The 57671-nt window shown below is 72.4% G+C and carries 42 protein-coding genes and 1 tRNA gene (1 of these 43 only partly in view); 10 read left to right on the top strand and 33 right to left on the bottom strand.

The features are described from left to right. The first annotated feature begins 135 nt into the window (after positions 1–135). On the top strand, positions 136–1086 hold the full coding sequence (locus ABD401_RS10230) for a DUF559 domain-containing protein (protein ID WP_344604290.1): 951 nt from the start codon (positions 136–138) through the stop codon (positions 1084–1086). A 132-nt stretch (positions 1087–1218) separates the two neighbouring features. Here ABD401_RS10230 and ABD401_RS10235 read toward each other — a convergent pair whose 3' ends face one another. The 7 genes from ABD401_RS10235 to ABD401_RS10265 all read right to left on the bottom strand — a co-directional run bounded on the left by ABD401_RS10235 (position 1219) and on the right by ABD401_RS10265 (position 9705). Next, positions 1219–2397 carry a serine hydrolase domain-containing protein gene (locus ABD401_RS10235; RefSeq protein WP_344604292.1) on the bottom strand — a complete coding sequence of 393 codons (1179 nt, stop codon included), beginning with the start codon at positions 2395–2397 and terminating at the stop codon, positions 1219–1221. Continuing rightward, positions 2372–3454 carry a hypothetical protein gene (locus ABD401_RS10240; protein ID WP_344604294.1) on the bottom strand — a complete coding sequence of 361 codons (1083 nt, stop codon included), beginning with the start codon at positions 3452–3454 and terminating at the stop codon, positions 2372–2374. The genes ABD401_RS10235 and ABD401_RS10240 overlap by 26 nt, the downstream gene beginning before the upstream one ends. A gap of 64 nt (positions 3455–3518) precedes the next feature. After that, entirely contained in the window at positions 3519–4769 is a 1251-nt protein-coding gene (locus ABD401_RS10245; RefSeq protein WP_344604296.1) for a sulfate adenylyltransferase subunit 1, read from the bottom strand. After that, positions 4769–5692 carry a sulfate adenylyltransferase subunit CysD gene (cysD, locus tag ABD401_RS10250; RefSeq protein WP_344604298.1) on the bottom strand — a complete coding sequence of 308 codons (924 nt, stop codon included), beginning with the start codon at positions 5690–5692 and terminating at the stop codon, positions 4769–4771. Before cysD ends, ABD401_RS10245 begins: the two co-directional genes overlap by 1 nt. Before the next feature lie 38 nt (positions 5693–5730). Continuing rightward, positions 5731–6519, bottom strand: a complete 789-nt coding sequence (locus ABD401_RS10255; RefSeq protein WP_344604300.1) for a 3'(2'),5'-bisphosphate nucleotidase CysQ — start codon at positions 6517–6519, stop codon at positions 5731–5733. Between the two features lie 59 nt (positions 6520–6578). Continuing rightward, positions 6579–7919, bottom strand: a complete 1341-nt coding sequence (locus ABD401_RS10260; protein WP_344604302.1) for an MFS transporter — start codon at positions 7917–7919, stop codon at positions 6579–6581. Positions 7920–7974: 55 nt separating this feature from the next. Then, on the bottom strand, positions 7975–9705 hold the full coding sequence (locus ABD401_RS10265; RefSeq protein ID WP_344604304.1) for a PEP-utilizing enzyme: 1731 nt from the start codon (positions 9703–9705) through the stop codon (positions 7975–7977). Between the two features lie 172 nt (positions 9706–9877). Between ABD401_RS10265 and ABD401_RS10270 the strand changes: the two genes are divergently transcribed. Together ABD401_RS10270 and ABD401_RS10275 are read left to right on the top strand one after the other, a co-directional pair. Further along, complete coding sequence (locus ABD401_RS10270; RefSeq protein WP_344604306.1) at positions 9878–10168, top strand: hypothetical protein; 291 nt, start codon at positions 9878–9880, stop codon at positions 10166–10168. Between the two features lie 224 nt (positions 10169–10392). Continuing rightward, positions 10393–11835, top strand: coding sequence for a CpsD/CapB family tyrosine-protein kinase (locus ABD401_RS10275; RefSeq protein ID WP_344604308.1), 1443 nt, complete (start codon positions 10393–10395; stop codon positions 11833–11835). A gap of 4 nt (positions 11836–11839) precedes the next feature. Here the strand turns inward: ABD401_RS10275 and coaE are convergent, their stop codons facing one another. Beyond that, positions 11840–12448, bottom strand: coding sequence for a dephospho-CoA kinase (gene coaE / locus ABD401_RS10280; protein WP_344604473.1), 609 nt, complete (start codon positions 12446–12448; stop codon positions 11840–11842). 64 nt (positions 12449–12512) lie between these two features. Then, complete coding sequence (gene rpsA, locus ABD401_RS10285; RefSeq protein WP_344604310.1) at positions 12513–13994, bottom strand: 30S ribosomal protein S1; 1482 nt, start codon at positions 13992–13994, stop codon at positions 12513–12515. Positions 13995–14262: 268 nt separating this feature from the next. Here rpsA and ABD401_RS10290 point away from each other — a divergent pair, with 268 nt between their 5' ends. Further along, the gene (locus ABD401_RS10290) at positions 14263–15117 is read left to right on the top strand and encodes a class I SAM-dependent methyltransferase (RefSeq protein ID WP_344604312.1); all 855 of its coding nucleotides are present in this window, start codon (positions 14263–14265) and stop codon (positions 15115–15117) included. 1190 nt (positions 15118–16307) lie between these two features. Here the strand turns inward: ABD401_RS10290 and ABD401_RS10295 are convergent. Then, complete coding sequence (locus ABD401_RS10295; protein ID WP_344604314.1) at positions 16308–17825, bottom strand: carboxypeptidase regulatory-like domain-containing protein; 1518 nt, start codon at positions 17823–17825, stop codon at positions 16308–16310. Positions 17826–18092: 267 nt separating this feature from the next. After that, positions 18093–20750, bottom strand: coding sequence for a DNA polymerase I (gene polA, locus ABD401_RS10300; RefSeq protein WP_344604316.1), 2658 nt, complete (start codon positions 20748–20750; stop codon positions 18093–18095). Positions 20751–20920: 170 nt separating this feature from the next. Between polA and ABD401_RS10305 the strand changes: the two genes are divergently transcribed. The 4 genes from ABD401_RS10305 to ABD401_RS10320 are packed head-to-tail and all read left to right on the top strand — an operon-like array spanning position 20921 to position 25049. Continuing rightward, a complete protein-coding gene (locus ABD401_RS10305) occupies positions 20921–22192 on the top strand; it encodes a branched-chain amino acid ABC transporter permease (protein WP_344604318.1) in 1272 nt (423 codons plus the stop codon). A gap of 1 nt (position 22193) precedes the next feature. Beyond that, on the top strand, positions 22194–23189 hold the full coding sequence (locus ABD401_RS10310; protein ID WP_344604320.1) for a branched-chain amino acid ABC transporter permease: 996 nt from the start codon (positions 22194–22196) through the stop codon (positions 23187–23189). Continuing rightward, on the top strand, positions 23179–24276 hold the full coding sequence (locus ABD401_RS10315) for an ABC transporter ATP-binding protein (protein ID WP_344604322.1): 1098 nt from the start codon (positions 23179–23181) through the stop codon (positions 24274–24276). The genes ABD401_RS10310 and ABD401_RS10315 overlap by 11 nt, the downstream gene beginning before the upstream one ends. Then, positions 24273–25049 (top strand): ABC transporter ATP-binding protein, encoded by a 777-nt coding sequence (locus ABD401_RS10320; RefSeq protein WP_344604324.1) that lies wholly within the window; start codon positions 24273–24275, stop codon positions 25047–25049. Before ABD401_RS10315 ends, ABD401_RS10320 begins: the two co-directional genes overlap by 4 nt. 108 nt (positions 25050–25157) lie before the next feature. On the opposite strand, the gene ABD401_RS10325 is transcribed toward ABD401_RS10320, so the two are convergent. Both ABD401_RS10325 and ABD401_RS10330 read right to left on the bottom strand, forming a co-directional pair. Continuing rightward, positions 25158–26600: an ABC transporter substrate-binding protein gene (locus ABD401_RS10325; protein WP_344604326.1), complete on the bottom strand. Its 1443-nt coding sequence runs from the start codon at positions 26598–26600 to the stop codon at positions 25158–25160. Positions 26601–26853: 253 nt separating this feature from the next. Then, on the bottom strand, positions 26854–27483 hold the full coding sequence (locus tag ABD401_RS10330; protein WP_344604328.1) for an ANTAR domain-containing response regulator: 630 nt from the start codon (positions 27481–27483) through the stop codon (positions 26854–26856). A 430-nt stretch (positions 27484–27913) separates the two neighbouring features. On the opposite strand from ABD401_RS10330, the gene ABD401_RS10335 reads away from it, so the two are divergent. Then, a tRNA-Leu gene (locus tag ABD401_RS10335) sits at positions 27914–27998 on the top strand. Positions 27999–28076: 78 nt separating this feature from the next. On the opposite strand, the gene ABD401_RS10340 is transcribed toward ABD401_RS10335, so the two are convergent. The 13 genes from ABD401_RS10340 to hisI all read right to left on the bottom strand — a co-directional run bounded on the left by ABD401_RS10340 (position 28077) and on the right by hisI (position 45415). After that, positions 28077–29135 carry a septum formation family protein gene (locus ABD401_RS10340; protein ID WP_344604330.1) on the bottom strand — a complete coding sequence of 353 codons (1059 nt, stop codon included), beginning with the start codon at positions 29133–29135 and terminating at the stop codon, positions 28077–28079. Between the two features lie 2 nt (positions 29136–29137). After that, the gene (locus ABD401_RS10345; protein ID WP_344604332.1) at positions 29138–30181 is read right to left on the bottom strand and encodes a septum formation family protein; all 1044 of its coding nucleotides are present in this window, start codon (positions 30179–30181) and stop codon (positions 29138–29140) included. Positions 30182–30263: 82 nt separating this feature from the next. Continuing rightward, positions 30264–31706 carry a pyruvate kinase gene (gene pyk, locus ABD401_RS10350; RefSeq protein WP_344604334.1) on the bottom strand — a complete coding sequence of 481 codons (1443 nt, stop codon included), beginning with the start codon at positions 31704–31706 and terminating at the stop codon, positions 30264–30266. Between the two features lie 72 nt (positions 31707–31778). Further along, a complete protein-coding gene (locus tag ABD401_RS10355) occupies positions 31779–33248 on the bottom strand; it encodes a glutamate synthase subunit beta (RefSeq protein ID WP_344604336.1) in 1470 nt (489 codons plus the stop codon). Next, positions 33241–37827 (bottom strand): glutamate synthase large subunit, encoded by a 4587-nt coding sequence (gene gltB / locus ABD401_RS10360; RefSeq protein ID WP_344604338.1) that lies wholly within the window; start codon positions 37825–37827, stop codon positions 33241–33243. Before gltB ends, ABD401_RS10355 begins: the two co-directional genes overlap by 8 nt. A 285-nt stretch (positions 37828–38112) precedes the next feature. Next, positions 38113–39003, bottom strand: coding sequence for a hypothetical protein (locus tag ABD401_RS10365; RefSeq protein ID WP_344604340.1), 891 nt, complete (start codon positions 39001–39003; stop codon positions 38113–38115). After that, positions 39000–39911 carry a prolipoprotein diacylglyceryl transferase gene (gene lgt, locus ABD401_RS10370; RefSeq protein WP_425566098.1) on the bottom strand — a complete coding sequence of 304 codons (912 nt, stop codon included), beginning with the start codon at positions 39909–39911 and terminating at the stop codon, positions 39000–39002. Before lgt ends, ABD401_RS10365 begins: the two co-directional genes overlap by 4 nt. Positions 39912–39915: 4 nt before the next feature. Next, positions 39916–40731 (bottom strand): tryptophan synthase subunit alpha, encoded by an 816-nt coding sequence (gene trpA / locus ABD401_RS10375; RefSeq protein ID WP_344604342.1) that lies wholly within the window; start codon positions 40729–40731, stop codon positions 39916–39918. Further along, positions 40731–41930 carry a tryptophan synthase subunit beta gene (gene trpB / locus ABD401_RS10380; protein ID WP_344604344.1) on the bottom strand — a complete coding sequence of 400 codons (1200 nt, stop codon included), beginning with the start codon at positions 41928–41930 and terminating at the stop codon, positions 40731–40733. The genes trpA and trpB overlap by 1 nt, the downstream gene beginning before the upstream one ends. Positions 41931–41959: 29 nt before the next feature. Further along, positions 41960–42775, bottom strand: coding sequence for an indole-3-glycerol phosphate synthase TrpC (gene trpC / locus ABD401_RS10385; RefSeq protein WP_344604346.1), 816 nt, complete (start codon positions 42773–42775; stop codon positions 41960–41962). A gap of 80 nt (positions 42776–42855) precedes the next feature. Beyond that, positions 42856–43473 (bottom strand): Trp biosynthesis-associated membrane protein, encoded by a 618-nt coding sequence (locus ABD401_RS10390; protein WP_344604348.1) that lies wholly within the window; start codon positions 43471–43473, stop codon positions 42856–42858. A gap of 11 nt (positions 43474–43484) precedes the next feature. Next, positions 43485–45026 (bottom strand): anthranilate synthase component I, encoded by a 1542-nt coding sequence (locus ABD401_RS10395; RefSeq protein WP_344604350.1) that lies wholly within the window; start codon positions 45024–45026, stop codon positions 43485–43487. After that, a complete protein-coding gene (hisI, locus tag ABD401_RS10400; protein WP_344604352.1) occupies positions 45023–45415 on the bottom strand; it encodes a phosphoribosyl-AMP cyclohydrolase in 393 nt (130 codons plus the stop codon). Before hisI ends, ABD401_RS10395 begins: the two co-directional genes overlap by 4 nt. 361 nt (positions 45416–45776) lie before the next feature. Between hisI and ABD401_RS10405 the strand changes: the two genes are divergently transcribed. Next, the gene (locus ABD401_RS10405) at positions 45777–47621 is read left to right on the top strand and encodes a nucleotide-binding protein (RefSeq protein WP_344604354.1); all 1845 of its coding nucleotides are present in this window, start codon (positions 45777–45779) and stop codon (positions 47619–47621) included. Between the two features lie 48 nt (positions 47622–47669). On the opposite strand, the gene hisF is transcribed toward ABD401_RS10405, so the two are convergent. From hisF to ABD401_RS10440, 7 genes are all read right to left on the bottom strand, one after another. Beyond that, positions 47670–48443, bottom strand: coding sequence for an imidazole glycerol phosphate synthase subunit HisF (gene hisF / locus ABD401_RS10410; RefSeq protein WP_344604356.1), 774 nt, complete (start codon positions 48441–48443; stop codon positions 47670–47672). A gap of 26 nt (positions 48444–48469) precedes the next feature. Continuing rightward, positions 48470–49201 (bottom strand): bifunctional 1-(5-phosphoribosyl)-5-((5-phosphoribosylamino)methylideneamino)imidazole-4-carboxamide isomerase/phosphoribosylanthranilate isomerase PriA, encoded by a 732-nt coding sequence (gene priA, locus ABD401_RS10415; RefSeq protein WP_344604358.1) that lies wholly within the window; start codon positions 49199–49201, stop codon positions 48470–48472. A 50-nt stretch (positions 49202–49251) separates the two neighbouring features. After that, the gene (locus ABD401_RS10420; protein WP_344604360.1) at positions 49252–50397 is read right to left on the bottom strand and encodes a L,D-transpeptidase; all 1146 of its coding nucleotides are present in this window, start codon (positions 50395–50397) and stop codon (positions 49252–49254) included. A 63-nt stretch (positions 50398–50460) separates the two neighbouring features. Then, positions 50461–51204, bottom strand: coding sequence for a 4'-phosphopantetheinyl transferase family protein (locus tag ABD401_RS10425; protein ID WP_344604361.1), 744 nt, complete (start codon positions 51202–51204; stop codon positions 50461–50463). Continuing rightward, complete coding sequence (locus ABD401_RS10430) at positions 51201–52148, bottom strand: methionyl-tRNA formyltransferase (protein WP_344604477.1); 948 nt, start codon at positions 52146–52148, stop codon at positions 51201–51203. The genes ABD401_RS10425 and ABD401_RS10430 overlap by 4 nt, the downstream gene beginning before the upstream one ends. Positions 52149–52168: 20 nt before the next feature. After that, the gene (locus ABD401_RS10435) at positions 52169–52378 is read right to left on the bottom strand and encodes an MbtH family protein (RefSeq protein ID WP_344604363.1); all 210 of its coding nucleotides are present in this window, start codon (positions 52376–52378) and stop codon (positions 52169–52171) included. A gap of 41 nt (positions 52379–52419) precedes the next feature. Then, a protein-coding gene (locus ABD401_RS10440) for an amino acid adenylation domain-containing protein (protein WP_344604365.1) crosses the window boundary here: on the bottom strand, positions 52420–57671 show its 3' end. 11500 nt of this gene lie beyond the right edge of the window; the window shows 5252 of its 16752 coding nt (coding positions 11501–16752); its start codon lies off the right edge, out of view — the gene reads right to left on this strand; it ends in the stop codon at positions 52420–52422.

The raw sequence follows: 57671 nt of genomic DNA on the forward strand, positions 1-57671 counted from the left end.
CGAGTAAGGGCTGCTTCCGGCGAGTGAAGCGCGGCCCCCGGCGAGCCGGGAGTCGGCACCTGTGGACAACGTCGGGGCCCGGAGCCGCGGATGGGCGAGAATCCCCCGCCAGACACGGCGAACCGGGGGGACGTCATGAAACGACCAGACGACTGGGGAACGACCGCACCGCCGCGGCCGGCGGCGCTGGAGCCGCTGATTCCGGCCGCGCGGGCCCGGGAGCTCGGCTACTCGCGCGACGAGATCGAACGCCTGCGGGTGGCCCGGCAGTGGGCGACGCTCCGTCGCGGGATCTACCAGCGGGGTGGGCCGGAACCGGACCCGCGCGATCAGCACCTGGCCTGCGCGGGCGCCGCGCTGCTGGCGGTGAGCTCGCCGGACGCCGTCGTCGCCCATCGGTCGGCGGGAGTGCTGTGGGGGCTGGACTTCCTGACCCCGCCCGATCTCGACACCGTCTGGCTCGCGGTGCCCGAGCTCGGCAAGGTACGCACCTACCCGGGGTTGCGGCTGTGGCCGGCGCAGCTGCCGGCGAGCCACGTCACCACCGGACCGGGCGACCTCCCCGTCACGACCGTGGCCCGCACCGTCGTGGACCTGGCGCGGCATCACCACTTCCGCGCGGGGGTGGCGATGGCGGAGTCCGCACTGCGGAGGAAGCTGACGACGAAGCCGCAAATCGATCAGGTGCTGACCGACTGCCGCGGATGGCCCTACACCCGCCGCGCCGCCCGCGCGCTCGAGATCGCCGATGGCGACACCGAGTCGGTCGGCGAGTCCCTCACCCGCGCCATCCTCGCCGAGGCCGGGCTCCACCCCCAGGCGCAGGTGACCATCTGCCGCGGCGACGGAACGACGATCGGGCGCGTGGACTTCCTCTTCGCCGACGAGCGCGTGATCGTCGAGTTCGACGGCCGCCTCAAGTACGACGACCCCGACGCGCTGTGGAAGGAGAAGCTCCGCGAGGACGAGCTCCGTGCCGCCGGCTACCAGGTGATCCGCGTGACGTGGGGTCAGCTCATGAACGCGGCCGACGATGTCCTCCGTCGCGTCCGCGCCGCTCTCCGCCGAGCCCGCGCCGGCGCCTGATCTGGACGCGCTTCACTCGTCGGCGACAGGCCTCACTCGCCCGGCCGAGCGAGTAAGGGCTGCTCCCGGCGAGTGAAGCGCAACCCCGGCGGGCGACCCCGGCGGGCAACCCCGGCGGGCGACCCCGGCGGGCTACGCGATGCCGAGCTCCGCGTAGACGGCGGCCTCGAGGCCCATCGAGGTGGTGACGACGCCGGCGTCGAAGAACGGGAGCACCTGGGTCAGGATCATGCCGCCGACCCCGGTGGACCGGTCGATCCAGTAGTAGAGGTTGAAGATGCCGGCCCAGTCGCCGGTGCCGGCGCGGCGGGCGCCGGGGACGTCTTCGAGCACCAGGTGGAAGCCGAGGCCCCAGGACTCCGCGAACGGGAACGGCGGGACGTCGTTGGTCAACTCGGGGACGGTGGAGACGATCCCGTCCGTCGGCATCGGGACGCCGCGAAGCTGGTCGCTGAACGCGAGCTCGACGGTCTCCTGCTGCAGGATCCGGTTGCCGTCGAGCTCGCCGCCGCGCAGCATCGCGCGGAGAAAGCGGCCGTAGGCCTCGGCGGTGCCGTAGAGGCCGTGCCCGCCGGAGAAGTACTCGGGGTTCTCCGCGAGCTCCAGCGGGGTCTCGGCCAGGCCGCCGTCCGGGGTCCGGGCGTGCACCGGCATGAGCCGGTCGCGCTGCTCGGGCGTCGGGGAGAACGTCACGTCGGTCATGCCGAGCGGGCCGAGGACGTGCTCGTCGAGGTACGCGTCGAACGACTGTCCGCTGACCTGCTCGACGAGCAGGCCGAGCCAGTCGGTGTTGGTGCCGTAGTCCCAGATCTGACCGGGGTCGCGGGCCAGCGGGACGTCGGTGAGCGCTGCCTTCTGCCCCGTCAGAATGTCGGGAGCCCCGGTGGCCGCGTGGAACTGCGCCATCGCGGCGTTGGTGAAGAAGTACGTCAGACCCGACGAGTGGGTCAGCAGCTCACGCACCAGCGGCGAGCGCGCCGGCGGGCGGAGGATCGGCTGGTCGCCGTCGAACCCGTCGAGCACCTGGAGTTTGGCGAACTCCGGCAGCAGCGCCGAGACCTCGTCGTCGAGCGACAGCTTCCCCTGCTCGATCAGCTGCAGGGCGGCGACGCTGGCGATTGCCTTCGTGCAGGAGGCGTACCGGAACATCGTCGACGCACTGACCGCCTCACCGCCCGCGCGCACCGACCCGGCGGCGCCGGAGTACAGCGTGCCGTCCCGGTCGACGACCACGGCCGCCAGGCCGGGGACGTGTCCCTCGGCGACGGCGTTGTTCAGGATGGCGTCAAGGGTGCTCGCGTCGAAGGCCATGACGGGTAGTCAACCGCCCCGGGCGCCGGGACGCCAGAGCCCGGACCGGTCGAGCCGCGGTCGCGGCCGGTTCGCTCGAGTGCGTGTGGTCGCCGGGCGAACGGTCGGACGGGCCGGAGTCGTCGTGCGACGAGACGTTCGCGACCGACTTGTCGCCGGGCCGGTAGCCCTTGCCGAGGATCTTGATCGACACCTTGCCCGACCGGCGCAGCTTGAACTTCAGGAAGACTCCGTTGTTCTTGGTCTTCTGCTCGTACAGCACGCCCTGCGGGTTCGCCTCGCCGATCAAGGTGTACACCCCCGCCGGCAGGCCGGCCAGGCTCACGTACTGGCCGGGCAACCGCCAGTCGTAGAAGTCGCCCCATCCGACGGACAGCCCCATCGAGAGCTTGGTCGAGGTTCGGGTGCCGCAACCACCCCGCTTGAAGACCGGCCGCTTCGGCTGCCCGGCGCGGGCCGGCAGCCGGACGTTGTCGTAGATGCAGAAACCGATCTTGCGCGCGCGGCGCTTGTCCTCCGTCACCAGGTTGCCGTCGGCGTCCACGAGGTACATCCGGTACTGCACGATGTCGCGGAGGTGCTGGTGCGAGTGGCCGTCGCCGGCGTAGACGGTCCCGACCGGGAGCTTCCGCCAGGTCCAGTGACCGTTCTTCAGCCGGATCCGCTGCGACACGGTGAACTTGCCCTTGGGCTTCGGCCGCACCGCGCGCACCTTCATCTCGTGCGTCCCGTGGTTCAGCAGCGTGCTGGAGAAGCGCAGCTGCAGGCGGCCACCGCGGTCCCGCGTCAGCCGCAGGTCCTGGACCCCGGCCAACCGGAAGTCCGGCAGGAACCGGGGGTCGACCTCCTTGCCGGTGTCCTTCGGCGGGACGGGCGTGGGGGTCGGCGTCGGCGTCGGGGTCGCGGCGTTCGGGAACAGGCCCCCCGGGGTCGGGCTGGGCGTGGGCGACGGCGTGGGCGACGGCGAGGGCGTCGGGTCGTCGGCCGCGACGGACGGGGCGTCCGCCGGCCCCGCCAGTGCGCTCGGAGCGGTCAACGCGAAGGCCAGGACGCCCACAGCGGTTGCGAAGGTACGACCGGGCCGAGACATGTGCACCGCTCCAAGGTTCGAGGCGGCCGTGTCACTGCGTGTCGGTGATCATCCCGGCGCCGACTGTCACGTTCGTTCCCTCGTCGATGAGGATGAATCCCCCGGTCGCCCGGTTCTTGCCGTAATCATCGACGAAGAGCGGGGCCGTTGTCCGCAGACGCACCCGTCCGATGTCGTTCAGTCCGAGTTGGCCGGTGGTCTCGTCCCGGTGCAGCGTGTTGATGTCCAGCCGGTACTGCAGGTCCTTGACGAGCGCCCGCGCGGACCGCGTCGTGTGCTTGATCGCGAGCTTCATGCCGGGCCGCAGCGGCTCGGTCGCCATCCAGCAGACCATCGCATCGATGTCCTGCGTGACCGTGGGCATGTTGTGCGGGCGGCAGATCATGTCGCCGCGGCTGACGTCGAGGTTGTCGGCGAGGCGCACGACGATCGACATCGGCGAGAAGGCCTGCTCCACCGGACCGTTGAGCGAGTCGATCGCCTCGATCGTGGTCGAGAAGCCGCTCGGCAGGACGGTGACGGTGTCGCCCGGCTTCAGCACACCACCGGCGACCTGGCCCGCGTACCCGCGGTAGTCGTGGTGCTCCTTGGTCTGCGGCCGGATCACGTACTGGACGGGGAACCGGACGTCGATCAGGTTGCGGTCGCTGGCGACGTGGACGTTCTCCAGGTGGTGCAGCAGCGACGACCCGCCGTACCAGGGCGAGGCCGACGAGCGCTCGACGACGTTGTCGCCGTTGAGCGCCGACACCGGGATCGTCACCAGGTCCGGGATACGCAGCCGGGCGGCGAAGGCCTTGAACTCGGCGTGGATCCGGTCGTAGACCGCCTGGTCCCAGTCGACGAGGTCCATCTTGTTGATGGCGACGACGACGTGCGGCACCTGCAGCAGCGAGGCGAGGAACGCGTGCCGGCGGGACTGCTCGACCAGTCCGTTGCGCGCGTCGACGAGGATGATCGCGAGGTCCGCGGTCGACGCCCCCGTCACCATGTTGCGCGTGTACTGAATGTGCCCCGGGGTGTCCGCGATGATGAACTTCCGCTTCGGGGTGGCGAAGTAGCGGTACGCGACGTCGATGGTGATGCCCTGCTCGCGCTCGGCGCGCAGGCCGTCGGTGAGCAGCGCGAGGTCGGTGTACTCGCGTCCCTTGTCGCGGCTGACCTTCTCGACGTGCTCGAGCTGGTCCTCGAAGATCGACTTGGTGTCGTAGAGCAGGCGGCCGATGAGCGTCGACTTGCCGTCGTCGACGGAACCGGCGGTGGCGAACCGCAGAAGGTCCATTAGAAGTACCCCTCCTTCTTGCGGTCTTCCATTGCTGCCTCGGTGGCGCGGTCGTCACCGCGGGTGGCGCCGCGTTCGGTCTGCCGGGTGGCGCCGACCTCCTCGATGATCGCCTCGACGGTCGTGGCGTCGGAGCGCACCGCCGCGGTGAGCGTGGCGTCACCGACGGTGCGGTAGCGCACCATTGCGGTGAAGGTCTCCTCGCCCTCGCGCGGCCGGCAGAACTCGTTGTTCGCCATCAGCATCCCGTCGCGGAGGAACACCTCGCGCTCGTGGGCGTAGTAGATCGACGGGAGCTGCACGTTCTCCTCGCCGATGTAGTGCCAGATGTCGAGCTCGGTCCAGTTGGACAGCGGGAACACCCGGATCGACTCACCCGTGTGGATGCGTCCGTTGTAGAGGTTCCACAGCTCCGGGCGCTGGTTCTTCGGGTCCCACTGGCCGAACTCGTCGCGGAAGGAGAAGATCCGCTCCTTCGCCCGCGCCCGCTCCTCGTCGCGGCGCGCGCCGCCGAACAGCGCGGTGAAGCGGTGCTTCTCACAGGCTTCGAGCAGGACCGGCGTCTGGATCCGGTTGCGCGAGCCGTTGGGCTCCTCGCGGACCATCCCGCGCTCGATCGCCTCGGGGACCGAGGCCACGATCAGCTGGACGCCGAACCGCTCGACCTCGGCGTCGCGGAACTCCAGCACCTCGGGGAAGTTGTGCCCGGTGTCGACGTGCATGACCGGGAAGGGGATCTTCGCCGGGGCGAACGCCTTCGCCGCGATGTGCAGCATGACCGCGGAGTCCTTGCCGCCGGAGAACAGCAGGCAGGGCCGCTCCATCTCGGCGGCGACCTCGCGGATGATGTGCACCGACTCGGACTCCAGCACGCGCAACTGGCTCAGCTGGTAGTCGTTCGAGGCGATCGTCTTCTCGCTCATGAGGCGAATTCTCCCGTGTCGAGCCCGGCGACGATCACTCAGGTCGCGGACGCGGCGGCGATGGCGGCCAGCAGCGGCTGGGCCAGCTCGGCCCGCGCGATGACCAGATCGGGCAGCAGCGGGTCGGGCCGGTTGTAGATCAGGGGCGATCCGTCGAGGCGGCTGGTGTGCACCCCGGCGGCGCGGGCGACCGCGACCGGCGCCGCGGAGTCCCATTCGTACTGGCCCCCGCCGTGGACGTACGCGTCGACCTCGCCGCGGACGACCGCCGTGACCTTGTAGCCCGCCGACCCCATCGGGACCAGCTCCGCCCCGAGCGCCTCCGCGACCGCCACGGCGACCGCCGGCGGGCGGGTGCGGCTGACCGCGATGCGGATCGGGCTGCCCTCGGCGGCCTCGGGCACCCGCTGCGCACCGTCGGAGCCGAGCACCAGGCCCCGCCCGGGCAGGGCGACCGCGCCCACGGTCAGGTCCCCCGCGGCACCCGCGGAGCGCTCCCACAGCGCGACGTGCACGGCCCAGTCGTGGCGGCCCTCGCCGAACTCGCGGGTGCCGTCGAGCGGGTCGACGATCCAGACACGGTCCGCCCCGAGGCGGACGGGGTCGTCCTTGGCCTCCTCGGACAGCACGGCGTCGTCGGGCCGCGCCGCGGTCAGGCGTGCCGCGAGCAGCTCCTGGGCGGCGGCGTCCCCGGCCTTGCGCAGGTCCGCCTCGTCGCCCTCCCAGCCGGCCCGCAGCTCGGCCAGGCGCTCCCCCGCCGCCGCCGCGAGTTCCCGGGCCAGCGCCAGGTCGTCCAGCGACCCTTCCGCCCCTGCGTCGTACGCCACGTGCGCAATCCCCTCGGTGAGCGACGGCCCCGGGCGTCCCGCCGGGTCCGGTCCGCCGGTCAGCGTACGGGGCGATCCTGGACGAAGGCCGCCGCGGCCAGCGCCGCGACCACCGCCGCCGCAGCGGCGACGGCGAACACCGGCCGGCCCGTCCCGCTGTCGACGAGGACCGCGAGCAGGCTCGTCCCGAGGATGCTGCCGAGGTAGCGCGAGGACGAGGACACGCCGGCGGCGACCCCGGCCTGAGCCGCCGGCAGGGCCTCGGCGCCGGCCGTGACGATCGCGGACGTCGACAACCCGAGTCCCATCCCGGCCAGTCCCAGCAGGACGGCGGTGAGCACGACGTTCTCGTGCAGGTCCAACGGCACCATGCCGCCCATCGCAACCGCGAGGACGACGCAGCCACCCATGGCGGGGGCACGGCGGCCGTACCGGTCCGCGAGGCGCCCACCGATCGGGGCGAAGATGCCGGAGCCGACCAGCATCGGCGCCAGGATCACGCCCGCGCCCGCGCTCGACGTGTGGCCCTCGATGAGCAGCGGGACGGCGAGCAGCACGAGGTACTGCGCCAGGTTCGAGGCCCCGATCGCCACCCCCGCCGCCGCGACGGCGCGGACGCGCAGCACGCCGAGGTCCAGCACCGGCTGCGGGTGCGCGCGTTCCTGGCGGGCGAACAGGAAGGCCAGCGCCGTCGCGGCGGCGGCCAGGCCGACCAGCAGCGTCGCGGGCCGTTCGGCCGCGAGCTGGTTGACCAGGACCGCCGACAGCGACAGCGTCCCCAGCAGGAGCACCGAGCCGACGACGTCGAAACGCGAGCGGGCGGCCTCGCGGGCGCCGTCGGGCTCCCCCGCCGGCAGCCAGCGGAGGACGGTGATCAGCGCGAGCGCCACCAGCGGCAGCACCGCGAGGAACGTCCCCCGCCATCCGGCGGCGGCGACGGCGATGCCGCCGACGGGAGGCCCGGCGGCGGCGGAGAGCGTCGCGGAGGCGCCGATCAGGCCGAAGGCGCGGCCGCGGCGCTCCGCGGGCAGCACCGTGCGCACCGTCGCCGCGGCGTTCACCAGCGCGAGCGCACCGCACACGGCCTGGATGCACCGGGCCGCCACCGCGATCTCGAACGTGGGCGCGGCCGCGCCGAGGATCGAGGCCGCACCGAAGCCGACGATGCCGAACACCACCAACCGGTGCCGGCCCAGCCGGTCGCCCAGGCTGCCCGCGACCGGCTGACTCGCGGCGGTGACGACGAGGTAGGAACTGACCAGCCACACCGCCGCCGCCACGGACAACCCGAAGTCGTCGCGGACGTCCGGCAGCGCGACCGCGATCATCGTCGAACTGATCGGCACGAGCGTGGTGGTCAGGCAGGCGGCCGCGAGCAGCCGCCGCTCGACCGGCGACATCACCAGGTTCGCCTCACCCGGTGCCTGCCCCGGCGCCCTGCTCGTGCCGAACCGCTCACAGCAGCGTGACCGTCCCCGCGTCGCCGTCGATGCGCACGCGCGCACCGTCCGGGATCGAGATCGTCGCGATCGCACACCCCACGACGGCGGGCAGCGCGAACTCCCGCGCCACGATCGCGGCGTGGGAGAGCAGGCCGCCACGGTCGGTGACCAGGCCCGCGAGCATCGGCAGCACGAGGTTGAACGCCGGACCCGTGGAGGTCGTGACGAGGATGTCGCCGGGCTCGATGCGGTCGAGGTCGTCGGCGCCGCGCAGGACCTTGGCCGTGCCCTCGCGCACGCCGCCGCCCACCGGCATTCCGGTCACGACGCCGTCCTCGGCCGCCGCGGCGGGCCCGATGTCGGAGAGCACCGCGTCGATGGCGAACCCGAACGCGATGTGGATGCGCGCGGCCGCCGGCGGCAGCCACTCGGCCGGCAGCGGCGGGCCGGGGACCTCGCCGAAGATCGGTGGCATCTCGCGGTAGTCCGCGCTCAGCCGCCAGAACACCCGGCGGGCGACCTCGGCGGTGTCGGGGCCCGAGCCGTCGCGCAGCAGCGAGGCCACCTCGTCGAGGTCGAGGTCCACCGCGTGGTCGGGCGCGTCGAGCAACTGACGTTGCACCAGGCGACGCCCGACCTCGAGCAGAGCGCGCCGGGTGACGGTGCCGATGGCCCGGTCGCCGTGGACGGCCCGCTCGTCCCGCATCCGGTAGACCAGCCGCGCCTCCGCCAGCAGGTCGTCGAACTCGGCGCGGTGCTCGGGCGGGACGGCCGCACGGATCGCGGCGCAGGCGGCCGCGGCCGCGGTCTGCGCCGGGTCGACCGCGGGGGCGTCGAGCGCGGCGCGCAGCCGGCTGACCATCAGCTCGGGCTCCTCGATCGTGCACGGCATGCCGATCGAGTCCTCACCCTCGATCGCGAGGAAGCGGACGACGCGCTCGTAGGCGGCGAAGGCCTCACCCACCGCGCCCGGCCAGCCGGCCAGGGCGGCCACGATCTCGGCCGGGTCGCGCTCGGCGGTGGCGAGGATCTGCGCCGCCGGGTCGTCCCGGACGGCGGCCGCGAGGACCGCGAGCTCCGGCCCGCCGCCGGAGGAGACCGGGCTGGTCCCGGCGAGAGCCATCAGCAGCTCGGACGGCGAACGGCCGGTCCAGCGCAGCGCGTGGACGACGTAGTCGCCGACGGGCAGCAGCGCCGCCCCGTTGTACCGGTGATGGACGTACCACCCCTCGATGACCTCGTCCCGGCAGACGGCGAGGTGCTCGAGCAGCTCCTCGTCGCTCAGGCTCGCGAGGTCGACCGCGTCGAGTGCGTCGCGCCGGGCGTTCCGCGCCGGCTTCTCCAACGTGTCCCAGCGGTCGAGGTCCTCCCGCCAGCGCCGCGTCGCCCACACGAGATCGGCGGTGGCGAGCCGCTCCTGGTGCGGCGGCGACCCCGCCAGGATCTGGTCGAAGACCTCCTTCGGCGGGTGGTTCACCGCCTCCGGCGGGGCGCCGAGGGCGCGCAACTGGTTGTAGATGAAGCCCCGGACGATCGCGACGTCCATGTGGTCGAGCAGGACGCCGTACCGGGCGAAGGTCTCGCCGAACCCGCGCTGGAAGCCGGTGCGGAACAGCGGTGCGGCGAACCGGCAGACGGGGCGGGGGCAGTGCCCGGCGTCGAGGACCCACGTCCCGCTGCCCGGCGCAGCGACCTGGTCGTGGCTGATGGCGGTGACGACACGTTCTTGGACGAGCTCGCTCATGGGTGCCTCGAAGGGGCGAGGAGTGGACCCGCGGGTGACCGGACGTGACCGACGGGGAAAGCACGGGTGAACGCGCGTCGAAACTAAGGCACAACGGCCGCCTTGAGAATCACGTGAGATCCTCCGGCCGCGAATTGACAACGCGCCGTTGTCGCCAGGGACAATTCCCCGTATGGCCGACGTCGTGCCGCTGCGCCGTCCCTCCCGCCCCGAGTTCGGACCGCCCGCCGCCTCGTTCTCCGACGTCGCCGACCCCGCCCGGGCCCTGAGCGTGGCCTGGTCCCCCGACGCCCGGTCCGTGCGCCTGGGCATCGGCACGACCGAAGGACCGTTCTCCGCCCTCGTCCTCGACGCGGACGACGTGCTGGACCTGGTTCGCGCCCTCGTCGACGGTCTGCCCGCCCCGGGCACCACGCCCCGGCCTCCGGCGCCGGTGCTGCCGCTGGTCCCGCGCGGGGACTGACCCACTCCCCAGCCCGACGCCACCCGTCCGGCTCAACACGTCCGTCACAGCAGAACCAGAAGTTTACTTCCGGTCATGTTTGTCCCTCAGGCATTGCCGGACAAAACGGACATCAGAAACGATCAAGGTGCACAGGCACCACGCGCGCATCAGGGGGGCCACCGATCGCGCGGGGGACGCCACGTGCCCGACGAGTCCACGAGTACGTGAGAAGGCGGTTGGCGATGGGGAACTTCGGGGGGATCCGGTTCAGCCGGAGAGTCCTACGTCGGTGGTGGGTGGTCGCGGCGCTGGTCGCGCTCGGAGCGGGGCTGGCGGCCGCGACGGCGCCGTCCGCGGCCGAGCGCCTGCGGTCCTCGCCCGGGAGCGCGTCGACCGAGCTGGTCCTCTCCCCCGACGCGACGACCGCGTCGACCTCGCAGACCCGGCAGCACCTCGAGCTCGCCTCACGGGTGGCCGCCCAGCCCGAGGTCGCCGACGCCGCGGCGGAGCGGAACATGCTGCTGCGCTCGGACCTGTTCTCCGACACCGTCACGGTCGCGCTCGACGAGGAGGCCGGCTCGATCGTCGTCACCGCGACGACCGGCAACGACCCGACGGCCGCCGTCGAGGTGGCCGCCGCGTACGCGCAGGCCGCCGCGGACTACATCGCCGCCACCACCGGCATCTCGCTGCGCCCGATCGGCACCCCGGTCGCGGCCCCGCGCACGACCGAGCGCGTCCCATCCGACCCGTACGAGCGGGGCGCTCTCGGCGGCCTCGCCGGGCTCGTCCTCGGCGTCCTGATCGCCGGCACGATCGCGCCGGGCCGCGACGGCCGCCTGCACGACCGGCGGGCGGTCGAGCGGGCGTACTCCAGCTCGGTGCTCGTCGAGATCCCCCGCACGCGGGCCCGCGCGCGCTACGCCGGCTACGTCGCGTTCCTGGCCCGGCCCACCGGCACGGTCGCCGAGGCCTACCGCGTGCTGCGCTGTGCGGTGCTCAACCGCGGCAAGCAGGGTGAGGCCGCGCCGCGGGTCATCGCGGTGACGTCGCCGAACCGCGGGGACGGGCGCTCCAGCGTCGCCCGCAACCTGGCGGCGGCGCTGGCCGAGTCGGGCCGCCGGGTGCTGCTCGTCGACTGCGACTTCGGGCACCCCACCGCGCACTACGGCGTGGGCATCCAGCCCAACACCGGCCTGTCCGACCTGCTCGCCGCCGCCGACCCCGGCGCACGGCTCGCGGAGGTCGTGCAGCAGACCGAGACCCCGGGCGTCCTCGTGCTCTCCATCGGCACGCGCGGCGGCCGTGAGCCGGGCCAGCTGGCCAGCGCACTGCCGCAGGTGGTCACCGTCGCGCGGCGGCTCGTCGACGTGGTCGTCATCGACTCCGAGCCGCTGGCGTGCGCCGGTGACGCGCTCGACGCCCTGGAGATCGCGGACGCGGTGCTGATCGTGGCGAAGGCGGGCCGGACCGACCGCGGCGCCGCCAAGCACACCGCCGACCTGCTCGAGCGGTGCGGCACCAAGGACAAGGTCGCGGGACTGGTGCTGATCGGCACGGTCCGCGAGACCGAGGTCCGCACCCCGTACCTGATCACCCGCCCCGAGGCCGAGTACGACGGCGGCACGATGGTCGTCCCGGCGTGGGACGACTCCCCCGCCGAACTGGTGGGCGGGCGCTCCTGACCCCCTACTGGGGCGCTGACCGGCGCTGGAGCTCCGTCCAGAGCTGCTCGACCTGAGCCTCGAGGTGCTCGCGGTCGCCGGAGTTGTCGAGGACGACGTCGGCGATCGCGAGCCGTTGTTCCCGGGAGGCCTGGGCCGCGATGCGGGCCCGCGCATCGGCCTCGGACATGCCGCGCCACGTGACCAGCCGCTGCACCGCGACCTCCGGGTCGACGTCCACGACGACGACGAGGTCGAAGTTGCCGCGCTGACCGGTCTCGGCGAGCAACGGAATGGCCTGGACGACGATCGAGCCGGCCGGCGCGGCTTCGGTCAGTTCCTTCGACCGCGCCCGCACCAGCGGATGGACGATGCCGTTCAGCGTCGCCCGCGCCGCCGGGTCGTTGAAGACGATCGCGGCCACGCGTTCGCGGTCCAGTCCGCCGTCGGGCCCGATCACCTCGGGCCCGAACGCCTCGGCGACGGCCGCCAACCCGGGTGTCCCGGAGGCCACCACCTCACGCGCGATGACGTCGGCGTCGACGATCACCGCGCCCCACTCCCCGAGCAGGTCGGAGACGGTTGTCTTGCCGGAGCCGATGCCCCCGGTCAGTCCGATCAACACGACCGCGATCCTCCCAGAACAGCCGAGGACCCCGCCCGAATGACTCGGACGGGGTCCCCTGACGATCGATCAGTTACGAACGGCCGGTGAGCTTCTCGCGCAGCGCGGCGAGCGCCTCGTCGGAGGCGAGGGTGCCGCCGTCGCTGTCGGACGCGCCCTCCGAGGAGTAGCTCGACGGAGCCGACGCCGCGGCGCCGGCCTCGGCGTCCGCCTCGGCCGCCGCACGCATCTGCTTGCGGTGCGCCTCGAAGCGCGCACGCGCCTCGGCGTACTGCGCCTCCCACTTCTCGCGGGCCGCCTCGTGGCCGGGGAGCCACTCGTTGGTCTCCGGGTCGAAGCCCTCGGGGTAGACGTAGTTGCCCTGCTCGTCGTACTCGGCCGGCATGCCGTACTGGGCCGGGTCGAAGTGCTCGTCGTCGCCGATCGCACCGGCGTTCTCGTTCGCCTGCTTCAGCGAGAGCGAGATGCGGCGACGCTCGAGGTCGATGTCGATGACCTTGACGAAGATCTCGTCGCCGACCTGGACGACCTGCTCCGGGATCTCGACGTGGCGCTCGGCCAGCTCCGAGATGTGGACCAGACCCTCGATGCCCTCGTCGACGCGGACGAACGCACCGAACGGAACGAGCTTGGTGACGCGACCCGGGACGACCTGACCGATCGCGTGGGTGCGCGCGAACTGCTGCCACGGGTCTTCCTGGGTCGCCTTCAGCGACAGGGAGACGCGCTCGCGGTCCATGTCGACGTCGAGGACCTCGACCGTGACCTCTTGGCCCACCTCGACAACCTCGGAGGGGTGGTCGATGTGCTTCCAGGACAGCTCGGAAACGTGCACCAGACCGTCGACGCCGCCGAGGTCGACGAACGCACCGAAGTTGACGATCGACGAGACGACACCGGAACGGACCTGGCCCTTCTGAAGGGTCGTCAGGAACGTCTGGCGGACCTCGGACTGGGTCTGCTCGAGCCAGGCGCGGCGGGACAGGACCACGTTGTTGCGGTTCTTGTCCAGCTCGATGATCTTGGCCTCGAGCTCCTTGCCGACGTACGGCTGCAGGTCGCGGACGCGGCGCATCTCCACCAGCGAGGCGGGGAGGAAGCCACGGAGGCCGATGTCCAGGATGAGACCACCCTTGACGACCTCGATCACCGTGCCGGTGACGATGCCGTCCTCCTCCTTGATCTTCTCGATCGTGCCCCAGGCGCGCTCGTACTGGGCGCGCTTCTTGGACAGGATCAAGCGGCCTTCCTTGTCCTCCTTCTGGAGAACCAGGGCCTCGATCTCATCGCCGACGGAAACGACCTCGGAGGGGTCGACGTCGTGCTTGATGGAGAGTTCGCGGGAGGGGATGACGCCCTCGGTCTTGTAACCGATGTCGAGGAGAACCTCGTCCCGGTCGACCTTGACGATGACGCCTTCGACGATGTCGCCATCGTTGAAGTACTTGATGGTCTCGTCGATCGCGGCGAGGAAGTCCTCAGCCGAACCGATGTCGTTGACCGCGACCTGGGGCGGGGTGTGCAGTGCGGGGTTGGCCTCGACGGTGCTCGTCATGTGGTGGGTTGCTCCGGATACGGATAATTGGTCGGGTGGTCTGCGAGCGGACGACTCCCGCTGCCGACTACCGCTCGCCAATCCCCTGTCTACGCGACGACGTGAAGCGCAACCAAAGAACTACAACCGGAACGACCAACGGGCGTGCTCTCCCTACGTCCGGAGCGCACGAGCCCACACCGCGCCTGCCAGAATACGTCTTCGCCGGAAAGCCGGTCAATCACGCCCCGTGTCGGGCGGTACCGGCGCACCTACGTCGAGGAGCCGAATGACCCACGACTCCGGCCTCGCCCCGGGGCCGGCCGGGCCCGAGGTGGCCTCCGTGGGGCGCACGGACTGTGACGAACCGGCCTCACGCTGGGCCAATCGGGGCTGGTGGGACCGGGTGGCCGCCGAGTACCAGGCCGAGCACGGGGCGTTCCTCGGCGACGCCGAGTTCGTCTGGGGCCCGGAGGGCCTGTCCGAGGCGACCGCGGGCCTGCTGGGCCCGGTGGCCGGCCGCCGCGTGCTGGAGATCGGCTGCGGCGCGGCGCAGTGCGCCCGCTGGCTGGTCGGCGCCGGCGCGCAGGTCGCCGCGCTGGACCTGTCGATCGAGCAGCTGCGGCACTCCCGCGCTCTCGACCGCCGGACCGGGGTGAGCGTGCCGGTCGTGCAGGCCGACGCCGGGGCGCTGCCCTTCGCGGACGCCTCGTTCGACCTGGCCTGCTCGGCGTACGGGGCGCTCCCCTTCGTCGCGGACTCGGCGCGGGTGATGCGGGAGGTCGCGCGCGTGCTGCGCCCGGGCGGGCGCTGGGTGTTCTCGGTGACGCACCCGATCCGCTGGGCCCTGCCCGACGACCCCGGACCGGACGGGCTGGTCGTCCGCGACTCCTACTTCGACCGCCGCCCCTACGTGGAGACGGGAACGAACGGCCGCCCGGTCTACGCCGAGCACCACCGGACGCTCGGGGACCGCGTCCGCGAGATCGTCGGCGCCGGTCTGACCCTCGTCGACCTGGTCGAGCCGGAGTGGCCGGACGGGCACGAGCGTGTGTGGGGCGGGTGGAGCCCACTGCGCGGCCGCCTGATCCCGGGCACGGCGATCTTCTGCTGCACCAAGCCCGGCCCGGGCGAGCCGGCGTGAGCTCCGCGGCGGGACCGGGTGTCGTCCGCGGCGGCGCCCTGCTCGCTGCGGGCCTCGCGGTCTCGAACGCGTTCGGCTACGCGCTCAACGTCGTCGCGTCCCGCGTGCTCGGGCCGGACGAGTTCGGCGCGTTCGCGTCGCTGATGGGCATCGTGCTCGTCTCGTACGTCGGCTCGTTGGCCCTGCAGTCGGTGACCGCCCGCCGCCTGGCGACCGACGGCCCGGCCGCCGCCCCGGCGCTGCTCGCGCTCGGCCGCCGCGTCGCGTTCCTGATCGCCGCCGGCCTGGCCGTGGCCGCGCCCGCGTTCTCGGCGTTCCTCCACCTCGACGCGACGCAGGTGCTCCTGGTCGCGGCGTCGCTGTTCCCGCTCACGCTCGTCGGCGCCCGGTTCGGCCTGGCCCAGGGCACCGAGCGGTTCGGGGCGCTCGCGGTCCTCTACATCGTCGTCGCCACCGGGCGACTCGGCGGCACGCTCGTCGGGCTCGCGGTGCGCGACACGATGACCGCCGGGCTGGTCGGCGCCCTGGTGGGCGCGAGCGTCGCGGCGGTCGTCGCGGCCCGGATCGCGCCGGCCCAGCACGCGGTCTCCGGCGTTCCCGAGCCGGGTGCCGCGCGGGAGTTCGCCGTCGCCGCGGGGGCGCTGTTCTCCTTCTTCGCGTTGACGAACGTCGACGTGCTGCTCGCGCGGCACCAGCTCGACGGCTACGAGGCCGGGCTGTACGCGCTCGGGGCGGTCGTCGCGAAGGGGGCGTTCTGGTTCCCCGCCTTCATCGCGGTGCTGGCGTACCCGATGCTCGTCGACGAGACCCGCCGCGGCGGCGCGATGCGGGTCTCGCTGGCCCTGGTCGCGGCGTCGGGGGCGTTGCTGACGCTCGGGACGGCACTGGTGCCCGGGTTCGTCGTCGACCTGATCGGCGGCAACTCCTACGCCGAGCTGGGCGACGACGTGCCGCTGTTCGCGCTGGCCGGGTCGTTGTTCGCGGTCGCGCAGCTGCTGGTCTACGCCCGGCTCGCGCTGGGCGACCCGCGGGCGGGGTTGCGCGTGGCCGCGGTGCTCGTGGGGCTGATTCTCACGGTCCAGCTGGTCGCCAACGACTCGGTGCCCGCGATCGTGCTCAGCGTGTGCGCGGCCGCGGCGACGCTGTCGCTCGCCGGGCTGGTGTCCGAGCGGCGGACGCTGAGTGTCGGCTCAGGCGTCGGGCTCGGCGAAGAAGCCGACCGCGACGGAGTTCCCGGCGGCGACGTCGACGCTCTCGAGGCCCTGGCCGCCGAGGAGCCAGCCGGTCGCCGCGAGGACCCCGAGCGGCCGCAGCCCGCCCGGTAGCGTCGCGAGCCGCACCGAGTAGGTGCCGGGCGTGAGACCGGAGAGCAGGAACCGGCCTGCGGCGTCGGTCTCGACGGTCAGGTCGACCGCGTCGCCGGCGGTCGAGGTGCCAAAGATCCGCACGGTCGCTCCGACGACGGGGGTGTCGTCCGCGTCGTCGACGGTGTCGGTCTCGGTCCAGCCGTCCGCGTCGAGGAACACCCGGCCGCCGACCGTGGCGGTCGTCGGAGCCGGCGTCGGCTCGGGAGTCGGGTTCGTGGTGGGGTCCGTCGGCTGCGGGCTGGGCTCGGGGCTGGGCACCGGGCTGGGCACCGGGCTGGGCACCGGGCTGGGCACCGGGCTGGGCACCGGGTTCGGCTCCGGGCTGGGGACCGGAGCGGGAGCGGCCGGCGTGGGCTTCGGCGCCGGCTTCGGGGTGGTCGGCGCCGCCGGCCCGCTGCCGGTGCCGCCCTTGCCGGGCTTCGCACCGGACTTGGCGTAGACGCCGGCCCAGGCGAGGACGTGCGAGACGTAGTCCCACGAGCGGTTGTAGCGGAACACGGCGGCGAGGAGGTCCTCGCGGTCGCGCAGGTCTCCCCCGCCGAGGCAGAGGTAGGTCGCGGCGGCGAGGGCCGCGTCGGCGATGTTGTGCGGGTCGGCCTTGCCGTCGCCGTTGCCGTCGCGGCCGAGGCCGGCCCAGGTGCCCGGGAGGAACTGCATCGGGCCGACGGCGCGGTCGTAGACCTTGTCGCCGTCGAGCTTCCCGCCGTCGGTGTCGCGGATCAGCGCGAAGTTTCCCTCGCCGGTCAGCGCCGGCCCGACGATGGGGCGCAGCGTGGTGCCCTTGGCGTCGACCTCACCGCCCCGCGCGTGGCCGGACTCGATGCGTCCGATGCCGGCGAGGATCGGCCAGGAGATGTGGCAGTCCGGCCGCTCCTGGCGCATGATCCGCGCCGCCGCCTGGTACGCGGCGAGCACTCGCGCCGGGATCGCCTTCGAGCCGGGCGTGGTGATCAGCGGCGCGGGCAGGTCGTCCGCGACGGGGGCGTTGAGGTTGAGCAGCTCGAACAGGTCGGGCCCGGGCACCGGCCGCGGCACCTCGACGTCGTAGGGCTGCAGCGGCACGTAGGGCAGCAGGTCGCTGGCCGAGATGCCGTGCAGGACGTTCCCGTCCGCCCTGGTCGAGGCCATGAAGACCGACTCGCCCCCGCCCTCCCCGGTGCCGGGGACGACCGTGACGGTCCCGAGGATCGCGGAGGACACCGCGGCCGCGGCCGCGACCATCGAGGTCGCACCGGTTCCGGAGTCGCGCTTGTGCGGACGTGCGCCCGAACGCGCGACGTCCGGGGCAGCCGGAGGCTTCTTCCGTCCCCGTGAGTTCTTCGGTGCACTGTGCCGGCCCATCACGCGCTCTATCGGCGCCTCCGCCGCGACTCTTGACCCCTGTCGCGCGATTCACAGCGGTCCCGCCCCCACCACCGGGGGTGACACCCCTTTTGGCGCCGGAAAGGGTGACACCCCTACTGCACTGGAGATGTCATCTCCACTGCAGTAGGCCGAACCCACTGGAGATGTCATCTCCACTGCACAAGCCCGAACCCACTGGAGATGTCATCTCCACTGCAGTAGGCCGAACCCACTGGAGATGTCATCTCCAGTGCAGGGGGTCGGTCAGTGGCCGGCGTCGTGCCAGGTGCGGCCGGTGCCGACGGAGACGTCGAGGGCGACGGAGAGTGGGTAGGCCGCGCCCATCTGCTCGCGCACGAGGGCCTCGAGGGCCTCCTGCTCGCCCGGCGCGACCTCGAGGACGAGTTCGTCGTGGACCTGCAGGAGCATGCGCGACTTCATCCCGGCGGAGGCGAGGGCGTCGGCGACGCCGAGCATCGCGACCTTGATGATGTCCGCGGCCGAGCCCTGGATCGGGGCGTTGAGCGCCATGCGCTCCGCCATCTCGCGCCGCTGCCGGTTGTCGCTGGTGAGGTCGGGCAGGTAGCGCCGGCGGCCGAGGATCGTGGAGGTGTACCCCTCCATGCGGGCCTGGTCGACGACGGCGCGCAGGTAGTCGCGGACGCCCCCGAAGCGCTCGAAGTACTCGTCCATCAGCTCGCGCGCCTCGTCGGTCGAGATGTTGAGCTGCTTGGACAGGCCGAACGGCGACAGGCCGTACGCGAGGCCGTAGGACATCGCCTTGATCTTCGCGCGCATCTCCCCGGTGACGCCGTCGGCGGGGACGCCGAAGACGCGGGACGCGACGGTCGTGTGCAGGTCCTCGCCGGAGGCGAACGCCTCCTGCAGGCCCTCGTCCGCGGAGAGGTGCGCCATGATCCGCATCTCGATCTGGCTGTAGTCCGCGGTCATCAGCGCTTCGTAACCCTCGCCGACGACGAAGGCGGTGCGGATGCGCCGGCCCTCCTCGGTACGGATCGGGATGTTCTGCAGATTCGGGTCGGTCGAGGACAGCCGCCCGGTCGCGGCGATCATCTGGTTGAACGTCGTGTGGATGCGGTGGTGGTCGTCGAGCATCGGGATCAGGCCGTCGACCGTCGACTTCAGCCGCGTCACGTCGCGGTGCCGCAGCAGCGCCTCGAGGAAGGGGTGCTCGGTCTTCGCGTAGAGGTCGGCGAGCGCGTCGGCGTCGGTCGTGTAGCCGGTCTTGATGCGCTTGGTCTTCGGCAGCGCGAGTTCCTCGAACAGCACGACCTGCAGCTGCTTCGGGGAGCCGAGGTTCACCTCGTGCCCGATCGCGGCGTACGCGGCCTGCTCGGCGGCCTTGACCTCGCCGCCGAAGTGGGCGGACAGGTGCGCGAGGTACTCGGCGTCGGCCGCGATGCCGATGCGCTCCATCTCCGCGAGCACGCCGACCAGCGGGAGCTCCACCTCCGCCAGCAGCATCGCGCCCCCGCGGGCGGTCAGCTCGCCGTCGAGATGCTCGGCGAGGTCGATGACGGCCCGCGCGCGGACCATCGCCGCGTTCGCCGCGGCCTCCTCGTCGCCCCCGTCGAAGGAGAGCTGACCGTCGTCGGCGCTGTCGTTGCGCAGCTCGCGGTGCAGGAACCGCAGCGCGAGGTCGGAGAGCTCGAACGACCGCTGCCCGGGCAGGGCGAGGTACGCCGACAGCGCCGTGTCGGAGGTGACCCCGGCGAGCGTCCACCCGTGCGCCGCGAACGCGAGCATCGGACCCTTCGCGTCGTGCAGCGCCTTCGAGCGCGTGGGGTCGGCGAGCCAGGCCGCGAGCGCGGCGTCGTCCTCCGGCGAGATCGTCGCCGGGTCGAGGAAGCAGGCGGTGCCGTCAGCGGCCGCGAGGGCGATGCCGGTCAGCGTCCCGGTCCCCCGGCCCCACGTGCCGGTGACGTCGACGCCGGTGCGGCCCTCACCGGCGGCGTGCTCGGCCAGCCACTCGGCGAGCTCCCCGGCGGCGAGCACCTCGCCGGCCACCTCGAAGCCCGCTTCGGCCTCGGGCTCGGCCGACTCCAACGTCGCCCAGAGCCGCTCGCGCAGCACCCGGAACTGCAGGGTGTCGAAGACGCGGTGGACCTCGTCGCGGTCCCAGTTCTGCAGCGCGAGGTCGGCCGGCCGCACGTCGAGCGGGACGTCGCGGACCAGCTGCGTGAGCTGGCTGTTCGTCATGACCTGCGTGAGGTGCGCGCGCAGGGCGTCGCCGGCCTTGCCCTTGACCTCGTCGGCGCGGTTGATCAGCTCGGCCAGCGAACCGAACTCGCGGATCCACTTCGCGGCGGTCTTCTCCCCCACCGACGGGATCGACGGCAGGTTGTCCGACGGGTCACCGCGCAGCGCGGCGAAGTCCGGGTACTGCACCGGGGTCAGGCCGTACCGCTCCTCCACCGCGGCCGGGTCCATGCGCGAGAGCTCGGACACCCCCCGCTTGGGGTAGAGCACCGTGACATGGTCGGAGACGAGCTGGAACGAGTCCCGGTCGCCGGTGAGGATCAGAACCTCGAAGTTCTCCGCCTCGGCCTGGACGGCGAGCGTGGCGATGACGTCGTCGGCCTCGTAGCCCTCCGCGGTCACGACCGGGATCTTCAGCGCGTCGAGGACCTCGCGGATCAGGCTGACCTGGGGCCGGAACTCGTCGGGCGTCGAGGTGCGGTTCGCCTTGTACTCGGGGAAGGCCTCGCTGCGGAAGGTCGCGCGCGAGATGTCGAAGCACACGGCCAGGTGCGTGGGCGCCTCGTCGCGCAGCGTGTTGATCAGCATCGAGGTGAAGCCGTAGACCGCGTTGGTCGGCGACCCCGTCGTCGTGGAGAAGTTCTCGACCGGCAGCGCGTAGAACGCCCGGTACGCGAGGGAATGTCCGTCCAGCAGCAGCAACCGGCCAGCACGTCCGTTTCCGGCGCCTTGACCGGGGATTTGGCCGGGAATGTGGTCACTCACCGTGCGAACCTACCGCGCGCCTCCGACGATTCCGGCCCCCCGCCCGCCTCGGCCGGGCATGATCGACTCCGACAAAACGCGACCGACGACCCCAGGGAGGCGGGACGGTGTTCCGCAGGCTGGCCGGCGTGCTGGCGGCGTTCGTGCTCGCCCTCCTGGCCGTCCCGCTCCTCGCGAGCCCCGCGGCGGCCGAGGGCGAGGACGTCCACGGGCGACTTCGCAACGGCGACGCCGCCGTCGCCGACGTGCGCATCTACGTCACCGACCCCGCCGGCAACCAGGTCGGCGAGGCGCGCAGTGACGGCGAGGGCAACTGGGCGGTCCCCCTGCCCGGCCCCGGCGAGTACACGGTGACGCTCGACACCGAGACGCTGCCCGAGGACGTCGCCCTGCGGAACCCGGACAACACGAGCATCACCCGCTCGATCGTCGGGGGGCAGGAGGCGCCGCAGCTGTTCCCGCTCGGCGAGGGCCGGGCCGTCGCGAAGTCCGACACGATCCGCTGGGTGCAGCTCACCGCCGAGGGGCTGCGGTTCGGACTGATCCTCGCGCTCGCGGCGGTCGGACTGTCCCTGATCTACGGCACGACCGGGCTCGTCAACTTCTCCCACGGCGAGCTCGTGACGCTCGGCGCGATGGTGGCGTACTGGTTCAACGTCGAGCTCGGCATCCAGCTGCTGCTGGCCGGGGCGCTGACGGTCCTCGTGTGCGGCGTGGCCGGCGGGGCCCAGGACGCGCTGTTCTGGGGACAGCTCCGTAAACGCAAGACCGGTCTGCTCGCGATGATGATCGTCTCGATCGGTCTCGCGCTGCTGGTCCGGTACGTCTACCAGTACCTGTTCGGCGGCGGGTTCTCCTCGTACGACGACTACCGCACCCAGCCGGCGCGCGAGCCACTCAACCTCGGCTTCGCCCTCGCGCCCCGCGACTACTGGAGCATGGGCATCGCGGCGGTCGCCCTGATCCTCGTGCTCTGGGCACTGATGGGCACGCGGCTGGGCAAGGCCACCCGGGCCGTCTCCGACAACCCGTCGCTCGCGGCGGCGTCGGGCATCGACGTGGACCGCGTCATCCGCATCGTGTGGGCCGTCGGCGCCGCGATGGCCGCGCTCGCCGGCATCCTGCTCGGTCTCGCGCAGCAGGTGAACTTCGCGCTCGGCTTCAACATCCTGCTGCTGATGTTCGCCGCGGTGACCCTCGGCGGTCTCGGGTCGGCGACCGGCGCGGTGCTCGGCAGCCTGATCATCGGGCTGTTCATCCAGCTGTCGACGATCTGGGTGTCCCCGGAGCTGAAGAACGTCGGCGCCCTCGGCGTCCTGATCGTGATCCTGCTCGTGCGCCCGCAAGGCATCCTCGGCCGCCGGGAAAGGATCGGTTGAGATGGACTGGGGCCGCATCTTCTCCAACGCCATCGAGTCCGGGCTCGGCATCGACGGCGTGTACTTCGCGCTCGCCGCGATCGGGCTCAACATCCACTTCGGCTACGCCGGGCTGCTCAACTTCGGCCAGTCCGCGTTCATGGCCATGGGCGCGTACGGCCTGGCGGTCTCCGTCGCCACGTACGGGCTCAACTTCTGGCTCGCGCTCGCGATCGGTCTGGGCCTGTCGGTCGTGCTCGCGATCCTGCTCGGCATACCGACACTTCGACTACGCGCGGACTATCTGGCGATCGTGACGATCGCCGCGGCCGAGATCATCCGCTTGATCGTGCGTTCGGTCGCGCTCGAGGACAAGTTCGGCGGCACCGACGGTCTGCAGCAGTACTCGGCGGAGTTCTTCGACCTGAACCCCTACACCGAGGGCAAGCAGTACGGCCTGCTCGGCATCGAGTTCAGTGCTCGCGACACGTGGGTGCTCACCGTCGGCTGGGCCCTGGTGATGATCTGCTGCCTGCTCGTCTGGCTGCTGATGCGCAGTCCCTGGGGCCGCGTGCTCAAGGCCATCCGTGAGGACGAGGACGCCGTGCGCAGCCTCGGCAAGAACGTCTACGCGTACAAGATGCAGGCCCTCGTCCTCGGCGGCGTCATCGGTGCGCTCGGCGGCTTCATCGCGGCGCTCGGCCAGGGCTCGGTCGCCCCGGACCTCTACGGCTCGGAGACGACGTTCTTCCTCTACACCGCGCTGATCCTCGGCGGTGCCGCGCGGGTGTTCGGTCCGGTCGTCGGGGCGGTCATCTTCTGGTCGCTGCTCTCCTTCACCGACAACTTCCTCCGCGAGGCGATCGCGAACGACCACATCTCCGAGTCGATCATGAACCCCAACCAGGTCGGGCAGGTCCGCTTCATGCTCGTCGGCCTGGGCCTGGTCCTGATGCTGTGCTTCCGCCCGCAGGGCATCTTCGGCGACCGGAAGGAGATCGCGCTCGATGCCCGATGACGCCCAGGACTTCCCGCCGCCCGGTTCCGACTGGGACTTCCTCCGCGACCCGGACCCGGTCGCCGCGCCGATCGAGGACCCGGTCGCCGCACCGATCGCGGCTGCGGTGCCCGCGCCGGTCGACCAGCGCCGCGGCATCTCCGAGCACCACGCGGTCGCGCTCGACGCGCTGGCCGGCACGGCGCCCGAACCCGGAGCCGCGAAGCCGGACCCGATCCTGGTCGCCGACGCCGTCGTGCGCCGCTTCGGTGGCCTGGTCGCGGTCGACGTCAACCACGTCGAGATCCAGCGGCACTCGATCACCGCACTGATCGGCCCCAACGGCGCCGGGAAGACGACGTTCTTCAACCTCCTGACGGGCTTCGACCGGCCCGAGGCCGGCGCGTGGACCTTCGAGGGCCGCGTCGTCAGCGGCCTGCCCCCGCACCGGGTGGCCCGCCGCGGAATGGTCCGTACGTTCCAGCTCACCAAGGCCCTGTCGAAGCTCACCGTCCTCGACAACATGCGCCTCGGCGCGCCCCAGCAGCGCGGTGAGGCCCTGTGGGCCGCCGTGGTGCCGCCGCTGTGGAAGCGGCAGGAGGCGGCCGTCACCGCCCGCTCCATGGAGCTGCTGGAGCGGTTCAAGCTCGCCGACAAGGCCGGCGACTTCGCGGGCAGCCTCTCCGGCGGCCAGCGCAAGCTGCTCGAGATGGCCCGCGCGCTGATGAGTTCACCGCGGCTGGTCATGCTCGACGAGCCGATGGCCGGCGTGAACCCGGCCCTGACCCAGTCGCTGCTCGGCCACGTGCAGAGCCTGCGCGACGACGGCATGACGGTCGTGTTCGTCGAGCACGACATGGACGTCGTCCGCCACATCGCGGACTGGGTCGTCGTCATGGCGCAGGGTCAGGTCATCGCGGAGGGCCCGCCCGCGTCGGTGATGTCCGACGACCGCGTCATCGACGCCTACCTCGGCTCCCACCACGACGCACCGCTGTCGGAGGAGGAGGAAGAGGCCCGCCTCGTCGAGGCCGAGGCCGAACTCGCCGAGGAGATCTCCCACCTGGGCGCCGCGGACCCGTCCACCGAAGGAGGCGCTGCGCCGTGACCGAGCAGACTCCGCCCGCCGTTCCCCCGGCCCAACCCGCCCAGCCGGCCCCCGAGGCCCTGCTGCAGGCGTCGAGCCTCGTCGCCGGGTACGTGCCGGGCGTCGACATCCTCAACGGCTGCGACCTCTACGCCGCACCCGGGGAACTCGTCGCGATCATCGGCCCGAACGGCGCCGGCAAGTCGACGCTGCTCAAGGCGCTGTTCGGCCTCGTGCCGGTGCGCTCGGGCGCCGTGACGCTGCGCGGGGAGGACATCACCGGCTTCAAGGCGAACAAGCTCGTGTCCCGCGGGGTCGGGTTCGTGCCGCAGACGAACAACGTCTTCGGGAACCTGACCATCGAGGAGAACCTCCAGATGGGGGTGTTCCAGCAGCCCAAGCGCTTCAAGGAGCGCTTCGCCTACGTGTGCGACCTCTTCCCCACCCTCGGCGCCCGCAAGAACCAGCGGGCGGGCTCGCTGTCCGGCGGTGAGCGTCAGATGGTCGCGATGGGCCGGGCGCTGATGCTCGAGCCGTCGGTCCTGCTCCTCGACGAGCCGTCGGCCGGCCTCTCCCCCGCCCTGCAGGACGAGGTCTTCATCCGGACCAAGCAGATCAACCGCACCGGCGTCACGGTCGTCATGGTCGAGCAGAACGCCCGCCGCTGCCTGCAGATCTGCCACCGCGGGTACGTCCTCGACCAGGGCCGCAACGCCTACACCGGGACCGGCAAGGCCTTGATCAACGACCCGAAGGTCATCGAGCTCTACCTCGGCACCCTCGCCAAGGCCTGACCCTCCGTCAGCCGTTCCGGCCTTCCGTAGTTCCGCAGTTCCGTAGTTCCGCGGTCCCGCACCACGACAAAGGGCCCCACCTCGCGGTGGGGCCCTTCGTCGTCGGTGTTACGGGGTCGAGGTCGCGCTGGGCGACGCCGACTCCTCCTCGTCCGCCTCGGAGGCCGAACCGCTGGAGCTCTCGCTCCCGCTGGTCGCGCTCGGGGACGGCGAGGCCGAGGCGTCCGACGAGCTGCCGCTGCCGGCCGACTCGGTCGTCGTTGCGCCACCGGCGATCGGGCCGGTCACGAACTTGAGCGCCTTGTACTGGTTGTCGTTGCCGTACTGGTAGATACCCATCGAGGCCACGGTCGGGTTGCCGTTGGAGTCGAACTCGACGCGACCGGACTGGCCGTCGTAGTCGATGTCCTTGCCCTCCTGCAGGAGCTTGACGCAGTCGGCGAACGTGCCGCACTTCTCGCCGCCCGAGGAGACCTCGACCATCTTCTTGGCGATGTCGACACCCGCGTCGCTGTTGGCCGCCTCGGCCGCGAGCGCGACGAGGACAACGGCGTCGTAGGCCTCGCCCGCGTAGCTGTAGTCCTTCAGGCTGGAGTCGAAGGACTTGAGCTTGGTGACGAAGTCGTCCTGCGGCTTCGAGCCCGGGATGGTGCCCTTGACACCCTCCATCGTGCCCTTGGTCATGTTCGCGTAGCTGGCGTTCGACATGTTGCCGTCGACCATGTACATGGTCTTGCCGGACTTCAGCGGCAGGAGGCCCTGCTTGACCATCTCGTCGATGATCTTGCTGGACTCCTCGAAGCCGATCAGCGCGATCGCGTCGGGGTCCGCCGACTTGATCTGGCCGACCTCGGCCGCGAACTCGCTGGCCTTCGGGTCGTAGATCTTCTTGGCGACGACCTCGCCGCCACCGTCCTTGAACGCCTTCTCGGCCTGGTCCGCGAGGCTGGTGCCGTACGCGTCCTGCAGGGCGAGGATGGCCAGGCTCTCCGCGCCGTCGTCCAGCGCGGTCTGGCCCACGACGCGGCCCTGGTAGACGTCCGAGGGCGCGGTACGGAAGTACAGGCCCTTGTCCGGGTAGTCGGTCAGGGTCGTCGAGGTGTTGGCCGGCGAGATCTGGAGGACCCCGCTGCCGGTGATGCGGTCGATGACCTTGAGCGTCACCGAGGAGGACGCGGCACCGACGATGGCGTCGACACCCGCGTCGAGCAGGCGGTTCACCGACTGCGACGCGATGTCCGTCGAGGTGTCACCGGAGTCGGCCTGCTCGAGCTCGACGTTCTTGCCGAGCACGCCGCCGGCGGCGTTGATGTCCTGGATCGCGAGCTTCACGGCCGCGATCTCCGGCGGGCCCAGGATCTGCAGGCTGCCGGTCTCGGGCAGGAGCGTGCCGATCTTCAGCACGCCGTTGCCGGTGTTGACCTTGGTCGAGGCGCTGGTGGTCGGGTCCGAGGTCGCCTCGTCGTCGTCATCGTCGCCACAGGCGGAGAGCGCGAGGGCGGCCGCGGCCACCAGCGCGAGCGCCTTGGCGGCGGGGAAGGCACGTGCCATGGGGAACTTCTCCTTCTCAACCAGTTCGCCGCTCCGACCGCGAAGGCGAGCGTCCTTCGCGTTGGTGAGGCACGGCGTTGTGGCTCGGAACTTAGTGGAGTGAGGGCAGCGCCCTGGGTCACTTGCGGCAGGTCAGATCAAGCCGTGTCCGGTTCGTGATCTTGTACTGCGACATTCGCCCGTTTTGGGCGGTACGGCCGTGGCGGGGGCCACGGGGGGTCCTCACCCGGAGGGCGGGACGGTGCGCGCCGGACTAGCCCTCGGGGGTCACGGTGGGCTGGGACGCGAAGTCCTCGATGATCACCTCGGCGACCTCTTTCATGGTCATCCGACGGTCCATCGACGCCTTCTGGATCCACCGGAAGGCCTCGGGCTCGCTCAGCCCGTACTTCGTCTGCAGGGCGCCCTTCGCGCGGTCCACGAGCTTGCGGATCTCCAGTCGCTCGGTGAGGCCGGAGACCTCCTGCTCGAGCGCGACGATCTCGGCGTGCCGGGAGACCGCCATCTCGATCGCCGGCAGCAGGTCGTTCTTCGTGAACGGCTTGACGACGTAGGCCATGACGCCGGCGTCGCGGGCGCGGGCGACCAGTTCCCGCTGCGAGAAGGCGGTCAGCATGACGACGGCGGCCCCGCGGGCGGCCACGATCTGCTCGGCGGCGGTGATGCCGTCGATCACCGGCATCTTGACGTCGAGGATGACCAGGCCGGGGGCGTGCTTCGCGACGAGGTCGACGGCCTCCTGGCCGTTGGTGGCCTCGGCGACGACGTCGAAGCCCTCCTCCTGGAGCATCTCCTTGAGGTCCATGCGGATCAGGGCCTCGTCCTCGGCGATGACCACGCGACGGCTGTTGTCCACGGGAGGCGCGGCGCTGGGATCGGTCACGGGCCGAGCCTAGTGCCCGCCGCCGGGTGCGCCGGACCTGTCCCGATCACGACGGTTCCGACCCGGGAGATCCGGCTCGGTCCGGCTTCGTGGCGATCCGCCCCGAATGGATGCATCCCATTGCCGCCGCCCGCTATCCCGAGAAAACCTCGGACCGCTCCGCCCCACCAGTACGCACCAGTAGTCACGGATAGCACTGCGTCACGGAGGTCGTCCTCATGAGCACACGTCGCCCTGCGGCCCGCGCCGCCCGTCGGGAGTTCAGCGCCGCACCGTGGCCGGGGTCCGCCGACGCGGTCTCCGGCCCGGCTTCGCTCGCAGCACCCGAGGGTGCCGACGCGTGCTCGGTGACCGTGGAGGGGACGGCCGACCGAAGCGCAGGACCCGGATCCCGGCGGTGCAGCCGCCCTCTAGGCTTGGCTCCGCACCGGCCGGGGTGGCGGAATGGCAGACGCGGATGGCTCAAACCCATCTGTCCCCACAAGGACGTGCGGGTTCGAATCCCGCTCCCGGCACACCGCTGACGCGGGAACGCCCGGGTGCCGCCGCGGAAGCGGCGGCACCCGGGTGTTCCGAACTGCGGGCGCGGCGACCTAGTCCTCGACCTTGGCGAGCTTGATCTCGCCGTCGCCGATGCCGACGACCGAGCCCACGACGTCGTAGTGCTCCGAGTCCTCAGCACGGATGACGCAGCTGACCGCGTGCAGCGACTGGCCCCAGACCTTCTGGTTCCAGACCGCCTCGGAGACGTCCGCGGTGAGGCGGACCTCGTCACGTTCGCGGCCGAGCACGGCGGCCTCCGCCTTCGCGCAGACCGCGTCGAGGGTCTTCCACTGCTCGTCGGTGACGTTGTTCGGGTCCAGCCCCTGGATGAACGCGTCGTCGAAGACGTCCGCGGCGTCGAAGTCGAAGGCGTACTCCAGCCAGTGCGGGTCCTCGCAGCGCGCGTTCTTGAGCGGCTGGCCCTCGGCCACGTAGACCTTGCAGGCGTTGTAGACCGACGGCACCGGGCCGGCGCCGATCTTCTGGATCCAGGGTCCGGCGACCTGCGGAACCTTCGGGTCGTCCGCCGTGATCCCGGCGAAGAGGTCCGCCGCGCGGGCCGTGCACAGGGTCACGCGCTCGCCGGCGGCCCACTCGTCCACCGTGCTCAGGGAGAAGGTCCAGATGCCGGTCCACGAGGTGGGCCGCACCCACTGGGTGGCGGGGTCGAGGCCGATCGCCTTCGCCCACTCGGTGGTCCCGGTCGCGCGCATGAACGCCTGGCCGCAGGCCTTCTCGGCCCAGATCCGCCAGGCCTGGCGCTCGGGAGAGTTGGTGTCCTTGTAAAGGTCGCGAATCTTGGAGAGCTCGTCCGCGTTCGGGATCACCGCGAACACCTCGGCCGAGTGCGGCTGCGCGCAGTCGACCTTGCTGCTGCGGACCGGGCCGCTCGAGCTGGACTCGGTGTAGCAGGTACCGACGAGCGGGTGGTCACCACCGGCCGGCGTGGCCGCGGCACTCGAAGCGGCGCTCGCGCTCGCACTCGGAGCCGCGCTGGACTGCGTGACGGGATCCGGATCGTCGTCGTCACCGCAGGCCGACAACGTCAGGGACAGGGCGAGGGCCGACGTCACCGACGCCAGCCGGAACAGATGAATGGAACGTCGCATGATCAGGATCCCTCCACGAGCTTGATGTCACGGCTGCCGACCCCGATCACCGAGGAGGCGAGGTCGTAGGTCTGCTGGTCCTCGGCCTGGGCGACGCAGCTGACGGTGTGCAGCGGCTTGCCCCCGACCGTCTGGTTCCACGTGTCGACGGTGACGAGCGGGAAGAGCTTGACCTCGTCGCGCTCACGGCCGATCACGGCCGCCTCGGCCTTCTCGCAGACCGCGATGAGGGCGTCCCACTCCGCGCTCTTGAGCTGCTTCGGGTCCAGCGCCGTGATGAAGGCCTCGTCGAAGAGGTCCGCGGCGTCGAAGTCGAACGCGTACTCCACGTAGTGGGGGTCCGTGCAGCCCGCCGGCTCCATCGGCCGGCCTCGCTCGGCGTAGAGCGCGCAGGCGCCGAGAGCCGACGGCAGCGACCCGGCCCCGATCTTGCGGACCCAGGTCCCCGGCACCTGCGGAGCCTTCGGGTCGTCCGCCGAGATCCCGGCAACCGCGTCCTGCGTGCGCGCCGTGCACAGCGTCAGCCGCTCACCGGCGGCCCACTCGTCCGCCGTGCTCAGCGAGGGAGTCATGGTGCCGGCCCAGGAGGTGGGGCGCACCCACTGGGTGGCGGGGTCGAGGCCGATCGCCTTGGCCCACGCGGTGGTCCCGGTCGCCTCCAGGAACGCCAGGCCGCACACCTTCGCGCTCCAGAGCTCCCAGGCCTGCCGCTCGGCGGACTTCGCGTCCTGGAAGGCGGCCCGGTCGGTCGAGACCTCCGCCGAGTTCGGGATCACCGCGAACACCTCGGCAGAGTGCGGCGCGGAGCAGTCGACCTTGCTGGTGCGAACCGGACCGTCCGCGGTCGACGCGGTGTAGCAGGTGCCGACCAACGGGTGGTCGCCGGCCGGCGTGGCGTCGGCGCTCGCGGCTGCGGATGGGGTGGTACTGGACTGCGTGACGGGACTCGGATCGTCGTCGTCACCGCAGGCGGTCAGCGTGAGGGTCAGGGCGAGAGCCGCCGACGCCGCCGCCGACCGGAGCGTTCTGGAGGTGCAGAGGTGCATTCGTGCAGAACTCCTTGCTCTGGTGGGTGGAGGTGGAGTGATTGGCGGTCAGATCGGCAGATCGGCAGGACCGCCGGCCGTCTTAGTCGGTCCCGTACGCGGGGACGACCAGATTCACGGCGTCGCCCATGCGGTGCACCCGCATGGCGTTGGTGGAGCCCGGGATCCCGGGCGGGGAACCGGCGATGATGACGATGCGATCGCCGACCTCGACGCGGCCCAGTTGCAGCAGCGTAGCGTCGACCTGTTTGACCATTTCGTCGGTGTGACGGACCTCGGGCACGAGGAACGTCTCCACTCCCCACGACAGGGCGAGCTGGTTGCGCACCTCCGGCACGGGGGTGAACGCGAGCACCGGGATCGGTGAGCGGTAGCGGGCCAGGCGACGCGCGCTCTGCCCGGACTGCGTGAACGCGACCAGGTACTTGGCCTCGGCGGCCTCGCCGACCTCGGTCGCCGCGCGCGCGATCGCTCCCCCGAGGGTGATCGGCGGGCCCAGCGGCGGACCGAGGGCGAGGGTGTCCTCCTCGACGGCCTCGATGATCCGCGCCATCGTGCGGACCGCGGTCAGCGCGTGCTTCCCGACGCTGGTCTCGCCGGAGAGCATCAGCGCGTCGGCGCCGTCGAGCACGGCGTTCGCGACGTCGGACGTCTCGGCGCGGGTGGGCCGCGGCTCGTCGATCATCGAGTCGAGCATCTGCGTGGCGACGATGACCGGCTTCGCCTTGATGCGGGTGCTGAGGATCGCGTGCTTCTGCACCAGCGGGACGTCCTCGAGCGGCAGCTCGACGCCGAGGTCACCGCGGGCGACCATGACGCCGTCGAAGGCCGCGATGATCTCCTCGAGATTCTCGACAGCCTGCGGCTTCTCCAGCTTCGCGATGACGGGCAGACGGACGCCGACCTCGTCCATGATCGCGTGCACCTGCTCGACGTCCTTCGCGTCGCGGACGAAGGAGAGCGCGATCAGGTCCGCGCGCAGGTGCAGGGCCCAGCGCAGGTCCGCGACGTCCTTCTCCGACAGCGCCGGCACACCGACCGCGACGCCCGGCAGGTTCAGGCCCTTGGAGTTGCTGACCGTGCCGCCGTCGACCACGACGGTGTGCACGTCGGTCCCGGTCGTCGACAGCACCTGCAGGCTGATGCGCCCGTCGTCGACGAGGATCGAGTCGCCGGGCTCGCAGTCGCGCGGCAGCCCCGGGTAGGTCGTCGAGACGATCTGCGCGTTCCCGGGGACGTCGCGCGTGGTGATGGTGAACGGGGCACCGGCGATGAGCTCGACGGGACCGTCGGCGAACCGGCCGAGGCGGATCTTCGGCCCCTGGAGGTCGACCAGGATGCCGACCGCGCGGCCGGCGGCGTCGGAGGCCGCACGTACGCGGTGGTACCGCGCCTCGTGCTCGTCGTAGGACCCGTGACTGAGGTTCAGCCGGGCGATGTCCATCCCGGCGTCGACGAGGGCCCGGATCTGCTCCGCGGAATCGGTGGCCGGTCCGAGGGTGCAGATGATCTTCGCGCGACGCATGAATCCGACCCTAGAGCCCCGGCGTAGGGCCGACGGTGATCACGGGGCTCCGTCGGCCGTACGCAACGGAGATCACACGACGAGCGGGCGCGCCGAGGGCGGGATCGGAGCCGGCAGATTGGTGCTGCCGGTGAGGAAACGGTCGACCGCGGCCGCGCACGCACGGCCCTCCGCGATCGCCCAGACGATGAGCGACTGGCCGCGGCCGGCGTCGCCCGCGACGAAGACACCGTCGACGGAGGACATGTAGTCCTCGTCGCGGCGGACGTTGCCGCGCTCGTCGTACTCGACGCCGAGACCGGTGAGCAGTTCGCCCTTCTCCGGACCGACGAAGCCCATCGCGAGGAACACGATGTCGGCCGGGATCTCGCGCTCGGTGCCGGGCACCTCTTCGAGCTTGCCGTCGACGAACTGAACCTCGGAGAGGACGAGCGCCTGAACGTTGCCGTTCCCGTCGTCGACGAACCGCTTCGTCGAGACCGAGTACACGCGCTCGCCACCCTCCTCGTGGGCGGAGGCGGTGCGCAGGATCATCGGGTAGGTCGGCCAGGGCTGGTTCTCCGGCCGGGCCTCCGGCGGCTGGGGCAGAATCTCCAGCTGCGTGACCGAGAGCGCCTTCTGCCGGTGCGCGGTGCCGAGGCAGTCCGCGCCGGTGTCACCTCCACCGATGATGACGACGTGCTTGCCCTCGGCGGTGATCGGCGGCTGCTCGAGGTCGCCCTCGCAGACCTTGTTGCCCCAGGGCAGGTACTCCATCGCCTGGTAGATGCCGTTCAGCTCGCGACCCGGGACCGGCAGGTCCCGCCACGCGGTGGCGCCGACGGCGATCACGATCGCGTCGTACTTCGCCTGCAACTGCTCGGCGGTGATGTCCACACCGACGTTCACGCCGGGACGGAACTTGGTGCCCTCCTGCTTCATCTGGCGCAGGCGGCGGTCCAGGTACCGCTTCTCCATCTTGAACTCGGGGATGCCGTAGCGGAGCAGGCCGCCGATGCGGTCGGCGCGCTCGTAGACGGCCACGGTGTGACCGACGCGGGTGAGCTGCTGCGCGGCGGCGAGGCCGGCCGGGCCCGAGCCGATGACCGCGACGGTCTTGGCCGAGAGCCGGTCCGGCGGCTGCGGCGTCACGAGGCCGTCCGACCAGGCGCGGTCGATGATCGAGACCTCGACGTTCTTGATCGTCACCGGCTCCTGGTTGATGCCGAGCACGCACGCCGGCTCGCAGGGCGCCGGGCACAGCCGACCGGTGAACTCCGGGAAGTTGTTGGTCGCGTGCAGGCGCTCGATGGCCTCGCGCCAGTCACCGCGCCACACCAGGTCGTTCCACTCCGGGATCAGGTTGCCCAGCGGGCAGCCGGAGTGGCAGAACGGGATGCCGCAGTCCATGCAGCGCCCGGCCTGCTTGGTGATGATCGGCAGCAGCGCGCGGCCCAGCCCCTCCTCGGGGTAGACCTCGTGCCAGTCGTTCAGCCGCTCCTCCACCGGACGCCGCTTCGCGACCTCCCGGCCCGTGGTGAGAAATCCGCGGGGGTCAGCCATGGGACGCCTCCATCACACGCTTGACGACGTCGTCGCCGGTCAGTCCTTCGGCCTCGGCCGCCGCCGCGGCGGCGAGAACCCGCTTGTAGTCCCGCGGCATGACCTTGCTGAACCGCGCGAACGCCGCGGCCTCGTCGGCGGCGATCTGGGCGAGAAGTCGCTCGGCCACCGCCGACCCGGTCTCCTCGGCGTGCCGCGCGATCGTCGTCCGCAGGAACTCGCGGTCGTCGTCGTCGAGCGGGTCGAGGTCGACCATCTCGCCGTTCACGTCGCTCGGGTCGAGGTCGAGGATGTACGCGATGCCGCCGGACATGCCGGCGCCGACGTTGCGGCCGGTCGCACCGAGGATCACGACGCGACCACCGGTCATGTACTCGCAGGCGTGGTCACCCACGCCCTCGACGACCGCGGTCACACCGGAGTTCCGGACGCAGAACCGCTCGCCGACCACACCGCGCAGGTAGATCTCGCCGGCCGTCGCGCCGTAGGCGATGACGTTGCCGGCGATCACGTTGTCCTCGGCCACGAACGGCGCGTTCCGGTCCGGGCGGACGACGAGGCGGCCGCCGGACAGGCCCTTGCCGAGGTAGTCGTTGGAGTCGCCCTCGAGCCGCAGCGTGATGCCGGCAGGCACGAACGCGCCGAACGACTGACCGGCCGAACCGGTGAAGGTGATGTCGATTGTGCCGTCGGGCAGACCGGCGCCACCGTGACGCTTCGTCACTTCGTGGCCCAGCATCGTGCCGACGGTGCGGTTGACGTTGCGGATCGAAACCTGCGCCCGGACCGGGGCCTTGTTCTCGATCGCGTCGGCGCAGATCTGGATCAGGTGGTTGTCCAGCGCCTTGTCCAGGCCGTGGTCCTGCGCGGTGACGCAGTACCGGGCGGTGCCCTCGGGCAGGTCCGGCACGTGCAGGATCGGGCTCAGGTCGAGACCGCTGGCCTTCCAGTGGTCCACCGCGGCGGAGGTGTCGAGGAACTCGGCGTGGCCGATCGCCTCGTTGAGGCTGCGGAAGCCGAGGGCCGCGAGGTACTCGCGCACCTCCTGCGCCACGAACTCGAAGTAGTTCACGACGAACTCGGCCTTGCCGGAGTAACGCTCGCGCAGGACCGGGTTCTGCGTCGCGATGCCGACCGGGCAGGTGTCCAGATGGCAGACGCGCATCATGATGCAGCCCGAGACCACGAGCGGCGCGGTCGCGAACCCGTACTCCTCCGCACCGAGCAGCGCGGCGATGACGACGTCCCGGCCGGTCTTGAGCTGGCCGTCGGTCTGGACCACGATCCGGTCGCGCAGGCCGTTGAGCAGCAGCGTCTGCTGGGTCTCGGCCAGACCGAGCTCCCAGGGACCGCCGGCGTGCTTGAGCGACGTCAGCGGCGAGGCGCCGGTGCCGCCGTCGTGGCCGGAGATCAGGACGACGTCCGCGTGGGCCTTGGACACACCCGCCGCGACCGTGCCGACCCCGATCTCGGCGACGAGCTTCACGTGGATGCGCGCGGCCGGGTTCGAGTTCTTCAGGTCGTGGATGAGCTGGGCGAGGTCCTCGATCGAGTAGATGTCGTGGTGCGGCGGCGGCGAGATCAGGCCGACGCCGGGCGTCGAGTGCCGCGTCTTCGCGATCCACGGGTAGACCTTCGGACCGGGCAGCTGGCCACCCTCGCCGGGCTTGGCACCCTGCGCCATCTTGATCTGGATGTCGTCCGAGTTGGTCAGGTACTCGGCCGTGACGCCGAAGCGCCCGGACGCGACCTGCTTGACCGCGGAGCGCCGCTCCGGGTCGTGGAGGCGCTCGACGTCCTCGCCACCCTCACCGGTGTTCGAGCGGCCGCCGAGCCGGTTCATGGCGATCGCGAGGGTCTCGTGCGCCTCCTGCGAGATCGAGCCGTAGCTCATCGCGCCGGTGTTGAAGCGCTTGACGATCTCGCTGACCGGCTCGACCTCGTCGATCGGCACCGGCGGGCGGACACCCTCCTTGAGGGCGAACAGACCGCGCAGCGTCATGAGCCGCTTCGACTGCTCGTCGACGCGGTTCGAGTACTGCTTGAAGATGTCGTACCGCCGCGCGCGCGTGGAGTGCTGCAGGCGGAAGACCGTCTCCGGGTCGAACAGGTGCGGCTCGCCCTCGCGGCGCCACTGGTACTCGCCGCCGATCTCGAGGGTGCGGTGCGTCGGCGCGATGCCGTTCGGCGGGTACGCGACGCGGTGCCGGCGCCGGACCTCCTCGGCGAGGACGTCGAGCCCGACGCCGCCGAGCTGGCTCGTGCAGCCGGTGAAGTACTTGTCGATCAGCTCCTGCGAGAGGCCGATCGCCTCGAAGATCTGCGCACCGTGGTACGAGCCCACGGTCGAGACGCCCATCTTCGACATGACCTTGAGGACGCCCTTGCCGAGCGCCTTCACCAGGTTGCGGACCGCCTTCTCCGGCTCGATCTGCAGGAGCACCTCGGCGTTGGCGAGGTCCTCGACCGTCTCCATCGCCAGGTAGGGGTTCACCGCGGAGGCGCCGAAGCCGATCAGCAGCGCGACGTGGTGCACCTCGCGGACGTCACCGGTCTCGACGACCAGGCCGACGCGGGTGCGGGTCTTCTCGCGGATCAGGTGGTGGTGCACCGCGCCGGTGAGGAGCAGCGACGGGATCGGGGCGTGCTCGGCGTCCGAGTGCCGGTCCGAGAGCACGATGATCCGGGCGCCGTCCGCGATCTCGGCCGAGACCTCGGCGCAGATCTCGTCGAGGCGCGCCTCGAGCGCCGCGCCGCCCCCGTCGACCTCGTAGAGGCCGGAGATGTTCACCGACTTCAGGCCGGGCTTGTCGCCGTCGGCGTTGATGTGGACGAGCTTGGCCAGCTCGTCGTTGTCGATGACCGGGAACGGGAGCACCACCTGGCGGCAGTGGCTCGGCGTCGAGCTCAGCAGGTTGACCTCGGGGCCGATCGACGTCGACAGCGAGGTGACGAGCTCCTCGCGGATCGCGTCCAGCGGCGGGTTGGTGACCTGCGCGAACAACTGGGTGAAGTAGTCGAACAGCAGCCGCGGCCGGGAGGACAGCACCGCGATCGGGGTGTCCGTGCCCATGGAGCCGATCGGCTCCATGCCGTTGCGCGCCATCGGCGCGAGCAGGATGCGCAGCTCCTCCTCGGTGTACCCGAACGTCTGCTGACGCCGCGTCACGGAGGAGTGCGTGTGCACGATGTGCTCACGCTCGGGGAGCTGGTCGAGGCGGATCAGGCCGGCGTGCAGCCACTCGTCGTACGGGTTCTCCGCAGCGAGGCCGGTCTTGATCTCCTCGTCCTCGACGATGCGGTGCTCCTCGGTGTCGACGAGGAACATGCGGCCCGGCTGCAGGCGGCCCTTGCGGACCACCTTGTCCGGGTCGATGTCGAGGACGCCGACCTCGGAGGCGAGCACGACCAGACCGTCGTCGGTGACCCAGAAGCGGGAGGGGCGCAGACCGTTGCGGTCGAGCACCGCGCCGACGAGCTTGCCGTCGGTGAAGGTGACGCAGGCCGGGCCGTCCCAGGGCTCCATGACCGTGGAGTGGAACTCGTAGAACGCGCGGCGCGCGGACTCCATGCCCGCGTTGTTCTCCCAGGCCTCCGGGATCATCATCAGGACCGCGTGCGGCAGCGACCGGCCGCCGAGGTGCAGCAGCTCGAGCACCTCGTCGAAGCTGGCGGAGTCGCTTGCCCCGGCGGTGCAGATCGGGAAGATCCGCTCCAGGTCGCCGGGGATCAGGTCGGTGACCAGCTGCGACTCGCGGGCCCGCATCCAGTTCCGGTTGCCCTGGACGGTGTTGATCTCGCCGTTGTGCGCGATGTAGCGGTACGGGTGCGAGAGCTCCCAGGACGGGAACGTGTTCGTCGAGAACCGGGAGTGCACGAGCGCGATCGCTGTGGTGAAGCGGCGGTCGGACAGGTCCGGGAAGAAGGGCTCGAGCTGGCCGGTGGTCAGCATGCCCTTGTAGACGGTCGTGCGGGAGCTCAGGCTCGGGAAGTACACGCCCGCCTCACGCTCGGCGCGCTTGCGCAGCACGAACGCCTGGCGCTCCAGAGCGAGGCCGTCGTTGCCGGGGAGCCACGCGGACGCGGCCCAGTCCTCGGCCGAAGCCACGAACAGCTGACGGAAGACCGGCACGGTGGCGCGGGAGCCGGCGCCGAGCAGCGCCGGGGTGACCGGCACGTCACGCCAGCCGAGGACGACCAGGCCCTCCTCGGGCGCCATGGCCTCGATCGCGGTCTCGGCCTGGGCCCGCGCGACCTTGTCGTGGGGCAGGAAGGCCATGCCGACCGCGTACTTGCCGGCGGCGGGCAGCTCGAACTCGACGACCTCACGGAAGAAGGCGTCGGGGATCTGCGTGAGGATGCCGGCGCCGTCGCCCGAGTCGGGGTCGGACCCCGCCGCGCCCCGGTGCTCCAGGTTGCGGAGGGCGACCAGCGCCTTGGCGACGATGTCGTAGGAGGGGACGCCGGTCATCGTGGCGACGAACGCGACGCCGCAGGCGTCGTGCTCGTGGCGGCCGGTGTAGAGGCCTTGGGGAACCGGTCCGGAACGGAACGGGCTCCCGGGTGCGGCCGCAGGCATGAGCCACTCCTGATATCGAGTCCGGACGAGGGGCGAGCGTCGGGCGGACGGCTCGTCGGCGCTGCTGTGGTCGGCGCGCCTCGGTCCGCACGCCGGGTCGGCGCGCTTGGGTCGGCGCATCGGTGGCGCGCACACGGCCGAGAGGGAAGCCGAGGGCGAACCACTCTGTCGGGACGGCACTGGCCCAGCGGCGATGCTGCAGCCTACCTCACCTGCCGCGACCGCCCTATGTGCAATTGTGCACGCGGCCGCGCCGGGCGCCCCACGGGCACCCGGCCCCGCCGGTCAGCGTTTCGTCAGCTGCTCGACGCAGTCGGCGGTCGCCGCGTTGATGCGCCGCTGGACCCCGGGTGGGGGTGCCGGGGCGCCGTCGGCGCCCATCCGCCGGATCTCGGCGTCGGTCACCGTCCGGCGCAGCGTGCGGATGGCGCAGTCGACGATCTCGCGGGGGACGTCGGCCCCGCGCAGACCTTCCTCGAAGATCCGCCGCAGCTCGGAGACGCCCGCCGAACCCGCATTGCCCGGTCCGGCGCCGTCCGCCCCGTCCACGCACCCGAAGTACCAGCGCCGGACGGCGTCGTCCGCCGCCCGGGACTCGCGGAGGATCTCGGCGGCGGTGGCGCGGAACTCCGGGTCGGCGAGGGACTGGAGGGCGGCGCTGATGCAGGCCCGGACCTCCGGGTCCCGGAACGGGTCGTCCTCCCCCACGGCCGGGTACGACGGCCCGAACCGGGCGCGCAGGACCGAGCGCAGGTAGTCGGTCCGCCACTCGGCGACCCGCCACTGTCCGTCCGTGCGGGCGAAGACCCAGGTCCCCCGGGCCCCGTCCGCGGAGCCGCCCTCCGTGGTCACCGTCGCGGTCGCGGTGTCGCCGTCCACGACGAGGTCGGCCACCGACGCCCCGGTCGCCGCGGCGGCCGGGTCGGCGCCGGCGCGGGCGCAGGTCTCGGCGTCCCCGTAGACGGTCGCGACGAAATCCGGTGTGAGCGACGTCGCGCACCGGGTCGCCGCGTCGGTGACCGGGCCGGCGACCACGGTGCGGGCGAGATCCTCGATCCGCGCGGCGTCCCCACCACCGCCACCCCCGCAGCCGGCCAGCAGGAGCAGGGCCGGCAGCGCAGCCGGGAGCACAGCCGGGAGCACAGCCGGGAGGACAGCCGGCAGCCCCTGGGTCACCGCTCGTCCGCCGCCGGGCTGTCGGAGGTCGCGCTGTCGGAGGTCGCGCTGTCGCTCGCCGGGGTGTGCCCGACCCGGTACGGACTGGGTTCGCGAGAGTCGCCGCGGCGGCGGGAGATCACGAGGAAGACGACGGCGGCGAGGAACAGCAGGATCGAGGTCCAGTCGTTCAGGCGCATCCCGAGGATGTGGTGCGCCTCGTCGACCCGGAGGGCCTCGATCCAGACCCGGCCGGTGCAGTAGGCCGCGACGTAGAGGGCGAAGACCTGGCCGCGGCCGAGGTTGAACCGGCGGTCGGCCCAGATCAGGAGCACCGCGACGCCGATGCACCACAGCGACTCGTAGAGGAAGGTCGGGTGGTAGGTCGCGGCGTCCGGGGTGGCGCGGGGCCGGTTCTCCGGGTCGATCTCCAGCGCCCAGGGCAGGTCGGTGGGCTTGCCGTAGAGCTCCTGGTTGAACCAGTTTCCCCACCGGCCCGCGGCCTGGGCGAGGGCGACACCGGGGACGACGGAGTCCGCGATCGGCGGCCACGCGAGCCCGGCCTGGCGGGCGCCGATCCAGGCGCCGACCGCGCCGAGCGCGATCGCCCCCCAGATCCCGAGGCCGCCCTCCCAGATCTTGACGGCGTCGAACGGCTTCCCGCCGTCGCCGAAGTAGTCGTCGGGCGTCGTGATCACGTGGTAGATCCGGCCACCGACGATGCCGAAGGGCACGGCCCACATGGCGACGTCCGCGATCTGGCCGGGCTTCCCGCCGCGGGCCACGAGGCGGCGGTCGCCGACGACGATCGCCATCAGGATCCCGACGACGATGCAGAGCGCGTAGCCGCGGAGCGGGAACCCCCCGAGGTGCCAGACACCCTGGGACGGGCTGGGGATCGAGGCGAGGATCACCGGCTGACCGATCACCGGCTCACCGCCGGGCGCGGACACCCGCGGCGAGGTCGGCGGCCAACTCCGCGCAGCCGGCGACGCCGGTCGCGACGTCGGGCGCGTCGAGCAGACGGCGTACGAACGCCGAGCCGACGATGACGCCGTCGGCGTAGCTCGCGACCTCGGCGGCCTGCGTCCCGTTGGAGACGCCGAGCCCGACACCGACGGGGAGCTCGACGCCGTTCTCCCGCATGATCGTCTTGATCCGCGCGACCAGCGGCGGGGCGGCCTCGGAGGTCTGCTCGCGAGCACCGGTGACGCCCATGACCGCGGTGGCGTAGACGAATCCGCGGCAGGCCTTCACCGTCATCGCGGTGCGCTCCGGCGAGGACGAGGGCGCGACGAGGAAGATCCGGTCGAGGTCGCGGGCGTCGGAGGCGGCGAGCCAGTCCGCACCTGAGTCCGGCGTCAGGTCCGGGGTGATCAGGCCCGCTCCCCCGGCGGCGGCGAGGTCCGCGGCGAACCGCTCGACCCCGTAGCGCAGCACCGGGTTCCAGTAGGTCATGACGACGGTCGCCGCCCCGGTGGCCGCGACGGCCTCGACGGTCGCGAGCACGTCCTTGATCCGGGTGCCCCCGGCGAGGGCGCGGTCCGCGGCCTGCTGGATCGTCGGGCCGTCGAGCACCGGATCGCTGTAGGGCAGCCCGACCTCGACGACGTCGACGCCGGCGCCCACCATCGCGGTGAGCGCGTCGATCCCGCCCTGCTGGGTCGGGAAGCCCGCGGGCAGGTACCCGACGAGCGCGGCACGGTTCTCCGCCGTCGCCTTCGCGAACGCCTCGGCCACCCTGCTCATCAGACGAGCCCGAACCATGCGGCGGCGGTGTCGACGTCCTTGTCCCCCCGCCCGGAGAGGCTGACGAGCACGGTGGCGTCGGGCCCCAGCTCGCGGCCGACCACGAGCGCACCGGCGAGGGCGTGCGAGCTCTCGATCGCCGGGATGATGCCCTCGGTGCGGCACAGCAGCTTGAAGGCGTCCATCGCCTCGGTGTCGGTGATCGCGCGGTACGTCGCACGGCCGGTGTCGGCGAGCCACGCGTGCTCGGGTCCGACGCCCGGGTAGTCGAGGCCGGCGGAGATGGAGTGGCTCTCCATCGTCTGCCCCTCCTCGTCCTGCAGCAGGTACGAGCGCGCGCCGTGGAGGACACCCGGAGCACCGCCGGTGATCGTCGCCGCGTGGCGACCGGTCTCGACGCCGTCCCCGGCGGCCTCGAAGCCGAACAGCTTCACGTCGGCGTCGGGGATGAAGTCGTAGAAGATGCCGATCGCGTTCGAGCCGCCGCCCACGCACGCGCACACCGCGTCGGGCAGTCCGCCGGTCAGCTCGAGCACCTGCGCCCGCGCCTCCTGGCCGATGACGCGGTGGAACTCGCGCACCAGGTACGGGAAGGGGTGCGGGCCGGCGACGGTGCCGAGCAGGTAGTGCGTGTTGTCGACGTTCGCGACCCAGTCGCGCAGCGCCTCGTTGATCGCGTCCTTCAGCGTGCGGCTGCCGGTGGTCACCGGGCGAACCTCGGCGCCCAGCAGCTTCATCCGGGCGACGTTGAGCGCCTGGCGCTTGGTGTCCTCCTCGCCCATGTACACGACGCAGTCGAGGCCGAGCAGCGCGCACGCGGTCGCGGTCGCGACGCCGTGCTGACCCGCGCCGGTCTCGGCGATGACGCGCGTCTTGCCCATCCGTCGCGTCAGCAGCGCCTGGCCGAGGACGTTGTTGATCTTGTGCGAGCCCGTGTGGTTCAGGTCCTCGCGCTTGAGGATCATCCGCGCCCCGCCGGCGTGCTCGGCGAACCGCGGCACCTCGGTGATCGGCGACGGCCGGCCGGTGTAGCTGCCGAGCAGACCCGCCAGCTCCGCCCGGAAGTTCGGGTCGGCCTGCGCCGCCGCGAACTCCGCGGTCAGCTGGTCCAGCGCCGCCATCAGCGCCTCGGGGACGAACCGTCCGCCGTACTCGCCGAAGAGACCGTGCTCGTCAGGGACCACTGCGGCGTCAGCCACAGTGCACCTCGCGGCGGGAAGCCTGCGGCTCAGCCACAGTGCCGGCCCTTCTTCAGCGCCGGGTGCGCCCCCGCCGCGACGAGGTCACGCACCGCGGCCTGCGGGTCCTGACCGGTCACGAGGCTCTCGCCGACGAGCACCGCGTCCGCGCCCTGGCGGCCGTACTCGATGACGTCGTGCGGGCCGCGCACGCCGGACTCGGCGATCGTGACGATGGAGTCCGGGATCAGCGGCGCGAGGCGGCCGTAGGTGTCCCGGTCGACCTCGAGCGTCTTGAGGTTGCGCGCGTTGACGCCGATGAGCTTCGCGCCGGCGTCGACCGCGCGGTGCGTCTCCTCCTCGGTGTGCACCTCGACCAGCGGCGTCATGCCGAGGGACTCGGTGCGCTCGATGAGCGAGATCAGCGCGTTCTGCTCGAGCGCGGCGACGATCAGCAGCACCAGGTCGGCGCCGTGCGCGCGTGCCTCCCACAGCTGGTAGCTGGAGAAGATGAAGTCCTTGCGCAGGATCGGCACGTCGACGCGGGCCCGCACGGCGGTGAGGTCGGAGAGCTCACCACCGAAGCGCCGCTTCTCGGTGAGGACGCTGATCACCGCAGCGCCACCGGCCTCGTAGTCCGCGGCGAGGCGGGCCGGGTCGGCGATCGCGGCCAGCGCGCCCTTCGACGGGCTGGAGCGCTTCACCTCGGCGATGACGCCGACGCCGGGCACCTGCAGGGCCGCCAGCGCGTCGCGCGGTTCGGCCATGCGCGCAGCGCGTTCCTTGAGCGCGTCGAGGGTGACGACCTCCTGGCGCTGTGCCAGATCCTCGCGAACTCCGCTGAGGATCTCGTCGAGCACGGACACCAGGACGGTTCCCCTCTCCAGATCGGTTCCCGCCGGTCGCCCGAAGAGCGGCGGCGACGTTGGGCAGATCGTAGTCCGCGTCACTCCGTGCTCTGGACCGGCCCATCGGTCGGGTCCTCGCCACGGTCGATCGCACGCCACTGATCGAGCGGAGTTTCCGCAGTGCGACGCGGGTGCGACGGCGCGCGCACCGCCGACTCCTCGCCGCCCACCGGCCGCTCGTAGCGCGACGACATCGCCGGCCAACCGCGGCCGCGGGCGGCGGTGGCGAGACCCGCGGTGGCAATCAGCAACCCGCCGACGACAGCGAGCCACGGCCACGCGGTGCCGCCGCCGGTGGCCGTCGCGGTCGCCGTGCCGAGGGCGTCACCGGCCCGGCGCGCGAGCTCGCCGGAGTCCGGATCCCGTTGTGCCAGCGCGGCTCCGGCGACGACGAGACCGCAGAGCGCGAGGACGGCACCGACGACCGCGCGCGCCCAGCCGCGCGTCGCGAGCACGGCGAGGACGCCCGCCAGCGCGGCAAGTCCGAGGGCAGGCACGACCGGCACGAGCGAGCCGCCACTGACCTCCAGCGGGGCGCGCAACGTGCCCTGCACGGCCTGTCCGTCGGCCCAGGGGCGACTGGCGGCGAACAGGGTCAGCACGGCGCCGCCGATGCCACCGAGCAGGGCGAGCCCGGCCTCGCGGCGAGAGTTCACGACCGCCGCCCTCAGGTGACCGGTCGCAGCGTCTCCGCCGCCGCGACCGCCCGCAGCACCGCGGCCGCCTTGTTCCGGCACTCCTGGTCCTCGGTCGCCGGGTCGGAGTCGGCGACGATGCCCGCGCCCGCCTGCACGTACGCGACGCCGTCGCGCAGCAGCGCGGTGCGGATCGCGATGGCGGTGTCGAGGTCACCGGCGAAGTCCAGGTAGCCGACGACGCCGCCGTAGAGCGCGCGCCGGGTCGGCTCGAGCTCCTCGATGATCTCCATCGCGCGCGGCTTCGGCGCGCCCGAGAGCGTGCCCGCCGGGAAGCACGCGGCGAGCACGTCGAAGGCCGTGCGGTCCTCGCTCGGCCGTCCGACCACCGTCGAGACGATGTGCATGATGTGCGAGTAGCGCTCGACCGACATGAAGTCGACCACCTCGACACTGCCGGGCGCGCACACCCGGCCCAGGTCGTTGCGGCCGAGGTCGACCAGCATCAGGTGCTCGGCGCGTTCCTTCGGGTCGGCCAGCAGTTCGACGCCCAGCTCGACGTCGTGCTCGGGCGTCGAGCCGCGCGGGCGGCTCCCGGCGATGGGGTGCATCATCGCCCGGCCCTCCTGCACCTTGACCAGGGCCTCGGGGCTGGAGCCGACCACGTCGAAGCCACCCTCGGCGCCGCCGTCCGGGCCCGGGAAGCGCAGCAGGTACAGGTACGGGCTCGGGTTGGTCAGCCGCAGCACGCGGTAGATGTCGAGCGCGCTCGCCGAGGTCGACATCGAGAACCGCTGGCTGACGACGACCTGGAACGCCTCGCCCGCGTGGATCTCCTCGACGGCACGCTCGACCGCGGCCATGTAGTCCTCGCGGGTCGTGTTCGACGTGTAGTCGACCGTGCCGTCCCAGTCGAGGTGCGCGGCGCTCGAGCCGATGGGGCGCGCGAGGTCCGCCGTCATCGCCCTCAGGCGCTCGCACGCGGAGGAGTACGCCGCGTCGACGCCGGAGTCGCTGCCGTCCCAGTTGACGGCGTTGGCGATGAGGACCACCGAGCCGTCCTCGTGGTCGAGGACGGCGAGATCGGTCGCGAGCAGCATCGCGAGCTCGGGCAGGTGCAGGTCGTCGACCGCCTTCTCCGGCAGGCGTTCCAGCCGTCGCACGGCGTCGTACCCGATGAACCCGACGAGGCCGCCGGTCAGCGGCGGCAGGCCGGGAAGGTCGGTGGGTCGCGTCCGCAGCGCCTCGACCGTGCCGCGCAGGACCTGCAGCGGGTCGCCCTCGGTGGGGACCCCGGCGGGCGGACCACCGACCCACCGGGCGACGCCGTCGGACTCGGTGAGCATCGCGGGCGCCGCCACCCCGACGAACGAGTAGCGGCCCCACACGCGGCCGTGCTCGGCCGACTCGAGCAGGAACGTGCCGGGGCGCTCGGCCGCGAGCTTGCGGTAGAGGCCCACCGGCGTCTCGCCGTCGGCGAGCAGGCGCCGCGAGACCGGGATGACCTTCCGGTCGGCGGCGAGCGCGCGGAACGTGTCGAGGTCGGGGACGATCTCGCCGGTCAGCCGCGTCACGACGCGACCTTCGGGCGCTCGTCGGCGGGGATCGTCACCGCGGCGAGGGCGCGCGAGTCGTCGAAGCAGGACCGGGTGCCGGTGTGGCAGGCCGGGCCCTCCTGGTCGACGCGGACCAGGACGGTGTCACCGTCGCAGTCGAGCGCGACCGAGTGCACCCACTGCCGGTGGCCGGACGTCTCGCCCTTGGTCCAGTACTCCTGCCGGCTGCGGCTGAAGTAGGTGACGCGGCCGGTGGTCAGCGTGCGGTGCAACGCCTCGTCGTCCATCCAGCCGACCATGAGCACCTCGCCGGTGTCCCACTGCTGGGCCACGGCGGGGACCAGGCCGGCGGAGTCGCGGCGCAGCAGGGCGGCGACCGCGGGGTCGAGAGCGGACTTCGAGGGCATGGGACGGAATTCTGCCCCGCCGCCCAATTCGCCGTCGTTCCGGTTTCCCGTCACGCTCCGTGGAGCACTGATCACCAGGAGGATTCCGCACCGGAAGACACACCCCGGCGCTTAGCCCGATTCGGGCTGTCCGAGATGTGAGCATGGTCCTCATCCGGCGTCCGCCGCCGCACGCGCGATTCACCCACGCCCGTACATATCGCCCCGAACCTCTCGCGGAGGCGCTCGAATCATGGCCAGGCATCGGTTGGAGCCGCCCACAGACTGGGACATTGCGTGGGATCATGCTTCGGTCTCGGTCGCGCTCAGTGACCAGACCCGAGGCAGGGGTGGGGACGATCCCACGGAGGGCGGTGCCGCGATGACCACGCCGAGCGAGAACCCGGCGCAGCAGAACACGGCCAAGAACGAGGGCGCGAGCAAGAACGCGCCCCCGGCCTCCGCTGCGGCGCCGTCGAACTCCGGCGGACCGGCGGGGGCGGGTTCGGGCGCGAGCACGGGCCAGAGCACGGGCAAGGGTGCGGCGGCCGGTGCGCCGCGCACCTCGACGACGGACCTGCCGGCCCCGGGCGGCGAGCGGGACCCCAACGACAGCACCTGGATCTACGACCAGCTCGGTCTCTCGCCCGAGGAGTACAAGGGCGACCCGGCCCCCGACGCCACCGGCCTGCCGAGCAGCGCCGAGCTGCGCCGGCGTGCGGCCGCGCTGAACCTGGACTACGACGCCCTGCGGCCCGGCGACCCGAACGCGTCCCCGTTCCCGCCCGGCTCGCTCGGCGGCGGCGGCATCGACCCGCCGACCCGCAAGTTCGAGGGGTTCCCGGCTCCGGGCTCGGGCCTGCCGAGCCAGGCCGAGGCGCCCGCCGCCCCGGCCCCGCCCACCCCGCTCGCCGCCACCTCCCCGGCCGCGGTCCAGCCGCCGGCCCAGGCGGCGCCGGCTCAGGCCCCGTCTCAGGCCGCAGCTCAGGCCTCGCCGCAGGCGTCCGCGCCGGCGTCCGCCGCGCCGTCGGCTCCGGCGCCCGCGTCGGCCCCGCTGCCGAAGGCTCCGGTCAAGGGCGCGCGGCCGAACCGGCCCGCGCGCAGCGCGCAGCCGACCGGCGAGCCGTTCAAGGACTACGACGCGAAGCAGGCGACCGGTGACATCCAGCTGCCCGTGCACAACCCGCCGCGGCCCGCGACGCGCACGGCGGCTCCCGCCGCGGCGTCCGCGAACCGTCCGCCGGCCCGCAACCTGCCGGTGAGCACGGAGAAGTTGACCGCGGACAGCCTCACCGCGGACAAGGTCCTCAAGCAGCGCAAGAAGCCGCCGTCCAAGGGCTGGCGCAAGGGCGTGCTCGCCGCGACCGGTGGCCTGGTCAACCTCGGCCCGGGCTCCAAGGAGCGCGAGCGGATGGAGTTCGAGGAGCGCGTCCGCACCGAGATCCCGGGCTGTCACCGGCTCGCGGTCATCTCGCTCAAGGGCGGCGTCGGCAAGACGACGACCGCGGCGGCGCTCGGCTCGATGTTCGCCTCGCTGCGCCGGGACCGCGTCATCGCCATCGACGCCAACCCCGACCGCGGCACGCTCGGCGACAAGATCGTGCCGGGCCAGGCACGCACCACCGTGCGCGACTTCGTCGCCCGCAGCGCGCAGCTCGACCGGTACTCCGCGGTTCGCGAGTACACCGCGCAGGCCGACTCGCGCCTCGAGGTGCTCGTCTCCGAGTCGGACCCGCTCGCCTCGCTGGCGTTCTCGGAGAACGACTACCGGATCATCAGCGACATCCTCGAGCGCTTCTACAACCTGATCCTCACCGACTGCGGCACCGGTCTGCTGCACTCGGCGATGGTCGGGGTGCTGGCCAAGGCCGACCAGGTCGTCATCGTCTCCTCCGCGTCCCTCGACGGTGCGCGCAGCGCGTCGGCGACCCTGGACTGGCTGGAGGCGCACAACTACGCCGAGCTCGCCCGCGAGTCGGTCACGGTCGTCACCTCGGTCCGGCCGCAGGCGGCGACGGTCCACCTGGACGAGATCATCAGCCACTTCGCCAAGCGGACCCGGGCCGTCGTCGCGGTCCCCTACGACCCGCACCTCGCCGAGGGTGGCCAGATCGACCTCTCCCAGCTCGGCAAGGGCGCGTACCAGGCCTACCTCGAGCTCGCCGCCGAGATCGCGGACCAGTTCCCCCGCCTCGGCATCGCCAAGAACGGCGAGCGCACGTTCTGACGTGACGTCAGACTTGTTGTCCTGACGGCGTTCCGGCGCCCGGTGCGGTCAGCGCACCGGGTGGCCGGCGGCGCGGAGGGCGTCCTTGACGTCGCCGATCCGCAGGTCGCCGAAGTGGAAGACGCTCGCGGCGAGGACGGCGTCCGCGCCGGCGGCGACGGCGGGGGCGAAGTCGGAGACCTTGCCCGCTCCCCCGCTGGCGATGACGGGCACGTTCACGATCTCGCGGACCTGACGGAGCATCTCAAGGTCGTAACCGTCCTTGGTGCCGTCGGCGTCCATGGAGTTGAGCAGGATCTCGCCGGCGCCGAGCTCGGCGCCGCGGCGGCACCACTCGATCGCGTCGATGCCCGTGCCCTTCCGGCCCCCGTGGGTGGTCACCTCGAACCCCGAGGGGGTCGGAGGGTCGCCGGGGAGGCAGCGGCGCGCGTCGATGGAGAGCACGAGCACCTGGTTGCCGAAGCGGTCGGCGATCTCGGCGATCAGCGCCGGCCGTGCGATGGCCGCGGTGTTGACGCCGATCTTGTCGGCGCCGGCGCGCAGGAGCTTGTCGACGTCCTGGACGGTCCGCACGCCGCCCCCGACGGTCAGCGGGATGAAGACCTGCTCGGCGGTGCGGGACACGACCTCGTAGGTCGTCGACCGGTCACTGGACGACGCGGTGATGTCGAGGAACGTCAGCTCGTCGGCGCCGTCGGCGTCGTAGCGCTTCGCGAGCTCGACCGGGTCGCCGGCGTCGCGCAGGTTCTGGAAGTTGACGCCCTTGACCACGCGGCCGGCGTCGACGTCCAGACACGGGATGACCCGGACCGCGACACCCATCTGACGCTCCTTCAGCTTTCGGAGGATCAGACCGCGGCCACGGCGGCGAGCGCCTCTTCGAGGGTGAACGCCTGCGCGTAGAGCGCCTTGCCGACGATCGCGCCCTCGACGCCCAGCGGTACCAGGGTGGCGATCGCGCGCAGGTCGTCCAGGCTGGAGACACCGCCGGACGCGACCACCGGCTTGTCGGTGCGGGCGCACACCTCGCGGAGCAGGTCGAGGTTCGGGCCCTTCAGCGTCCCGTCCTTGGTGACGTCGGTGACGACGTAGCGCGCGCAGCCCTCGGAGTCGAGGCGGGCGAGCACCTCCCAGATGTCGCCGCCCTCCTTCGTCCAGCCGCGGGCGGCGAGCGTCGTGCCACGCACGTCGAGGCCGACCGCGACCCGGTCGCCCCAGCGCGCGATCGCGCGGGCGCACCACTGGGGGTTCTCCAGCGCGGCGGTGCCGATGTTCACCCGGGCGCACCCGGTGGCCATGGCCGCCTCGAGGGACTCGTCGTCCCGGATGCCGCCGCTCATCTCGACCTTGACGTCGAGCTTGGCGACCACCTCGTGCAGGAGTTCGCGGTTCGACCCGCGACCGAAGGCGGCGTCGAGGTCGACCAGGTGGATCCACTCCGCGCCGGCGGACTGCCAGGCGAGCGCGGCGGCGAGCGGGTCGCCGTAGGAGGTCTCCGACCCGGCCTCACCCTGGACCAGGCGGACGGCCTGGCCGTCGGCGACGTCGACGGCGGGCAGCAGTTCGAGGCGATCCGGCATGCCGGAAGCGTAATGGCGCGGCGGTTGTGGCCCGGATCACGGGCGGGTGGTCAGGCCTGGTCGGTGTTGCCGGCCTTCCACTTCTCCCAGGGCACGGTCCAGTCCGCGACGCGGTTGATCAGGTCGTCGAACGGCTTCGAGGACCCCACGACCACGACCGGGTCGCCGACGACGATGTTCCGGTACAGCCACTCCGCGGCCTCGGGCAGCAGCCCGATGCAGCCGTGCGAGGTGTTGGCCTCGCCGATGTTCCCTTTGTTCCAGGGGGCGTCGTGGAGGAACTCACCGCTGTTGGTGATCCGCAGGGCGTACTTGGACTTGTACTCGTAGTCCTCCGGGGCGTCGATCGCCTCGTCGGTCCACTTCTTGTTGCGCTCCTTGTCCATGACGATCTTCGTGCCGGTGCGGGTCTCCCAGCCCTTCTTGCCGGTGGTGACGTCGTAGGTCTTCAGCGGTTTGCCGTCGCGCTCGACCGTCAGCGTGTGCTGGTCGACGTCGACGGTGATGATCTGCGCCCGGTCGACGGTGAAGCGCGACGTGCGGTTGGCGCCGCCGAGAACGTCCGCGCCGACCTTGACGTCCTGAAGCTTCGCCGCGAGCGTCACCGTCGTCCCGGCCGGCCAGAACTTCTCCGGGCGGTAGTCGACGGTCACGTCGTCGATCCAGTACCAGGCTCCCTCGACCGGTGGCGTCGTGCGGACCTGGAGGGCCTTCTGCACGATCTTTCGGTCGGACACCGGCTGGTTGAAGGTGACCATCAGCGGGTGGCCGATGCCGACCTTGGCGCCGTTCGCCGGCTGGACCGACGCGATCTCCAGGGTGTCCGAGGCCTTCACCTCGGTGGTGGCGAAGCGCGTGACCTTCTCCGCCGGGGCCCCGTCGGCGCCCTCGCCCCACGCGTGGACGGTGTACCGCGTGCCGACCTTCACGGGAACGGTGGAACTCCAGGCCGTGCGGTCCGGTGCGTACTTCCCGTCGAGCTGGTCGCCCTTGCCGTCGGTGACGCGGACCTCGGTGAGCCGGCCGTTGGACCCGGTCACCTTCACCGTGGCGCCCGCTCCGACGCTCCGGGCATCCGCCGCCGGCGTGACCGCGATCGACATCGGGCCGGACGAGCCGGACGTCGCCTCGTTCCCGCCACCGCACCCGGCCACCAGGCCGATCACCAGCGCCGGTCCGGCGATCAGGGTCAGCACCCGTCGCACGTTCACCCCCGTGTTCTGCTGCGGCGCCCCGCCGCCGCCCCTGTCGAACCCGCCCTACCCCGCCGGCGCCCCCGCGAACGTCCGCCGACCGGTCCAGCGTCGGACCTGGACCTCCGGTGCGGTCGCCGCGAGAACCGCCACGGCCGCGACGCAGCCCGGGCCCAGGTCGACGTCGGCCGGCGCGACGGGACCCGGGTCGTCGTCGGCCCGCCAGGCCACCAGCTCCGGCGGGGCCCCGGGCGCCGTGAGCTCGATGCGGTCGGGCGGGACCGCGAGCCCGCGCCCGGTCGCCTTGAGCACGGCCTCCTTGCGGACCCAGGTCCGCAGCAGCGCGGCCGGGCGCTCGCCCGGCGCGAGTTCGGCGAGGGCCCGTCGCTCGGCCGGGGCGAGCACGACCGCCGCGAGCTCCGCGGGGTCGAGCGCCGTCCCCGTCGTCTCGACGTCGACGCCCACCGGCACCTCCGCGACCGCGACCACGACCCGGTCCCCCGCGTGGCTCACCGAGAACTCCGTCCGACCGATGTCAAGAAAGGGTGACACCCTTTCTTGCCGGAGCGCGGGCTTGCCGTGGGGGCCGCCGCAGGTGGCGCAGCGGTGGACGAACGCCAGCGCCGCGGGGTCGGTGTCGAGGACCGCGCCGAGCACGAGCCGCGTGAGCGCGTGCGCGGCGAGGAACCGCTGCCGGTCGGCGGGCCGGAGCAGGGCGTCGTGGCGGGCCCGTTCCCCGGCGTCGAGCAGTCCGCGCATCGACGCCGGGACCTCGACCGGGTCGGCCCAGACGATCGACACGGACGTCACGGCCGGTCGGTGAGGTAGCCGCCCATCGCGGTGAAGTACTCGAGCGCGGGCAGCGTCTCCCCCGCTGCGGTGCGGACGGTCTCGATCACCACGGCGAGGTTCTGCCCGCGCCGAGCCTCGGAGCCGGCGACGATCGCCACCCCGGGGCCCTCGCGGAAGAAGATGCGGCCCGGCGTCCCGCCGTAGCGCTTCTCGGACACGGACGCCTTGAGGACCGAGAGCCGCTCGCCGCGGTGGTAGGTCCACGCGTTCGGGTACGGGTCGGGCTGCGCGCGCACGAGGTTGACGATGTCGCGCGCCGGCCAGGTCCAGTCGATGCGGTTGTCCTCGTCGGCCCGCTTGTGGAAGAACGTCGCCGAACTGCGGTCCTGCGTCGGGAAGTCCGTGCGACCGTCCGCCATCAGGTCCAGCCCCGCCACCGTGATCGGGCCGAACAGCTTCACCGTCGCGTGGAACAGGTCGACGGCGGTGTCTTGCGCACCGACCGGGACGGCCCACTGCAGGACGATCGGACCGGCGTCAAGTTCGGCGTCCATCAGATGGGCCGTCACGCCGACCTGGGTCTCGCCGTTGATCAGCGCCCAGTTCAGCGGAGCGAAGCCGGCGTACCGGGGCAACAGCGAGTCGTGGACGTTCAGCGTCCCGAGCCGCGGTAACGAGAACACCTCGGACGGGATCAGCGTCCGCCAGTTCACCGCGACCATGACGTCGGGGTCGGCCTCCTTGAGGCGCACCTGCAGGTCGGCGTCGTCGGGCCGGTTGCGGAGCAGGACCGGCACGCCGGCCGAGCGCGCCAGATCCTCGACCGAGTCGTTCCAGATCCGTTCCCACGCCCCGTCGCTCGGTGGGTGCGTGACGACGAGGACGACCTCGTGGTGCGAGTCGAGCAGCGCCTGCAGGGTGCGGGAACCCCACGTACCGAAGCCGAAGAAGGCGACGCGCAGACCGGCGGTGGTGGCCACGCTCAGCCGCCCATCGCGCGGACGAGGCTCGCCGGCCGCATGTCCGTCCACGACCGCTCGACGTAATCGAGGCACGCCGCTCGGGTGTCCGGGCCGAAGCGGCTCTCCCAGCCGGCGGGGACGTCGACGAAGTCCGGCCACAGGCTGTGCTGGCCCTCGTCGTTGACCAGCACGCGGAACGTGCCGTCCGGGTTGTCGAAGGGGTTGGTCATCGCGTTTCTCCTTCTCTGCAGGGGTCTTCGATGTCGTCCGGTCAGTCGCGCGGGGCCGCGGCGGCCAGCGCAGAGAGCGCGCGGAACCAGGTCCGGGCCAGGTCGACGACGGCGTCGGCGTCGAGGACGCCGTCCGGCCACGACCAGGTCGCGAGCAGGACGACGCCGTCCGGGCGGTCCTGCGCCACGGCGCCGAGGGACAGGGCGTGTGCGAGCGGGATCGACGGGTCGAGCGCGAGGTCGGCGACCGCCTCCTCCGGGGCGCTCGCCCAGTCGCCGTCCTCCGGGCCGCCGACGCGGCCGAGGTAGTTGAACTCCAGCGACGGCGGTACGTCACCCCCGAGGGCGGCCGTCGCTCCCGTGCTCACTCGTACGCGCTCCAGCACAGCCGCGGCCGCCACCGGAACTGACTCCACGTCAGCCAGCCGGACCGGCCCCGGGTCGAGCAGAACCGGGACGCCGGTGGCGAACCGGCCCAGCGTGCGGGAGACGTCGAGGTCACCCGTGCGCCCGTGGCCCTTGACGTCGACGAGCGTCGCCCCGCCCCCGTCATCGACAGAGCTCTCGACCGCACCGCGCCGGTCCCGCCAGTCGGCGACGGCGAGCGCGAGTGCCGCGAGCAGCACGTCGTCGACGTGCGCCCCGTACGCCGCGGGTACCGGGCCCAGCAAGGCCGTGGTGAGGCCCGTCGGGAGCGTCTCGTCATGTGTGCGTTCGGTCCCCACGACGTCGCGTGTCGGGTCGAGCGGGCGCCGCAGGGGCAGCGGGTCCCCGCCGGCCCGGACGGACTCCGCCGCCGGGGAGCCGCCGCGCTGGTGCGGGACCTGCGCGGTGAGCAACTGCGCGTGCCGGCGGAACGACGTGGTGACCGGCGGCAGGTCCCGGCCCGCCACCGCAGCCGCGAGATCCTTGAGAAGGATGCGCCACGACACGGCGTCCATCACGAGGTGATGCACGGTCAGCAGGAGCCGTCCGCGTTCGCCGGGCCCGCGGTCGAACCACACCGCGGCCCACATCACCCCGGAGTCGGGGTCGACGCGGTCCCGGGCCGCGCGGGCGCGCTCGGCGACGAGGGCCTCCAGGTCGCCGACGCCCCGGGCGTCCACGCACTCGAGGTGGACCACGGCCTGATCCGCGGACGGAACTTCCAGCGTCCAGGGCGTGCCCCGGACGAGGCGGGCACGCAGGAGGTCGTGCTGCCGGGCCACCGCGGCGAGGGCCTGCCGCAGACCGTCCTCGGTCGTGCCGGCCGGGGTGAGCACCAGGCTCGACTGCTGGATGCCGGCGACCGGTGCGTCGACCTCGGACATCCAGGCCATGGTCGGCGTCAGCGGAACCGTGCCGGTCCCGTCGTCGGCGGTGGCGGCGGTGGCGGTGTCGGAAGCCTCCACCGGGACCGCCGCGGCCGCGACCGAGTCCAGCGTCCGTTCCGCCATGATCTGACGTGGCGTCACCTTCCAGCCCTGCGCGCGCAGGCGACTGACCACCTGCATCGCGAGGATGCTGTCGCCGCCGAGGGCGAAGAAGTCGTCCTCGACGCCGACCTCGAGGCCGAGCAGCTCACTCACGACGGTGACGACGGCGTTTTCGGCCGAGGTCGCCGGCGGACGCGAGCGGATGCGGTCGGCCGCCGGCGGCTCCGGCAACGCCGACCGGTCGAGCTTGCCGCCGGGCAGGAGCGGCAGCGCGTCCAGCGCGACGAAAGCCGTCGGCACCATGTGGCCGGGCAGGGCGTCGGCGGCGAGCCGGCGCAGGTCGGCGACGGACGGCGCGTCAGCGCCGGGCCGCGGCACGACGTAGGCCACCAGGCGCTCGACCCCACCCGGGCCGGGACGCACGGCGACCACCGCCGCCGCGAGGTCACCGTGACGCCCGAGCACGGCCTCGATCTCGGCCGGCTCGATCCGGTAGCCGCGCAGCTTCACCTGATCGTCCGACCGGCCGCGGTACTCGAGGTGCCCCGCGGCGTCGAACCGTGCGAGGTCACCGGTCCGGTACATCCGTGTCCCGGGCGGACCGAACGGGTCGGCGACGATCCGGTCCGCGGTCAGCCCGGCGCGGTTGAGGTACCCGCGCGCGAGTCCGGCGCCGGCCAGATACAGCTCACCGGTGACCCCGGGCGGCACCGGGTGCAGCGCCGCGTCGAGGACGTAGGCGTGCGCGCCGGCGACGGGGCGGCCCACCACCGGAGTCTTCGCGTCGCCGACGAACGCGACCAGGGAGTCGACGGTCGCCTCCGTCGGTCCGTAGAGGTTGACCGCATCGGTGCCGGCGAGTTCGCGCAGCTGCGTCCATACGCCCGGCGGCACGGCCTCGCCCCCGAATCCCAGCAGGTGCAGCGGGCAGCGGGGCGTGCCGTCGACGTCCGGACGCACGAGGCCCGCGGCGAGCAGTTGCGCGAGGAAGGACGGCGTCACCTCGAGGAAGTCGAGGTCGCGATCCCACACCGCGGCGACGAGCAGGTCCGCGTCCCGGCGGGTCTCGTCGTCGAGGACGTGCACCTCGTGCCCGCCGAGCAGCCACAGCTGCGGCTGCCAGGACGCGTCGAAGGAGAACGACCACGCGTGCCCGACCCGCAGCCGGTCCCGCCCGGCGGCCACGACGGCCCGCGCGTGCAGATCCTCGGCGTGACTGGCGTACAGGTTCGCCACGGCCGTGTGCGGCACGACCACACCCTTCGGCGTCCCCGTCGAGCCGGAGGTGTAGATCACGTACACCGGGTGCTCCGGCGCGAGCGGCGCGAGCCGGTCGGCATCGGTGAGATCGCGGTCGTCCGCGGTCCCCAGGCGCACCGCCGTCGCCGGGTCGTCGAGCACGAGGACGGGGACGTCACCCCACTCGGCGACCAGGTCCGACGTGGTCACGACGAGCACCGCACCCGCGTCGGCGAACAGCGCCGCGGTACGGGCGGCCGGGGTGTCCGGCTCGGCGGGGACGTAGGGCGCGCCGGCCTTGGCCGCGGCGAGGATCGCGGTCATCCCGTGCTCGCGCGGCAGCACGAGTCCGACGGGTCGCTCCGGCCCGGCTCCGGCGGCGACGAGCAGCCGCGCGAGCCGGTTGGCCCCGGCGTTGAGCTGACCGAACGTCAACCGGCGCTCCCCCGCGACCAGTGCGGGCGCCGTCGGGTCGCGGCGCACCTGCGCCTCGAACAGGGCCGGCACGGTCGCGGCGACGTTCGCGGGAAGCGCAGCGGCGGGGCGACCCCGACCCGCGGCGAGCGCAGCGTCGCGCTCGCCGCGGGCCAGGACGTCGATCCCGGCGACGGGCCGGTCGGGATCGGCGACCACGGCGCGCAGCAGCCGGAGCAGGCGGTCGGCGAGACCCGCCGCCGTGCTCTCGTCGAAGAGGTCCGTCGCGTACTCGACGACGCCGGCGATCCCCCCGGCCCCGCCGTCGCCGCCGCGCTCGTCGACGAAGTCGAACGAGAGGTCGAACTTCGCCACCGCGGCGTCGGCGTCGATCCGCGTCGCCCCGAGGCCCGGGAGCTCCGGGTCGTCGTCGGGCGCGGGCAGGTGCACCACCATCACCTGGAACAACGGGTGGCGAGCCGGCGACCGCGCGGGGTTGACCGCCTCGACGACGCGGTCGAACGGCAGGTCCTGGTGCTCGAAGGCCGCGAGGTCGTTCTCCCGCACCCGACGCAGCAGCTCGGCGAAGCTCGGCCGCCCGGACAGGTCCGTCCGCAGCACGATCGTGTTGAGGAAGTACCCGACGAGGTCGCCGAGCGCGAGGTCCGCCCGGCCGGTGATCGGGCTGCCGATCGGGATGTCGTCACCGCCGCCGCTGCGGTGGAGCAGCGCCGCGACCGCCGCCTGCAGCACCATGAACGTGCTGACGTCGTGAGTTCGCGCGAGCGACCGCAGCGCGGCCGCGAGGTCGGCGTCGATCGTCACCGGCACCGTGCCGCCGGAGCCGGTGGCCATCGCCGGCCGGGGGCGGTCGGTCGGCAGCGAGAGCTCGACGGGCAGACCGGCCAACGCCTCGCGCCAGAACGCGGTCTGCTGCCGGGCGTACTCGGTCGGCGCCCCGCGCTCGCCGAGCAATCTGTGCTGCCACGCGGCGAAGTCCGCGTAGCGGGCGGGCAGCGGCGCGAACTCCGGGGCCCGGCCCTCCCGCCGCGCGGCGTAGGCCGTGGCCAGGTCGGTCACCAGCGGCGCGTCGGACCACTCGTCGGCGGCGATGTGATGCACCGTCAGCGTGAGGACGTGGTCCGTCGGTCCCAGCCGGAGCAGCTCGGCCCGCACCGGTGGTTCCGTCGCCAGGTCGAAGGTGTGGAAGGCCGCGCCGCGCAACCGCGCGGGCAGGTCGGCGGGGTCGATCGTGGCCTCGACGACGCGGACCGTCTCCGCCGGCAGCACCCGTTGGTACGGCAGGCCGTCCCGTTCGACGACGACCGTGCGCAGGGGCTCGTGGCGTTCGACGAGATCGCGCACCGCGGCGCGCAGTGCGGCGGCGTCGAGCTCGCCGGTCAGGCGCCAGGCGATCGGGATGTTGTAGGTCGGGCTCGGGCCGGCGATGCGGTCCAGCACCCAGAGCCCGTGCTGGGCCGGCGAGAGCGGGACCTCGGCGCCGGACGGCACCGGTGTCAGCGCCGGACGCTCCCCCGCGGCGGACGCGGTGGCGAGCCGCGCGGCCAGGCGCGCGGGGGTCGGCGCGTCGAAGACCGTCCGCAGGGACACGTCGGCCCCGAGATCGGCCCGCAGTCGAGCGACCAGGCGCATGGCGAGCAGCGAGTGCCCGCCGAGGGCGAAGAAGTCCGCGTCGGCGCCGGGCCGCTCCCCTCCGGGCAGCCCGAGCACCTCGGCGAACAGAGCGCAGACCGTGCCCTCCAGTGCGGAGGCCGGTGCCCGGCCCGACCCGGCGGATCGGGAGTCGACGGGCGCCGGCAGCGCGGCGCGGTCGACCTTCCCCGCCACGGAGCGCGGCAGCGCGGGCAGGACGACGAAGGCCGACGGCACCAGCGCGGCGGGCAGGGTCGCCGCGACGGCGGCCCGCAGCGTCTCGACGTCGGTCTCCGCACCGCCGGGCGCCACGACGTACGCGACCAGACGCGGGTCGCCCGGCCGATCCTCGCGGACGGCGACGGCCGCGTCGACCGCGCCGGCCGTGCGCAGGGCCGCCTCGATCTCTCCGGTCTCGATGCGCAGGCCGCGGAGCTTGACCTGGCCGTCGACGCGGCCGAGGAACTCCAGCTCCCCGCTCGCACGCCGCCGGACGAGGTCACCGGTGCGGTACATCCGCGTCCCGGGGGCGCCGAACGGGTCGGCGACGAAGCGGTCGGCGGTGAGGCCGG

This window comes from Sporichthya brevicatena (assembly GCF_039525035.1).
Taxonomy (GTDB): domain Bacteria; phylum Actinomycetota; class Actinomycetes; order Sporichthyales; family Sporichthyaceae; genus Sporichthya; species Sporichthya brevicatena.

Bases quoted from the DNA above. Each gene is read 5' to 3' on its own strand.
- rpsA (WP_344604310.1), bottom strand. From the start codon at position 13,994: ATGACGAGCACCGTCGAGGCCAACCCCGCACTGCACACCCCGCCCCAG.
- priA (WP_344604358.1), bottom strand. From the start codon at position 49,201: ATGCCGGATCGCCTCGAACTGCTGCCCGCCGTCGACGTCGCCGACGGC.
- ABD401_RS10340 (WP_344604330.1), bottom strand. From the start codon at position 29,135: ATGCGACGTTCCATTCATCTGTTCCGGCTGGCGTCGGTGACGTCGGCC.
- ABD401_RS10295 (WP_344604314.1), bottom strand. From the start codon at position 17,825: ATGGGCCGGCACAGTGCACCGAAGAACTCACGGGGACGGAAGAAGCCT.
- ABD401_RS10275 (WP_344604308.1), top strand. From the start codon at position 10,393: ATGGGGAACTTCGGGGGGATCCGGTTCAGCCGGAGAGTCCTACGTCGG.
- hisF (WP_344604356.1), bottom strand. From the start codon at position 48,443: ATGGGTGTCGCGGTCCGGGTCATCCCGTGTCTGGACGTCGACGCCGGC.
- ABD401_RS10290 (WP_344604312.1), top strand. From the start codon at position 14,263: ATGACCCACGACTCCGGCCTCGCCCCGGGGCCGGCCGGGCCCGAGGTG.
- ABD401_RS10245 (WP_344604296.1), bottom strand. From the start codon at position 4,769: ATGGACCTTCTGCGGTTCGCCACCGCCGGTTCCGTCGACGACGGCAAG.
- ABD401_RS10315 (WP_344604322.1), top strand. From the start codon at position 23,179: ATGCCCGATGACGCCCAGGACTTCCCGCCGCCCGGTTCCGACTGGGAC.
- ABD401_RS10310 (WP_344604320.1), top strand. From the start codon at position 22,194: ATGGACTGGGGCCGCATCTTCTCCAACGCCATCGAGTCCGGGCTCGGC.
- ABD401_RS10265 (WP_344604304.1), bottom strand. From the start codon at position 9,705: ATGAGCGAGCTCGTCCAAGAACGTGTCGTCACCGCCATCAGCCACGAC.
- ABD401_RS10355 (WP_344604336.1), bottom strand. From the start codon at position 33,248: ATGGCTGACCCCCGCGGATTTCTCACCACGGGCCGGGAGGTCGCGAAG.
- ABD401_RS10345 (WP_344604332.1), bottom strand. From the start codon at position 30,181: ATGCACCTCTGCACCTCCAGAACGCTCCGGTCGGCGGCGGCGTCGGCG.
- ABD401_RS10325 (WP_344604326.1), bottom strand. From the start codon at position 26,600: ATGGCACGTGCCTTCCCCGCCGCCAAGGCGCTCGCGCTGGTGGCCGCG.
- ABD401_RS10235 (WP_344604292.1), bottom strand. From the start codon at position 2,397: ATGGCCTTCGACGCGAGCACCCTTGACGCCATCCTGAACAACGCCGTC.
- ABD401_RS10270 (WP_344604306.1), top strand. From the start codon at position 9,878: ATGGCCGACGTCGTGCCGCTGCGCCGTCCCTCCCGCCCCGAGTTCGGA.
- pyk (WP_344604334.1), bottom strand. From the start codon at position 31,706: ATGCGTCGCGCGAAGATCATCTGCACCCTCGGACCGGCCACCGATTCC.
- hisI (WP_344604352.1), bottom strand. From the start codon at position 45,415: ATGCCCTCGAAGTCCGCTCTCGACCCCGCGGTCGCCGCCCTGCTGCGC.
- trpA (WP_344604342.1), bottom strand. From the start codon at position 40,731: ATGAGCAGGGTGGCCGAGGCGTTCGCGAAGGCGACGGCGGAGAACCGT.
- ABD401_RS10230 (WP_344604290.1), top strand. From the start codon at position 136: ATGAAACGACCAGACGACTGGGGAACGACCGCACCGCCGCGGCCGGCG.
- gltB (WP_344604338.1), bottom strand. From the start codon at position 37,827: ATGCCTGCGGCCGCACCCGGGAGCCCGTTCCGTTCCGGACCGGTTCCC.
- cysD (WP_344604298.1), bottom strand. From the start codon at position 5,692: ATGAGCGAGAAGACGATCGCCTCGAACGACTACCAGCTGAGCCAGTTG.
- ABD401_RS10405 (WP_344604354.1), top strand. From the start codon at position 45,777: ATGACCACGCCGAGCGAGAACCCGGCGCAGCAGAACACGGCCAAGAAC.
- ABD401_RS10260 (WP_344604302.1), bottom strand. From the start codon at position 7,919: ATGTCGCCGGTCGAGCGGCGGCTGCTCGCGGCCGCCTGCCTGACCACC.
- ABD401_RS10435 (WP_344604363.1), bottom strand. From the start codon at position 52,378: ATGACCAACCCCTTCGACAACCCGGACGGCACGTTCCGCGTGCTGGTC.